Here is a 43,564-nt window from a genome sequence, read left to right as displayed (position 1 = left end):
TGGGTGGGCTGCTTCTTTTTTTTATAAGACACCCCCCCGGGGCGGCTTTGCGGGGCGCCGGGGGGGCCACCCCCCCCGCGGGGCCCACGCCTTGGGGCGTTCCCCCTAGTCGCGGACCGGCACGCGTTCCGCTCGCGCCCCCTCCAGGGTGGACCGGGCGACGACGACCGACGGCAGGCTCCGGCGTCCGCGCATTCCGGTGAGCGTCATCAGCAGTCCGGCCACGGCGATGCCCGTGACCACCATGAAGCCCGGCCGGTAGCTGTCGAGGACGCCCTGCGGGGTGGGGACGGCGGGCGCGGCCGCGGTCACCACGGCCGTGACGACGGCCAGGAAGATCGCGCCGCCCACCTGCACCGAGGTGTTCAGCAGCCCGGAGACCATGCCCTGCTCGTGGTCCTCGACCCCGTTGGTGGCCTGGATGTTGAGCGAGGGGAAGACCAGCGCGCAGGCCGCGCCGATCAGCAGCATCGACGGCAGGATCACGGCCGCGTACACCGGGTCCAGGTCGACGCGCAGGAACAGCGCGTACCCGGCGACCATCAGGGCGAAGCCGGTCGCGATCAGCCGCGGGGTGCCGAACCGGTCGACGATCGCGCCGACCTTCGTCGAGGAGATCGCCACCAGCGCGCCCGCCGGCAGGAAGGCGAGCGCCGTGTGCAGCGCCGACCAGCCGAGCAGCGTCTGCATGTACAGGGTCGTCAGGAACTGGAAGCCGACGTAGGAGCCGAAGAAGGCCACCGCGCCGAGCTGGGCCCTGACCTGGCTGCCCGAGCGCAGCACACCGAGCCGGACCAGCGGGCTCGGCGAGCGCCGTTCGACGAGGACGAAGGCGGTCAGCAGCACGGCGACGGCCAGGAAGGACAGCAGCGTGCGGGCCGAGGCCCAGCCGGCCTCCGGCGCCTGGACCACGGTGAAGACCAGCAGCAGCATCGACGCGGTGCCGAGAACGGCGCCCGGGATGTCGTAGCCGCCGTGGTTCTCCTCGCGGGCGCTGCGGGGCAGCAGCCGGAGGCCGGCGAGGAGGGCGATCACCGCGATCGGCGCGGGCAGCAGCATGGTGAGGCGCCAACTGGCCTCGGTGAGCAGGCCGGAGAGGACCAGACCCATGGAGAATCCGGTGGCGGCGCAGGTGGTGTAGATGGAGAGCGCGCGGTTGCGCAGCGGCCCCTCGGGGAACGTCGTGGTGATGATCGACAGGCCCGCCGGGGCCGTGAAGGCCGCGCTCAGCCCCTTGATGAAGCGGCTGGCGATCAGCAGCGGACCGGAGTCCACGAGCCCGCCGAGCAGCGAGGCCAGCGCGAAGACGCCGAGCGCCACCAGGAACACCCGGCGCCGGCCCAGCAGGTCGGCGGTGCGGCCGCCGAGCAGGAGCAGCCCGCCGTACCCCAGGATGTAGCCGCTGACGATCCATTGCAGCGTCGACGTGGACAGATGGAGATCGGCGCCGATGGACGGCAGCGCGACGCCGACCATGGACACGTCGAGCGCGTCCAGGAACATCGCGGCGCACAGCACCAGCAGGGTGCCCCACAGCCGGGGAGTCCAGCGTCCCTCGGAGGCGGGGGTGGTGAGCGGAGAGGTCATGCGGCGAGACTACATGCACACGCATCGAATGCAAGCTCATTTAATTACGACGCAACAATCGCGATTCTCTGCTACGGTGCGCCCATGACGGGGAAGAAGGCCGAGCACGCGCTCGTGGAGCAGTGGCGGGACATCCTGTCCCTGCATGCCCGCACCCAGTGCGAGCTGGACCGGGCCCTGCACGGACACGGCCTGTGCGCCAGCGACTTCGAGGTGCTCGACGTGCTCGCCGAGGGCGCGGCGGCGGACGGCGGCTGCGCCTACCGCGTGCAGGAGATCTCCGAGCGGGTCCATCTCAGCCAGAGCGCGCTGTCCCGCCTGATCGGCCGCCTGGAGAAGGACGGCCTGGTGTGCCGGGCCATGTGCGAGGAGGACCGGCGCGGGGTCCGCGTGGCCCTCACGGTGAAGGGGCGCGCGCTGCACGGCGAGGTGCGGCCGGTGCAGCGCGCGGTGCTCGGCCGTATGCTGGCCGAATCGGGCTGACGAGGCGTCAGATCCCGGAGGTCTCCCGCCACAGCGCCGCGAGCGCGCGGTCGCCCGTCACGTCCGGCATCGGCGCCCGGTTCCACAGCGCCAGGTACAACTGCTCGGCCGTTCCGGTCAGCTCGACGTCCGCCTCTCCTTCCGCGTCCCGTGAGGTCACCGGCGGGTCGTCGGACAGCCGTACGGTCCACACGGCGTCCGTGCCCGCGTCCACCGCGCGCACCCGCAGCACGCGCGGCCGCTCGGTGCGGACCCGGCTCCGCGCCCGGGCGTGGAAGCCGCGCAGCAGCTCGTCGACGCCGTCCGCGGCGAATCCGGCGGCCACCGGGGACACCGGCCCGCCTCGCGCCGCCTCCGCGTCATGGCGGTGGACGGCCGTCTCGTGGGCCTGCCGGCGGGTCCAGAACGTCAGCGGCGACGGGCAGGGCGCCGGGTGGAAGGTCCAGCAGTCCAGGTCGGCCGGGGCGCCTGCCAGCGTCTCGACCAGCCGGCGGTGGCTGTCCCGGTACCAGGCCACCAGCTCGGCCCCGTCCAGGTCCGGGCCGTCGGCGATGGGGGGCGGGGCGGTGTGCCCGGCGGCGACGATCGCGGCGGCCCACCGGTGTACGGCGCCCGTGTGCCGCAGCAGGTCCCGCACCTGCCACTGCGGGCACGTCGGCACCTTGGCGTCCGTGCCGGCCATTTCGGCGGCCGCTGCCAGCAGCCGGCCTTCCCGGTCCAGCGCATGTAGGAACTCGGAAGTCTCCATGGCGGCGAGTCTGCCGTATGGGGCGCGCTCGAAGAGACCGGTTTTCCCGGCCCGCGTGCCCGGGGGGCGAACGGCGCCCGCGTCCGCGCGTCCGACGCCCGCCCGGTGCCGCCGCGCTCAGCCGCTCAGCTTCCGCCGAGTCGTCGCCCCGATGACCGCGGCGACGGCGGCCAGGGCGGCCACGCTGGTGAGCGCGGTGGGCAGGGAGAACCAGTCGGCCATGAAGCCGATCGCGGGCGGCCCGAGGAGCATGCCGCCGTAGCCCAGGGTGGAGGCGACGGCGACGCCGGACGGGCCGGCCAGCGCGCCGGCCCGTTCCACCGCGACCGGGAAGAGGTTGGCGAGACCGAGCCCGGTGACGGCGAAGCCGAGCAGTGCCGCCCACCCGGAGGGCGCGAGCGAGCCGAGCAGCATGCCGGCGGCCGCGGTGCTGCCACCGGCGATCACGGTGCGGGCCCGCCCGAGGCGTTCCAGCAGGGCCGTCCCGGTCAGGCGCCCGAGGGTCATGGCGAGCGCGAAGAGCGAGTAACCGGCGGCCGCCGTGCCGGCGGACGCCGCGAGGTCCTGCTGGAGGTGCAGGGCGCCCCAGTCGGCCATGGCGCCCTCGCCGTAGGCGGTGCACAGGGCGATCAGCCCGAAGACGACGACCAGGACGCGTGTACTGCCGTCCGGCCGCCGCGCACCGCGCCCGGGCTCCGGGTTTCCGCGCTCCGGCGGGACCGGCGCCTCGTGCCGCAGCAGGGTGCGCCCGGCGATGGCGGTGACCAGCAGTCCGAGCAGAGTGATGCCCAGCAGGTGCCGGGTGGGGGAGAGGGCGCCGGCCACCAGTCCGCCGAGGCCCGCGCCGATCATCCCGCCGAGGCTGAAGGCCGCGTGGAAACTGGGCATGATCGGTCTGCGCAGGGCCGCCACCAGGTCGACGGCGGCGCTGTTGAAGGCCACGTTGACCCCGCCGTAGGCCGCCCCGAAGAGCAGCAGGACGGCACCCAGCGCCAGTGCCGAGTGGGTGAGCGGCGGCAGTGCGACGCTCAGGGCGAGTACGGTCATGCACACGACGGTCACCGGGTGGCTGCCGTAGCGCCGGCACAGCCGGCCGGTCATGGTCATGGTGAGGACGGCCCCCGCGGAGACCCCGAGAAGTGCGAGCCCGAGGGTGCTGGCGGAGGCGTGCGTCTGCTCCTTGATGTCGGGGATGCGGACGACCCAGCCGGCGAAGACGAAGCCGTCCAGGGCGAAGAAGGCCGTGATCGCGGTGCGGAGACGCGTGAGCCCGTGACCCGGCACGACGCTGTGCGTTCGGGTTTTGTTTATTTGCGGCACAAAAGCAGGCTACGGGCGTCCGCCGAGCTGATGCAAGAGTCGACGGTTGCCTCGGGCATGTGTCAGGCGGGGCCGGTGGCGGCGCCGGCCGCGGTCGCGGACGGTGGCGATGTGCGCTCCTCGCGGCTCACACGACCTCCGCGCCCCGCGTGGACCGGAGGCCATCCCGCCCGGTGGGGTGGGGGGCTCCCGCGAAGTACCCCTGCGCCGCGCGGACTTGCCGATGGGAGTGCATCTCACCCGGGCGGAACAGCTCGATTTCAGGGGCGTTTCGCGTGCGCACGGGCGCCCGGGCCCCGGAAACCGGAGCGGATACAGGTCGGTTGATGCTTGCGCACCGGCTGGTTGCCGAGGGGTGAGCAAGTCATGATGGCCTCATGACGTTGGCCTCGCGCGCGCTCGCGCAATTGGCGACCTGGCCGGACCTGAGACGAGCCGTCCCGAGCTGTGGCACGGGAGAGGCGGTCGACTCGGCCGAGGGTGAGATCGTGCACTTCCACTCCGACCGGGACGTCGACCTGCGGCTGACCGACCGGGCCGTCCGGCGGTTCGCCAAGGACCTGAAGGCCTCGGGCGCGGTCCGCATCGTGCCGGGCTCCCCGTGGGTCACCCTCCGGCTCGACGCGGCCAGCGACGTCGATCTGCTGCTGACCCTGGTGAGCGTGGCGCTGCAGGCCCGGCAGTCCTGGCCGGACCCGGAGGGGCGGGCCGTGTCCGGCTGCAACGACCAGCGCGGCGCCGGATTCGTGAAGGCCGACCGAAGCGGCTACTGAGCCGCGTCGCCGCCGGCCGGACCACGTCGGCGACGCCGGGTCCGGCGAGTGGTCCCGCGCGCCCTCGCGCCGGGCGTCACACCGCCAGGACCCGGACTCCCGCCTCCTCGAAGCGGTGCACGGTGTCCGGGGTGACCGCCATGTCCGTGACGAGCGTGTCCACCTGCTCGGCCGCGCAGATCCGGGCGAAGGCCCGCCGGCCCAGCTTGCTGGAGTCGGCGGCCACCACCACCCGCTCGGCGCGTTCGCACAGCAGCCGGTTGATCGCGGCCTCCGCCTCGTCGTGCGCCGCCGCGCCGTGCGTGACGTCGAACGCGACCACGCCGAGCACCGCCACGTCCAGCGTGATCTGGCCCAGCACCCCGTCCGCGAGCGGGCCGATGAGCTCGTACGACTGCGGACGCGCGACCCCGCCGGTCACCACGATCTTGAACTGGGGGCGCACCGCCAGCTCGTTGGCGATGTTCAGCGCGTTGGTGACTACGGTCAGGGCGGGTGAGCCGGCGCCCAGATCGCCGCGCACGGCGAGCGCGCGGGCCACTTCGGTGGTGGTCGTGCCGCCGGTCAGCCCCACCGCCTCGCCCGGCGCCACGAGATCCGCCACCGCCTTCGCGATCCGCTGCTTCTCGGAGGCGCGGCGGGCCGTCTTGTAGCGCAACGGCAGCTCGTACGACACCCCGTGCACCACCGCCCCGCCCCGGGTGCGCACCAGCATCTGCTGCTCGGCGAGCTGGTCGAGGTCCCGGCGGATCGTGGCCGCCGACACCTCCAGCTCGGCCGCCGCCTCCTCGACCTCCACCCGGCCGCGCTCGACGAGCAGTTCCAGCAGCGCCTTCCAGCGGGCGTCCCGGGACATCCGCGGCCTCCGTTCTCCGTATCACCGGCGACCCTAGCGCACCTCAACCCCGGTCCGAATGCTTGATTGTGCTCGAAAAGCAGCTATATCTTGCAAGAACAATCAGCAAGGGGAGGGTGTGGCATGAGCCATGTCGAGGACGAGCTGAACAGCCAGCCCGAGTGCTGGATACGCGCGGCCGAGGAGGCGGGGCGGCACGGCGGGGCGCTGCCGGCGCCGGGCGAGCGGGTCGCGATCGTCGGATGCGGGACCTCGTACTTCATGGCGCAGGCGGTGGCCGCCCTGCGCGAGGCCGCCGGGCAGGGGGAGTCGGACGCCTTCGCCGCCTCCGAGTTCCCGCCGGGACGGTCCTACGACCGGGTCGTCGCCCTCACCCGCTCCGGCACCACCACCGAAGTGCTGGAACTGCTCGCGCGGTTGAGGGGCGGCACCAGGACGACGGCGATCACCGCCGACCGCGCCACCCCGGTGACGTCGGCCGCCGACGACCTCGTCGTGCTGGACTTCGCCGACGAACGCTCCGTAGTCCAGACCCGGTTCGCCACCACCGCGCTCACCCTGCTGCGCGCCCACCTCGGCCTGCACACCGAGGCCGTCGTCGCCGACGCCCGCACGGCCCTCGCGACCCCGCTGCCCGAAAGCCTGGTCGACCGCACGCAGTTCACGTTCCTGGGACGCGGCTGGACCGTGGGTCTCGCGAACGAGGCCGGCCTGAAGATGCGGGAGGCCTCGCTCTCCTGGACCGAGGCCTACCCGGCGATGGAGTACCGGCACGGGCCGATCAGCGTCACCACCGAGGGCACCGCCACCTGGATGCTCGGCGAGGCACCCCCCGGCCTCGCCGAACAGGTGCGCGGCACGGGCGGGTCGTGGATCGCGGGCACGCTCGACCCGCTCGCCGAACTCGTCCGCGTCCAGCGCCTCGCGGTCGCCGTCGCCGCCCGCCGGGGCCTCGACCCCGACCGCCCGCGCCATCTCACCCGCTCGGTGATCCTCGCCTCCTGACCCGCGCTCCGGAAGGAGACAAGCCGTGCCCCTCGCGACCACCGGTGAGCTGGTCACCCGCGCCGCCGAAACCCGCTCCGCAGTCGCCGCGTTCAACATCATCACCCTGGAACACGTCGAGGCCGTCATCGCCGGCGCCGAGTCCACCGGCGCCCCGGTGATCCTCCAAGTCAGCGAGAACGCCGTGAAGTTCCGCTACGGACGGCTCCTGCCACTGGCCCGCGCCGCCGTCGCCGCCGCCGAACGCGCCGACGTCCCCGTCGCGCTGCACCTCGACCACGTCCAGAGCGACGACCTGCTGCGCCAGGCACCCGGCGCCGGATTCGGCTCGGTGATGTACGACGCCGCCCACCTGCCCTACGCCGAGAACCTGACCGCGACCCGGGCGGCCGCCGACTGGGCGCACTCCCAGCACCTGTGGATCGAGGCCGAGCTGGGGCAGATCGGCGGCAAGGACGGCCGGGCCCCACTGGACGCCCACGCACCCGGGGCGCGCACCGACCCCGCCCAGGCGGGCGACTTCGTGACCGGCACCGGGGTCGACGCGCTGGCCGTGGCCATCGGCAGCGCCCACGCGATGACCACCCGCACCGCGGCCCTGGACCACGGCCTGCTCAAGCGGCTGTCCGCCGCGCTGTCCGTGCCCCTGGTCCTGCACGGTTCCTCCGGCGTGCCGGACCACGGCCTGGTGGCCGCGGTCGCGGGCGGCATCGCCAAGGTCAACGTGGGCACCGCCCTCAACGCGGCCATGACCGGCGCGATCAGGGACTTCCTGGTCGCCCATCCGGAGGCCGTCGACTCCCGCAAGTACCTCCACGTGGGCAGGGACGCGATGGCCCGGGAGGTGGCCCGGATCATCGGCGTCCTGACCGGCGGCCGGACCACGCCCCCCGCGGATCAGGCGGTCAGCCCCGCTTGACCGCCTTCAGCACCACGAACTTCGGGTCGCTCGCCACCAGCCGGCTGTTGCCGAACAGCCGCTTCAGTTTGACGTGGTAGCCCAGATGCCGGTTGCCGATCACCCACAGCTCGCCGCCGGGGCGCAGCGCCCGCTTCGCCCCGGTGAACATCCGCCAGGCCGTCGCGTCGGTGGTCGCCTGGTGCGAGTGGAACGGCGGGTTGTTCAGCACGAGGTCCACGCTGCCGGGCGCCACCCCGGCCAGCCCGTCCCCGACCCGGAACTCCGCGTGTCCGGGCACCCCGTTGGCCTTGTACGTCGCCTCGGCGGAGGCCACGGCCTGGAACGACTCGTCCACGAACAGCACTTCGGCCTCCGGATCGGCCAGCGCCATCGCCGTACCGACCACACCGTTGCCGCAGCCGAGGTCCGCCACTCGTCCGGCGCCCGGCCCGGCCGGCAGGTGCCGCAGGAAGAAGCGGGTGCCGACGTCGAGCCGGTCGGCGCAGAAGACCCCCGCGTGGTTGACGACCGGGCGCCCGGAGACCGCCCCGACATCCTCGGGAAGGTCGTAGCCGTACGGCCACGGGTTGGCGGGCCGCTCCAGGGCGGGGTCCGGGGAGCAGAGGATCAGCCGGGCCTTCTGCCGGGCCAGAGAGGTCCGGGTCGGCCCGAGGATCCGCTCGAACAGGCTCAGCGTCGAGGTGTGGATCTCCTTCACCATCCCGGTGCCGACCACGACCGTGCCCGCGTGCACGGCGGGTGCGAGCCGCAGCAGCTGGTCCTCCAGCAGGGCCAGGCTCTTCGGTACCCGGACGAGCAGCACGTCCACTCGCTCCGGCGGCGGATCCTGGGTGGTCAGCAGCCGCACCGCACCGGGTTCGACGCCCGCCCGGCCCAGGTTCGCCCGGGTCGCCTCCTGACCGAGGAAGGAGTCGGTGATCTGCGTCGGCCGGTGCCGGGCGAGCGCCGTGACCAGCGCGCCCCAGCGGTCGCCGACCACCACGACGGTGCCCGTCAGCGGCACCCCCTCCTCGGCCAGGTGCCGCAGCAGGTACGCGTCGGAGGCGTCCCAGGCACGCAGCCGGTCGCCGGGATCGTCGGGGAAGCGGGACAGCTCGAACTCGCCCCATGGCGTCGTCATACGGTCGTTCATCGCGCTCCAGGCTAGCCGAGCCGCAGCTCACGACCGTTCGTGCAGGATGGATGGCATGGATGCCGAGCTGTTCGCCCGGGAGCCGACGCGGGTCGCGCCGGGCGCCGTGCACGTCCCGCGCTGGCTGCCCGCCGAACGGCAGCGCGCGCTGCTCACCGCCTGCCGCGAGTGGGCCCGGCCCCCGGCCGGCCTGCGCACCGTCCGCACGCCCGGCGGCGGCACGATGAGCGCCCGGCAGGTCTGCCTGGGCCGGCACTGGTACCCGTACGGCTACGCCCCCGTCGCCGTCGACGGCGACGGCGCGCCCGTGAAGCCGTTCCCGGCCTGGCTGGACGAGCTGGCCAGGGCCGCCGTGACCGATGCGCTCGGCCCGCGGGCGCTCCCGGCGGAGCCGTACGACATCGCGCTGATCAACTTCTACGACGGCGACGCCCGCATGGGCATGCACCGCGACAGCGACGAGCGGTCGGACGCGCCGGTGGTGTCGCTGAGTCTGGGCGACACCTGTGTCTTCCGGTTCGGCAACACCGAGACCCGCACCAGGCCGTACACGGACATCGAGCTGCGCAGCGGCGACCTGTTCGTGTTCGGCGGGCCGTCCCGCCTCGCCCATCACGGGGTGCCGCGCGTGCGTCCGGGCACCGCGCCGCCGGAACTGGGGCTGACCGGGCGGCTGAACATCACCCTGCGGGTCGGCGGGCTGTAGATCCGGGGCAGGCCACGACGGCTGCGGATCATGGGAGACTCCCCTCATGACCGGCAAGGCGGACCCCCGTAAGGCGGGGGAAGGGACCACCTCGAGGGCGCGGCTCGACCGGGGGCGCGGTGCGCTCGGACCCGCGCTGGAGCTCGTGCACACCGGGCGGGCGCCGACCCGGGCCGTGCTCACCGCCGAACTCGGGGTCACCCGGGCTACCGCCGGGGCGGTGGCGGCCGAGCTGGAGGCGCTCGGGCTGATCAAGGTGAACGCCCGGCCGGGCGCGGCGGCCGGTTCCCAGGGGCGCCCCTCGCACCGTCTCGAGGTCGCCGAGGACGGCCCGGTGGTGCTCGCCGCGCAGGTCCACGCCGACGGCTTCCGGGCCGCGCTGGTGGGTCTCGGCGGGCGGATCGTGGCGACGGCGCCCGGCTGCGAGACCGTCGACGCGGACCCCGCGAAGGTACTCGGCTCGGTCGTCGAGGCGGGCGCCGAACTCCTGCGCACCACCGGCCGCCGCTGCGTGGGCGCCGGACTCGCCGTGCCCTCCGCCGTCGCCGAACCCGATGGCCTGGCCCTCAACCCGCTCCACCTGGCCTGGCCGGTGGGCGCACCGGTCCGCCGGATCTTCGCGGAGTGCGTGCGCGCCGCCGGCATCACCGGCCCCGCCTTCGCGGCCAACGACGTCAACCTCGCGGCGCTCGCCGAGCACCGGCACGGCGCCGGCCGGGGCGCCCGGGACCTGCTGTGCGTGGCCACCGGGCACCGGGGCGTGGGCGGCGCCCTGGTCCTCGACGGCCGCCTGCACACCGGGAGTTCGGGGCTCGCCCTGGAGGTCGGGCACCTCACCGTCAACCCGGAGGGCCGCCCCTGCCACTGCGGCAGCCGCGGCTGCCTCGACGTCGAGACGGACCCGCTGGCCCTGCTCGTCGAGGCGGGCCGCGATCCGGGCCCCGAGGTCTCCCTGCTCAAGCAGGCCAACGACCTGCTGCGCAACCAGTACACCGACCCGGCCGTGCGCACCGCCGCCGAGGCCCTGATCGACCGCCTCGGACTGGGCCTGGCCGGCCTGGTCAACATCCTCAACCCCGACCGCATCATCCTCGGCGGCCTGCACCGCACCCTGCTCGACGCCGACCCCGGACGCCTGCGCGCGGTGGTCGCCGACCGCAGTCTGTGGGGGCAGAGCGGCGGCGTCCCCGTCCTGGCCTGCACCCTGGACCACAACAGCCTGGTCGGCGCGGCCGAGCTGGCCTGGCAGCCGGTGCTGGACGATCCGCTGGCGGCGCTGTGACGGGGGCCGGGCGGGTGGAACTGCTGGACGCCCCGCGGATCCGGCTCGTCGAGACCGCCGCGCCCGAGCTGTCCCCCGCGCACCGGTCGGCCATGGACCGCGGGTGGGAGGAGGCGGTGCGGGCCAATCCGGCGCTCTTCGACGGTCCGGTGGCCGCGCTGACGGGCCTGGAACGGGACGGACGGGACGGTCTGGTGCTGTCGTGGGCCCGGGCCACCTACCGGTACCGCGCGCTGCGCGGGGTACCGGACGCACCGGTGTGCTCCTCCCTGTTCGTCTCCGTGGTGCAGCCGTCGGGCGACGGGCGCCTGATGGTGGGGCGAATGGCCGCCTCGACCGCGGCGCCGGGCCGCTGGCAGCTCCCCGGCGGGACCGTCGAACCACCGGACGGGGGAGCCGAGCTGGACGTCGACGGGCTGCGCCGGCACGCGGCACGCGAGCTGTCCGAGGAGACCGGCTCCGACACCACCGCCGAGGCCCTGACCCTGTGGCTGACCACCCGGGGCGCGGGAGGCGGCGTCGGTGTCATGTTCCTCGCCCCGCCGTGCCCCGACCGGGAGTTGCGTGAGCGGTACGCGCGGCTGGTGGGCACGGAGACCGGCCAGGGCCGTGACCCCGAGTTCGACCGGATCGAACTGATCCGCCCGTCGGCCGGTCTGGACGGCCTGGAAGGACCGCACGTCGACTACCTGGAACCGGTCCTCCGCCACTACGCGGACACCTCGGCCTGAGCCGCGGGCACCGGCTCGGCGGCAGCGCCCCGGTCGCCGTGGGCGACAGGTCCTACGTGTCCGCGCGCGTCCGGCGGCGGGGCCTGGCGGCCAGTTCCCCGCCGCAGTTGGGGCAGACCTGCCCCAGGGCCTCGCCGCACGGCACGCAGTACGTGCACTCGTACGAGCAGATGCGGGCCGGGCCGTCCGCCGGAAGCGCGGCGGTCCCGCAGCGCTCGCAGCGGTCGCGCATCTCCAGTGCCATGGGCGTCTCGTCTCCTCGGGCCGGGGGCCGGCGGTGTTCCGCCTTCCATCCTCCGGGCGGCGGCCCGCACCGGAACCCGTCCGGGGGCCGGAGATCCGCACGATCGGGCCACGGCCGCGCACGGTTCGGCGGGTACGGCATCCCCCTCGCGTGCTCCCGCGGAGGTACACGCACTGCCGCCGGCCGCACGACGGAGATGAACGAGGTGCGGACCTTGGCGAACTGGGACGGCGGGCCGGGTCCGTGAATCTTCTTCTTCCCGCTGATCTGGGCGGCCGTCGTGACAGGTGCCGCCACCTTCCTGCGCCGCGCCGGCCGGCGGGGGAGGGGTCCGTGGCGGCCGGTGGACGGTGGCCGCCCGGCGGGCGACGCGCCGCTCGCGGTACTCGGCCGCCGCTTCGCCTCCGGTGAGATCGACGAGGACGCGTACCGGCGCCGGATGTCCGTCCTGGAGGAGCACTTCGGCCGCAAGGGCGGTGCGGCATGACGACCACGACGGCGGCGGTGCGTACCGCCGTGCGCGGCCTCGGCGGCGTGGACGTCGGCTTCCCGCCGGGCGGGACGTACCGGACGCGATCACCACGAAGAGAGGGGCCGGACGGTGCGCGGCGGGATCGGGTCCCACTTCGCGTCCCCTCACGGCGCCCCGTCCGTACGTCGGGGTGACGTCACCGCCCGGTCAGCCGGGAACGGCCGACCGGGCGGGAGCGGGTGCCACGGCCGATGCGTGCGCCACGACGGGGGCGGGAGCCACGGCGACCGGTGTGGGTGCGGCGGTGACCGGCGTGGTCGCCGCCGGGGCCGGCCGCGCCTCAGTGAGCCGGGGCGCGGGCCGCCGCTCGGCCGCGGGGCGCGGCGAGCGGGCCGGCTGCCGGACCGCCGTGGACGGCGCGGGCAGGGTGAACCACACGACCTTGCCGTCGTCGCCCTCGGGGCGCGCCCCCCAGCTCTCGCTCAGCGCGGCCACCATCGCCAGGCCCCGCCCGCAGGTGGCCAGCGGGACGAGGTCCGGCGCCTCGGCGGCGTCGGCGACCACGGGGAGACGAGGATCGTGGTCGCGCACCGAGACCGTGAGCCGGTCGACCAGCAGTTCCAGCTCGACGGTGCACGACTTGTCGGGCCGGGCGTGCCGGTGGACGTTGCTGAGCAGCTCGGTCACACCGAGTGCGGCCCGGTCGATCAACGGGTCCATATGCCAGTAGCGCAGTTGCGCAGATACGATTCTGCGGACCTGGCCGATCCGCGACGGCAGGGCTTGGAGCTCCACCGTGCAGTGCCTGCTTGAGTGACTGATCACGGCTGCGACTCCCCGATGTGAGGTCCGGAGGAACCGGAGGAAACACGGAGAACAAACGGATCCAGCAGGGTGCTTGCGTCCAAACGTCCGCCTGCTGTCAGGGCCGGCGGGCTGGTTCGCAGCGTTATCGCCGGTAAACCCAGAGTGACGTGAGACCAGAGTGACGCAGCGGATGCGCTCCCGCAACTCGCCACCGTCGGTTGCCGGTCAGCCGCCGCGCCCGGCCGCGCGGCGCACCGCCTCGATGAACCGCCGCGCCGCGGGCGGCCCGGGCTCGCCCGGAGCGGGGTCGTGCTCGCCCAGCGTCAGCGAGTACCGCTTGCCGTTGAGGTCCGCGTGCGCCCGGTCCTCGGGGGCGAACCACGGCCTGGAGGCGCGCACCGCCTGCACCGGCGCGCTGTCGATCTCGCTGCCGTAGCTGGTGAGCAACTCCACCCTGCCGTCGCTGATCCGGACCTGCCCGGCCCGGGTGAGCGAACGCAGCCGTTTGCCGATCCGCACGCCCTTGGCCGTGAACTCCGGCTCCGCCATGTCCTGCCGCCCCCTTGTGCGCGTCCTTCGCCGCGACGCCGGACCGCGTGGGTCCGGATCCGGCCCGTGTCCGGTGGTACCGGTCCGGGCCGGCGCGGTGCTGTGATCCAGTGTGCGCCGCTGTCGGGACGATCGTCCCGTCCGGTGCAGTCTGCCCCGGCGAGCTCGGGAGCACCAGTGCGCAGGGGGCGCGCGGGAAGGGCGCCCGGAGCACTCGCGCCAATGCGCCCCGCAGCGCCTCGCACAGCTGTGCCCCAGCGTCCCTTTGAGTGGCTCAAAGATGCGTTTATGCAGGTGAGAAGAGGTGTGGAAGGTGCCTATGATGCGAAGTGCCGGCCGCCCGAGGTGCCGTCGGCGCTCAGCGTAAGGAGCCCCGTCGTGAGCACCACCCCGCAGACCCGGACCGGCACCACCCTCGACGTCGACCGCAGCGACGCCGCCTACCGCGCCTGGCTGAAGGACGCAGTCCGCAAGGTCCAGGCCGACGCCAACCGCTCGGCGGACACGCACCTGCTGCGCTTCCCGCTGCCCGAGCGGTGGGGCATCGACCTGTACCTGAAGGACGAGTCGACGCACCCCACCGGCAGCCTCAAGCACCGGCTCGCCCGCTCCCTGTTCCTCTACGGCCTGTGCAATGGCTGGATCCGGCCGGACCGCCCGGTGATCGAGGCGTCCAGCGGCTCCACGGCCGTCTCCGAGGCGTACTTCGCCAAGCTGATCGGCGTGCCCTTCATCGCGGTCATGCCGCGCACGACGAGCGCCGAGAAGTGCCGTCTGATCGAGTTCCACGGCGGACAGTGCCACTTCGTGGACGACTCCCGGAAGATGTACGAGGAGTCCGCCCGCCTCGCGGTGGAGACCGGCGGCCACTACATGGACCAGTTCACCTACGCCGAGCGGGCCACCGACTGGCGCGGCAACAACAACATCGCCGAATCCATCTTCCGCCAGCTGGAGTTGGAGCGTTTCCCGGAGCCCGCCTGGATCGTCGCCACGGCCGGCACCGGCGGTACCTCGGCGACCCTCGCACGCTATGTGCACTACATGCAGTACGACACCCGCATCTGTGTCGCCGACCCGGACAACTCCTGCTTCTTCGAGGGCTGGACCACCGGCGATCCGGACGTCACCTGTGACTGTGGCTCCCGGATCGAGGGCATCGGCCGGCCGCGCATGGAGCCGAGCTTCGTGCCCGGCGCGATCGACCGGATGATGAAGGTCCCGGACGCGGCCAGCGTGGCCGCCGTACGTGCCCTGGAGCGGGCCATCGGCCGCAAGGCGGGCGGCTCCACGGGCACCGGCCTGTGGAGCGCGCTGAAGATCGTCTCCGAGATGGTGGCCGAGGGCCGCACCGGCAGCGTCGTCACCCTGCTGTGCGACCCGGGGGACCGCTACCTGGACAAGTACTACTCCGACTCCTGGCTCGAGGAACAGGGCCTGGACGTCGCCCCGTACACGGCCGCGATCGAGTCGCTGCTGGCCACGGGCGTGTGGCCGGACTGAGGACCGGCCGACGCGCCGTCAGATGTCCTCGTCGTCCTCGGTCTCGCCCGCCACCACCAGCCGGTGCAGATGCTCGGCGATCTCCGCGCGTGCCTCGGCGGGCAGACCCGCGTCGGTGACCAGCGTGTCCACCTGCGCCAGCCCGGCGAACGAACTCAGGCCCACCGTCCCCCACTTGGTGTGGTCGGCCACCACCACGACCCGGCGCGCCGACTGCACGAGCCGGCGGTTCGTCTCGGCCTCCGCGAGGTTCGGCGTGGACAGTCCGGCCTCCACCGATATCCCGTGCACGCCGAGGAAGAGCAGATCGAAGTGGAGCGCGGCGATCGCCTGGTCGGCCACCGGGCCCACCAGCGAGTCGGACGGGGTGCGCACCCCGCCGGTCAGCACCACCGTCGCCGCGCCCTGCCGCTGCCCGGAGGTGCGCTGCGCCGCGTGGAAGACGTCGGCGACCCGCACCGAGTTCGTCACCACGGTCAGGTCGGGCACCTCCAGCAGGTGCTGCGCGAGCGCGTAGGTCGTCGTACCGCCGGACAGGGCGATCGCCGTGCCCGGAGTGACCAGCCGGGCGGCGGACCGCGCGATGTCCTCCTTGGCGGTCAGCTCCAGAGCCGACTTCGCCTCGAAACCGGGCTCGTGCGTGCTCGCCTCGACCACCGGGACCGCGCCGCCGTGCACCTTCTCCAGCATGCCCTGCCGGGCCAGCGCGTCCAGATCGCGCCGCACGGTCATGTCGGACACGCCGAGCTTGCGGGTCAGCTCGTTGACCCGGACGCCGCCCCGGCGCCGGACCTCGTCCAGGATCAGGGCGCGGCGCTGCTCCGCGAGGAGGTTCTGATTCTCGCTCACGTACGCTCCGGTCCCTTCGCCGCGATCCGTCGTCCGACCCGCCCGCCGTACCGGCTCCGACCTGGAGGTCCAGCCGTCCCCGGTGCACGGGCGTTCCATCTTTTCACGGGACGGCGGCGGTCGCGCCACCGCCTTTCCCGACGCGCGCATGCCATGGCGGCCCGGACCCGGCGCCGGGGACCCGGGCCGGTGTCACACGGATCGGGGAGATTGCGTGAGGAGAGGTGTACAAGGACCCGGAAACGGAGAACCTGAAGCCCGCGTGGACAGGTGTCCGGCAGGCGCGTCACGGGGGAAGTGCTGACAGTGGAACGTGCGCAGGAACGCATCGCCGGGCCGGAGACGGACGGCTCCGCCTTACGGCCCGCACCGGCCGGTGCCGAGCTGGAACTCCTGGTGCACGGGGTCGGCGGCACCACACCCCAGAAGATGCTCGACGACCCGCGCACCGTGCGGATCACCGGCGACGACACGGCCGCGATCTTCCGGCGCGCCACCGACGCCGGGGAACCGGCGGCCGCGGGCGGCCCCGGCGGAGAACCGGTCCAGGAGGCGTACGTCTGGTGCAACCTCACCTCCGGTGACGGCACCCGCGCCCTGTGGCTCCTGCTGCTGCCCTTCATGGTGGTCAATCTCGCCCACTGGATGCGCCCCGCCGCCCACGGCCGCAGGCGCACCGTCCGGCTTTACGGCCTCCTCGTCCGGCTGGCCGCCCTCACCCTGACCGTGCTGTTCACCGCCGCCGCCTGTGAGGTCGCGCTCGACCTGGTCGCCTGGCAGTGCGCGGGCGTCACGGACTGCGCCCGCCGCCACACCTGGCTGGGCTTCCTCTCACCGGCCGTGGCCGGCGACGCCTGGTGGACCCGGCCGGGCCGCCGGCTCGCGCTCGCCGCACTGATCCCGGCCGCCCTGACCGCCCTGCTCTGGTACCTCTCGCACCGCACCTGGAACGCCTACGAGTCCCACCAGCCGATGTCCCGCGACCCCGAGCCGGAGACCGACGCGAGCGCCCTGGCCCGGCCCGGCTTCTGGTACGGGCGCCGCCTGGTGGCCCGGCTCCGCGCCGCCCACACCACGGCCGGCCTGCTCACGGTCGCCGCCGCGGTCGCCACGCCCACGGCCCGCTTCGACCACCGTCCCGGCGGGCCGGCCGCCCTGAACGTGCTCGGCTGGCTCCTCGCCGCGGCCCTGCTCGGCTGCGCGGGGGCCGTGGTGGCCGTCGTCTGCCGCCGCGGCCGCAGCGAGCGGTGCCCCGACCACAGGCTCGACCGCCACCTCGTACGCCGCCTGCCGCTCGGCGCCCTCGTCCTGCTGCTGCTCACCCTCGTCCACGCCGGCTGGTCCCGCCCCGGCTGGCGGTCCGTCGGTCGGCTGCCCGGTGACGCGGCCTTCGGCGCCCTCATGCTGACCCAGGGACTGCTCGTCGTCGTCCTCGCCGTCGTCGCCCACGACCTGTACCGCCGGCGCCCCGACCCGCGCGCCGCGGGACGTGGCCTCGGCGGGCCGGCGGTGGCGCTGCTCGCCTGCGCTCTGGGCGGCGTGATGTCCGGCGGCATCGCACAGCGCGTCGCCGACTGGCTGGACGGCACCCGTTCCCTCCTCGACGGGCCGCCGGTACTGCTGACCTGGCAGGCCTCCGTCATCCCGCCGCTGCTTGCGGTGCTGCTGCTCCTCGCCGCCCACCTGGCCCGGCGCACCGCGCGGCTCGCCCGGGCCGAGCGCGACCGGGTACGGCACGAGCATCCCGGCGAGCCCGAGGACCCCTCCCGAACCCGCCGTATCGCCCATGCGCGGGCCATGGCCACCCTCACCGACCGGGCACCGCTGGTCATCGGCGTGCTCTGCGCCACCACGCTGCTGCTGGGCGCCGCCGCGCTGGCGGGCGCCCTGGCCACCGGCAAGCCCCCCGAGGGGGCGGCCCGGCGGACGTACGACGTCGTCCAGGCGGCCGCCGAGACCTCGCAGGCGCTGGGCTCCTGGCTGATCGGAATAGGTTTCCTGCTGTTCGTCACCTGGGGCCGGCGGGCCTACCGGGACGCCTCCGCCCGGCGCACCATCGGCATCCTCTGGGACGTCGGCACCTTCTGGCCGCGCGCCGCCCACCCCTTCGCCCCACCCTGCTACGCCGAGCGCGCGGTGCCGGACCTGACCTGGCGGATGGCGACCTGGACCGCGCGCACCGGCGGCCGGCTGGTCCTGTCCGGCCACTCCCAGGGCAGCGTGCTGGCCGCGTCCGCCGCCTGGCAGCTCAGCCCGTCGGCCCGCAAACGGGTGGCTCTGCTCACCTACGGCTCCCCGCTGGAGCGTCTCTACGGCCGCTGGTTCCCGGCCCACTTCGGCCCGCCCGCACTGGCCGCACTGCACCGGGACGTCGCCTGCTGGCGCAATCTCCACCGGCCCACCGACCCCATCGGCGGCCCGGTCCGTCTCCCCGGCGACTGCGGCCCCGAGGTCGACCACGAGTCCCTGCGCGACCCCCTCGCCTACGGCCGCACCCCCGAGCACCCGCTCCCGGCCCCGATCCTCGGCCACTCCGACTACCAGGCCGATCCGGCCTTCGCCCGGGAACGGGCCCGCCTCCTGGCCCGCCTGCGCCCGGACCTGCCCACCCAGCGGCCGGAACGCCCGGAACCGTGACGCTCCCGGCCGGGTGCTCCGGTCAGGGCAGCTCGGGCAGGTCCTCGCCGTACAGCAGGGTCAGGTCGTCGGTGCTGGGGTCCGCGAGCTGGGCGACGCGGCTCGCGTGCCGTTCCACCATCGCCTCGAAGGTCTGACGCGCGCTGCGGCCGTTGCCGAACGCGGGGCCCTTCGGAATCGCCGTGAAGTACTTCAGCAACGCCTCCGACGCGCCCGGAGTCAGCCGGTACTCGTGCTCGTCGGCCTGCTGCTCCACGATCCTGAGCAGCTCGTCGGGGCCGTAGTCACCGAAGGTGATGGTCCGTGAGAAGCGGGAGGCCACTCCGGGGTTGACGGAGAGGAAGCGCTCCATCTCGGCCGTGTAGCCGGCGACGATCACCACCACCGCGTCCCGGTGGTCCTCCATCAGCTTCACCAGCGTGTCGATGGCCTCCTTGCCGAAGTCGCGCCCGGCGTCCTCCGGGGACAGCGCGTAGGCCTCGTCGATGAACAGGACACCGCCGCGCGCCCGCTGGAAGGCCTCCTGGGTACGGATCGCCGTCGAGCCGATGTGCTCACCGACCAGGTCGACCCGGGACACCTCGACCAGATGGCCCTTCTCCAGCACCCCGAGGGAGGCGAGGATCTCGCCGTACAGCCGGGCCACCGTCGTCTTGCCCGTGCCGGGGGAACCGGTGAAGACCAGGTGCCGCTTGACCGAGGCCGCCTTCAGGCCCGCCTGCTGCCGGCGCCGGCCCACCTCGATCATGTCGGTCAGCGCCCGCACCTCCCGCTTGACGCTCTCCAGGCCCACCAGCGCGTCCAGTTCACCGAGCACGGCCTTCGAGGAGCGGGCCGGCTGCTCCGGCTCGATTGCGGCGACGGCCGGTTCCGCGTCCAGGGCGCGCTGGCCGGGGATCGCTCCCAGCAGGCCCGCGGAGGAGGGGGACGCCGACTCCTCGGCCGTCTCGCGCGGTGCCGGTGGCCGGAGACCGCCGCTCTCGTCGCTGGTGCAGTCCTCCACCACCGGACCCGACCCGGAGCCCGTGTCCGGCCCGGCGTCCGCGAACTCGTAACCACCGCGCGCGCACCGCTCCGTACGGCACTTGCGCAGCGTGGTGCGGCATCCGTCGATCACGTGGAAGCCGTAGCCGCCGCTGCCGCTGACGCGGCAGTTCACGAAGGTGCCGCGGCCGCCCGCGGACACGTAGAAGCCCGCCTCGGCGGGGGAGTCGACCGTGCACCGCTCGACGGTGGGGTCGGCGCCCTTGGTGACGATCACACCGGTCTGGGTGCCGTCCAGGGTGCAGTTGCCGAGGTTGCCGCCGCTGCCGTGGTCGCGGAACCAGGCGCCGGTGGCCGCGTCCCGGATCCGGCAGTCGTCGAGCTGCGCGGTCGCGCCGTCGCTCACCGACACCGCCGTGTTGCGCACCTGGTACAGATCGCTGTCCACGACGTCCGCGCGCGAGCCGCGGTCCAGCACGAACAGCGCGTCCGGCACGTCGTGCACCCGGCAGGCGTCGAGCACCGCCGTGGCGCCGTCGCTCACCCACACCGCCGGGTAGTCACCGGTGCTGTCGAAGATCTCGCACTGGTTGGCGTCGACCCGGGTGCCCGGGTCCCACACCGACAGGCCGTTGCGGCCGAACTGACGAACCGTCGTCCGGGTCAGCGTGAGCACCGAGCGGGAGCGCAGGTCGATCGCGTTCTCCGGGACGTCATGGATCCGGCAGTCGGCGAGCGTGAGCACCGCGTCCGTGTCCAGCGTGACACCGTCGGCCGTGGTGCGGTGCAGATCGCAGTCGATGAGATGGGCCGTCGCCCGCCCGGTGACCTGCACCCCGGAGCCCCGGACCTCGTACACCTCGCAACCGACCGCCTCCAGCGCCGAGTTCTCCCCCGTCGCGGTCAGCCCGTTGCCCGCGGCGTGGTGCACCCGGCAGCGCTCCAGCCGGGGATGGGCTCCGCCGTGGACCGAGACCCCCGCCTGCCCCGCCGCGACGACCTCGCACTCCTCGAACACCCCGCCCGCGCCGTCGAGTACGGCGATGCCGATGCCGGCCGGGTTGTCGACGGTGCAGCGGCGCACGGTCGGGCGCGCCCCGCCCCGCACCTCGATGCCCGCGGCGGACCGGGTGACGATCCGCACGTCCATCAGCTCGGGCGTGCCCTCCTCCACCAGCAGGGCGGGCGCCGCCGCGTCCTGGCCCTCCACATGCAGGTCCTGCACCACCGCCGAGGCCCGCACGGTCAGCGGGACACCGTCCGCCGGCGCGATCCGCACCGAGCCCGGGGCGCCTTCGGGACCCCGCAGGGTCACCGGCCGCCGCACGACCAGGTTCTCCCGGTAGGTGCCGGGAGCGATGGTGAGGACGTCACCGTCGGCGGCGGCCTCCAGGGCTGCGGCGAGCGAAGCGTACTCACCCGTGCGGCGGCGCCACCGCGAAGTACCGCTGTGCGTCACCTGGACCGTGCCCTGTGCCATGGCGTTGCCGTGCCCCCACCTCGTAGTACGCGGGTTTTGGTGCCGAATGCGAGTCGGCCGCTCCACCGTAGCGTGCGCGCGGGTGGTGGGATGACCAGAGCCGGAAGGCCGTCAGCTGCCGGTGCCTGCCTTGCCCCAGTCCGGACCCGCCCGGTCCCAGGCCCGGTCCCAGCGCGCGTACCGGCGGCGGACCATGCGCCACACGATCAGCCGCCGACCGCACTCGACCAGGCCCGCGGTCAGCAACGCGGAGCCGAGGCCCGCGAGTACGGCGTGCGTCGTCGCCGTGGGGGAGTCCAGCGGGCGTGTCGTCACACGGCCGTACCGGTCCGTCCAGAGCGCGAAGCGGTCGCCCGGATACGGCGATCTGAGCTTCGCCAGGGCCGCTCCGCGCCGGTGGCTGCCGTCGGGTGCCGTCCAGTCGGCGAGGACCCGGCTGCGGGCGTCCCCCACGGCGCTGGTGTCGGGGTCGGTCTCCACCGGGGCGCCGCCGAGTCTTCGCACCACCGTCGCCGTGACGAGGTGACGTTCGTGCCGCTGCTCCCGCGCGGAGCGCTGCAGGGAGTCCTGAGCCGTCACTCCGACCAGGGTGCCGGTCACCGGCGCGGCCACGGCGATCAGCACCAGTGCCACGAAGGCCACCCAGGCCTCGGTCAGATCGGTCGCACGGCGCAGCGGATTCCGCCGCCAGCGCCACAGGCCTCTGATGGCCCGCACGTCCCCCACCCCCTTCCGCTCCCCGGCGGCCCCCGAGGAGCCGCCCACCCCCGGGCCCGGGCCCGGAGCGAGTGACCTCACTCCTGGCCCGGGCCGTTCACGCATTCCTCATGGTGTCCCAACGACCGGGCCCCGCGCCGGGGTTCCCGGGAGTTACGACAACACCCGTACCGGGTCCCCCACCCGGATGGTGCCGGGCGCGAGCGGCACCAGGTACCGGCCGAACAGCAGCCGGCCGCCGACCTTGCGGTGCCGGGCCAGGGTGTGCAGGGGTTCGCGGCCGCGTCGGGCGGTGTCCTGGTCGGTCGTGGTCACCACGCAGCGCGCACAGGCCTTGGCGACCCGGAAGACCACCTCGCCGATGGAGAGGCCGGACCAGTCGTCCTCCGTCCACGGCTCGGTGCCCTCGACGACCACGCTCGGCCGGAAGCGGTTCATCGGCAGCGGACCCTCGGCGGCGTGATCGCCCCGCGCCATCAGCCCGTTCAGGGCGTCGAGGGAGGCGACGGTGGTGACCAGCAGGGGATAGCCGTCGGCGAAGCTCACCGTCTCGCCCGGCCGCGCGTACGCGGGGTCCAGCGGGCGGCGGGAGGCCGGATCGTCCATGTGGACCAGTCGGACACCGGCGCCCAGATGGCCGGAACACCACGCATGAGCGGCGCCGGACGCCGGGACCGCCGCCACCTTCGCGCCGAAGACGTTCACCGGCACCGTGGCGGCGGGTTCCGGGACCGCGACCTCCAGCGGTTCACGTCCGGGCGCCGACACGCGAATGCCGCCGCCGGGCAAGGGCTCGGCGGCGGCAAGTGCGAGACGCGGCTGCTCGCGTTGTGTGACGACCTTTCCCCCGTCGTCGATCAGCGTCCAGCGTCGGTCCCCGGCCAGCCCCCAGGGCTCCACCACGGCCTCCCGGGGCGAGACGCCCTGGAACGCCTTGACCGGGTGGACGTGGATCGACCGCAGTCGTGCGTTCCCCATGCGGCCATCGTGCCAGGTGGCAGCGTCAGCCGGGGCCGCGGGTCAGTAACCGCGGTACTGCTGGTTGTTGTACGGGTCCTGGTACGGAGCCGCCGCGGGCCGCGGGGCGGCTGGGCGCATCGCCTCGTACCCCGTGCCGCCGGCCATCGGGCGCTGCTGCGGCGCCTGCGGGCCGGGGTAACCGCGCGGCGCGCTCGCCTGCTGCGGGATGTACGCCGTGGGCGCCTGATGCAGCGGGGCGTGCTGCTGCGCCTGCGGGTAACCGTAGGACGGGGCCTGCTGGTACGAGGGTGCCGCCGGGAGGGCGGGCAGCGCCGACGGCAGCGCGGGCAGGCTGCTGCCCGTGTCGTACGCGGCGGGGACCCGGATCGGGGCGATCTGCGGGGTACCCCGCTCGGCCACGAGGGAGTCGTAGATCGGAGTGTCCGGGAAGGAGGCGGAGTAGTAGCCGCCGCCATAAGTGGAGCGGGGGGAGGTCATGGCACATAAGTTAAGCCCACGATGTGCTGGTTGGGGAGACCGATAAGAGGGTTGTTTTCCGTGTCGGCAGTGACGTGGGATCCCCAATACGAGCGAACTCGGCAAAAAAGGACGCCGATCAGGGTTTGGATCGTGTAAAAGCCGAGCTCCTGACGGGTTACCGGCGGTTGACCGGCGATCTTCGCCGGTCTTCCTGTGCCACCTCATGTGCGATCGCCGCCCCCGGGAATAGGTTGGACGGGTAGCGATCATCCGGGGCGCCCGGCAACGTCCGGGACGCACACCGACACCTGATGGGGGCGGACATGACAATGCCGAAAGGATCGAATGCGCCGGTGCCGGCCACGGCCCTGCGCGTCGAATTGGGCTGGCGCCCGGGGCCCTCGGTGCCCGACGCGGACGCCTCGGCGCTGCTGCTCGCGGCCGGAAAGGTCCGCTCCGACGGGGACTTCGTCTTCTACAACCAGCCCGCGCACCCCTCCGGCGCGGTCCGGCACGAGGGCAAACGGACCGCCGGTGAGCGGGTCACCGACACCCTCCTCGTCGACCTCACGCGCGTGGAGAGCGGGATCGACCGGATCGTCCTCGCCGCCTCGTCCGACGGCGGGACGTTCGGGCAGGTTCCCGGCCTCTACATCGAGGTGACCGAGGACGGCGGCGGTGCGGTGGTCGCCCGCTTCGACAGCCCCGGCGCGACCTCCGAGACCGCCTTCCTGCTCGGCGAGTTCTACCGGCGCCAGGGCGGCTGGAAGTTCCGCGCCGTCGGCCAGGGCTACAGCAGCGGACTCGAGGGCCTGGCAACCGACTTCGGCATCACCGTCGACGAACCGCAGCAGCACGCCGCGCCGCCCGCGTCCCCGTCGTCGCCCGCCACGCCGCCCCCGTCGCCCGTAACGCAGCCCTCCCCGCCCGCCGCGTCGCCACCCCCACCCGCCGCGCCGCCGGTGACCATGCCGCCGCCGGTCACCGCGCCGGTCCCGCTGCCGCCGCCCCCGGCAGCCGCCGCGGCCGAGCCGGTCCGCCTCTCCAAAGTGACCCTCACCAAGGCCGCCCCCTCCGTCTCGCTGGCCAAGCAGGGCGGCACTTCAGGGGCCCTGCGGGTCAACCTGAACTGGCAGGTGCGCAAGCAGTTCCCGGCCTGGGGCGGCCGATGGGGCGGCGGTCAGGGCGGCGTCGACCTCGACCTGTGCGCCCTGTACGAACTCACCGACGGGCGCAAGGGCGTCGTACAGGCCCTCGGCAACGCCTTCGGATCCCTGAACCGTCCGCCGTACATCCATCTGGACGGCGACGACCGCACCGGCGCGGCGGCGAACGGCGAGAACCTCACCGTCAACCTCGACCACAAGCGGGACTTCCGGCGCCTCCTGGTCTTCGTCACCATCTACGAGGGCGCCGCCTCCTTCGCCGACCTGCACGCCACGGTCACCCTCCAGCCCCAGCACGGCGCCCCGATCGACTTCTCCCTGGACGAGTGCACGGTCCCGTCCACGGTCTGCGCGCTCGCCCTGATCACCAACACGGGCGGCGACCTCGTCGTCCAGCGCGAGGCGCGGTACCTGGTGCCCGAGCGGGGGGTGAGTCCGCAGCGGACCATAGACCGCGCCTACGGCTGGGGCATGAACTGGACACCCGGCCGCAAGTGAACCGGGTCAGCCCTCGTCGGGCCGCACCTGCGGACGCGCGTACGTGCGGCCCTTCCAGGCCGCACCCCGCCCCCGGTAGTGCTGCACGGCCGAGTCCACCGTCATCAAGAGATAGAGGAGAGCGGTGAACGGCAGCAGCGGCGCGAGCCACAGCGGCTGCCGGTAGTAACGGAGCATCGGCAGGTACGTGGCCGCCATCACCGCCCACGCCGGCGCGCCCGCCACCGCCGTGGCCGTACTGCCCGTGACGGCCCCCGCCACCACGGCCGCGGGCGGCACCAGGTACACCAGGGCGAGCCCGGCGACCGTGCCGAGCAGCAGCGGCGGGCTGTGCCGCAACTGGGCGTAGGCGCTGCGCGAGACCATGCGCCACAGGTCGTGCAGCCGCGGATAGGGCCGCACGCTGTCCACCCGGTCGGCCAGCCCCAGCCAGACATGACCACCGGCGCGCTTCACCGCGCGCGCGAGGGCGACGTCGTCGATGACGGCGTGCCGGATGGCGTCCGGGATCCCCGCCCGCTCCGCCATGTCCGCGCGCAGCAGTACGCAGCCGCCCGCCGCTGCCGCCGTACGCGATCCCCGCCGGCCGATCCGGCGGAACGGATACAGCTGCGCGAAGAAGTAGACGAACGCCGGCACCACGAGCCGCTCCCACAGGCTCTCCACCCGCAGCCGCGCCATCTGCGACACCACGTCGAAGCCGCCGGTGCGGGCCGCCGCCACCAGCTCCCGCAGGCTGTCCGGCGCGTGCGCGATGTCGGCGTCCGTCAGGAGCAGGTACTCGGGGTCACGCGCGCGTGCCAGGGCGATGCCGTGCCGCACCGCCCAGAGCTTGCCCGTCCAGCCCGCCGGCGGCTCGCCGGGGGAGTCCACCGTCAGCGGCAGCCCTGCGTGCCTGCGCGACAGCTCGCGGGCCAGCTCCCCGGTGCCGTCCGTGCTCCCGTCGTCCACCAGGACGATCTCGGCGCGCCCCGGATAGTCTTGCGCGAGCAGCGACGGCAGACTCGCGGGCAGCACCGCGGCCTCGTCCCGGGCCGGAACCACGACGCACACCGACGGCCAGTCACCGGGACTGCGGCGCGGTGGCAGCCGGACGTCCGTGCGCCAGAAGAAGCCCTGGCACAGCAGCAGCCAGCACCAGGCGGCGAGGGAGGCGACGGCGATCCACACGATGGCGCTCACGGGCGCAGTCTGCCCCACCCGGCCGGCCGGCGGAGCCCATCGTCTATCGTGGCCGGGTGAAGATCGCGCTCATGGACTCCGGAATCGGCCTGCTGGCGGCCACCGCCGCGGTACGGCGCCTGCGGCCCGACGCGGACCTCGTCCTCTCCCTCGACCCCGACGGCATGCCCTGGGGACCGCGCACCACCGAGGACCTCACCACGCGAGCCCTGGCCGTCGCCGACGCCGCCGCGGCCCACCGGCCGGACGCCCTGATCATCGGCTGCAACACCGCCACCGTGCACGCGCTGCCCGCCCTGCGTGCCCGTCTGGAGCCCGACATCCCGGTGATCGGCACGGTCCCGGCGATCAAGCCGGCCGTCGCCGGCGGCGGCCCGGTCGCCATCTGGGCCACGCCCGCCACCACCGGCAGCCCCTACCAGCGCGGTCTCATCGAGGAGTTCGCCGACGGGGTCCCGGTCACCGAGGTGCCCTGCTGGGGGCTGGCCGAGGCCGTGGAACACGCGGACGAGGCGGCCATCGACGTCGCCGTCGCCGCCGCGGCCGCGCTGACCCCGGACGACGTCACGACCGTCGTCCTGGGCTGCACCCACTACGAACTGGTGGCGGACCGTATCCGCGCCGCCGTACGGAACGGAAGCGCCACCCCGCTCGCCCTGCACGGCTCCGCCGGGGCCGTTGCCGCCCAAGCCCTGCGCCGCCTCGGCGAACAGCCCGCCCCCGGGGGCCCCGCCGAGGGCACGCTGACAGTGCTGCTCAGCGGCCGCGAGGGCGCGCTTCCCGCGGCCGCGCTGCTCTACCCCGAGGGACGGCTGCTGCCGTCCGCGGGTCCGCTCGCCGACCGGCGCTGACCCGGGACGCCCGCGGCTCGTGTCTGGGCCGCCCGGAGCAGTCACCGTCCGCGCGCGGGTACCCGCGCACCGAAACCTGAGTAACCTCATATCCATGAGCGAGCACCGCCACGCCGAGGACGCCTCGCACCCCGACGTCTGGACCGGACGCGCCACCAACCGGGTCCAGTGGCTGCTGGCGCTGGTGGGCGCCGCCTGCTTGGCGCTCGGCATCGAGCTGGCCGTGGAATCCGCCTGGACCTCCGGCGTCGCCGCGCTGGCGATGTCCGTCGTCGGCTGCATCGCGGCCGGCCTGCTGGTCCTCTTCGGCACCCTGGCCTTCGTGCACGTCGACCTGAAACTCGAGAAGGACTGCCTCGAGGTGCGCTGCGGCCACATCGGAGTGCCGCGCCGCCGCATCCCCCTCTCCGAGGTCGCCGGAGCCGACTTCGCCGCCCTCGTCACCCCCTGCAACTGGGGTGGCTGGGGCTACCGCTGGCGCCCCGAGAAGGGCACGGCCGTGGTCGTCCGCCGCGGCGAGGGCATCGTGCTCAGGCTGTGGGACGGCCACACCTTCACGATCACCGTGGACAACGCGGAGTCCGCGGTCCGCGTCATCAGAGCCCGGCTGCGGGCGATCACACCGGGCACCATCAGCTGACCCGCACGAGTTCCGGCCCGACCGGCTCCGCTGGTACGGGTTCGCTACGGCTCCGTGTCGTCCCCGGCCCACGGCCGTGCCGTCGCCCACCCCGCCAGCAGCCCCGCCCCCGCCGTCACCGCGGTGAAGCTGAGCGCGTTGCCGACCGCGGCGAGCACGGCGAGCACGGTCAGTGCCGCGCCCGCGGTGAGGGCCACCGGGGTGGAACGCGGGGAGCGCCACAGGGCGTGCAGCACCCAGCCGTGCACGGCGACCAGCAGCAGCACCCCGACCAGGCCCTGCTCGGCCGCCTGCTGGAGCGGGGCCGAGTGCGGTCTGCCGTCGGCCAGTGCTCCCTGCGGCCCGGCGGCACCGAACTCGCCGAAGCGGCCGGGGCCGACGCCGAGCAGGGTGTCGCGGCCGGTCAGCCGCAGGGCGTCCCGCCACAGCTCTGGCCGGCTCCCGGTGAACCGGCCCCGCAGGGCCTCGGTGAGACCGGTGGGCAGCGCGTCCGCCGCGACCGCCCACACCGCCGCCGCGGGCACGACCGCCGTGAGGGCCAGCCCGGCGACACCGGCGCCCCGGCAGGGCATCGCGCCCGCCGCGAGCGAACACAGCAGAACGGCCGCGCTGGCCGCGCAGCCGACGGCCGAGCCGGCCGCGGCGCCGGTCAGCGCGATGCCGGCGGCCAGCAGCCGCAGACCGAGCCGGGTCGCCGGCCGGCGCGCCGACCAGGCGGCACAGCAGGCCGCCCCGGTCGCCAGCGCCAGCAGCGCGGCGGTGGCACCGGCGTGCCCGAGCGGGACGGTGTACCGGGGGCCGGGGGAGAGATCGGGCATCACCAGCGGCATGACCGCTCCCGTGACCGCACCGGCCGCCGGCGCGGCCACCGGCAGCAGCGACCCGGAGATACGTCCCGCGGCGTAGCCGGCGGCCACGGCGAGCACCGCGAGCAGCACGCCCTCGGGCCGCCCCTCATGGGCCGCCGCCGTGATCAGCGACCAGGCGGCGCACGCGCCCAGGAGGATCATGCCCGCACCGTCAGAAACGTTTCGTCCGGCGTGCCGGCAATCGGCGCCGTCCGCGCCGGCCGCGGATCTCATTCCCGTCGACCCCACCCCGTAGCCCCTCCTGCCCAGGTCCCCCGACCTGTGGCGGTCCCCGGCGGCGCACACCGGACCGGGCCGCACCGCTGAGGCTGGGCACACCGTAACGGCTGATGGCCGCTTTGTGGACGAGTCGCGCGGGAACGCGTGACCGGCGACGGGACGCCGGAGGCGGCCGGGACGTCCTGGACGGCGCTGTCGGCATCGAGGGCGACCGCCGTACACTCCCCGGGTGACCGTCACCGCAACTTCCGTGGACCAGTCCGACCAGCTCAGGCCGCCCTCCGCGCCGGCGGCGCGCCGCAGCCGGCTCCTGCGTCCGGTCCCGGCCGTCGCCTCCGCCCTGTGCGGAGTGCTGCTCTACGTCAGCTTCCCGCCGCGCACCCTGTGGTGGCTGGCCCTGCCCGCCTTCGCCGGCCTCGCCTGGGTGCTGCGCGGCCGCGGCTGGAAGGCGGCGCTGGGTCTCGGCTACCTCTTCGGGCTCGGCTTCCTGCTGCCGCTGCTGGTGTGGACGGGCGTGGAGGTCGGTCCCGGACCCTGGCTCGCCCTCGTCGCCATCGAGGCGGTCTTCGTGGCCCTGGTCGGCGTCGGTGTGGCCGCGGTGTCGAGACTGCCGGCCTGGCCCGTGTGGGCGGCCGCCCTGTGGATCGCCGGCGAGGCGGTACGCGCACGCGTGCCCTTCCGCGGCTTCCCCTGGGGCAAGATCGCCTTCGGCCAGGCGGACGGCGTCTTCCTGCCGCTCGCCGCGGTGGGCGGCACGCCGGTGCTCGGCTTCGCCGTCGTCCTGTGCGGATTCGGCCTGTACGAGGCCGGGCGTCTGCTCGCCGAGCGGCGCCGCACCGGGACCCTGCGGCGCGGGGCGGCGGCCGCCGCCCTGCTGAGCGTCGCCGTCCCGGTGGCGGGAGCGGTCGCCGCCCGGCCGCTGGTGAGCGACGAGGCGCAGGACGGCACCGCGACCGTCGCGGTCATCCAGGGCAACGTCCCCCGCGCCGGTCTGGAGTTCAGCGCCCAGCGCCGGGCCGTGCTCGACCACCACGCGCGGGAGACCCTCAAGCTCGCCGCCGACATCAAGGCGGGCAAGGCCGCGAAGCCCGACTACGTGCTGTGGCCGGAGAACTCCTCCGACATCGACCCCTTCACCAATCCGGACGCGGCGGCCGTCATCAGCGAGGCGGCCCGGGCCGTCGGGGTGCCGATCTCGGTCGGCGGGGTCGTGGAGAAGGACGGCAGGCTGCTCAACGAGCAGATCCTGTGGGACCCGGTCAAGGGACCGATCCAGACCTACGACAAGCGGCAGGTGCAGCCGTTCGGCGAGTACCTTCCGCTGCGCGGCCTGGTCGGCGCGATCAACAAGGACTGGACGGGCATGGTCCGCCAGGACTTCAGCCGGGGCAGCGAGCCGGGCGTCTTCGACTTCGGCGGCGCCAGGGTCGGACTCGCCACCTGCTACGAGGCCGCCTTCGACTGGGCGGTCCGGGACACGGTCACGCACGGCGCGGAGATGATCTCGGTGCCGAGCAACAACGCCACCTTCGACCGCAGCGAGATGACCTACCAGCAGCTCGCCATGTCCCGCGTCCGTGCCGTCGAGCACAGCCGGACCGTGACCGTGCCGGTCACCAGCGGCGTCAGCGCGGTCATCATGCCGGACGGCAGGATCACCGGGAAGACCGGCATGTTCGTGCCCGCCTACCTCGTGCAGAAGGTGCCGCTGCGCACCTCCGAGACGCCCGCGACCCGGCTCGGCATCCTGCCCGAGATCGCCCTGGTGCTGGTCGCCGCGGGCGGACTCGGCTGGGCGATCGGCTCCGGTGTGCGCGCCCGGCGCGCCGGTGGCGCGTAGCCGTACGACGGCCGTGGGCCCCCTGACAAGCGCGGGAGCCGTGGACCGGCCCGTTAGGGTCGGTCCATGGCTACTCCTGACTTCATCCGCACCCTCCGGGCCAGCGCCGGTCAGCAGCTGCTGTGGCTCCCCGGGGTCACCGCGATCGTCTTCGACGACGACGGCAGAGTGCTGCTGGGCCGGCGGTCCGACACCCGCAGGTGGTCGGTGATCGGAGGCATCCCGGAACCCGGCGAGCAGCCCGCGGCCTGCGCGGTGCGGGAGGTGTTCGAGGAGACGGCGGTGACGTGCGTCCCCGAGCGGGTCGTCCTCGTCCAGGCCCTTGATCCGGTCACCTACACCAACGGGGACGTCTGCCAGTACATGGACATCACCTTCCGCTGCCGTGCGGTGGGCGGCGAGGCCCGGGTCAACGACGACGAGTCGCTGGAGGTGGGCTGGTTCACGGTGGACGCCCTGCCGGACCTCAACGAGTTCGGGCTCTTCCGGATCAAGCAGGCCATGTCCGAGGCACCCACATGGTTCGACCCTATGACTATTGGCTGAAGTGTGGGTGGCGACCACATGTGGTGAGGGGTGGGCCCCGCTTATCGTCGGCTCATGACCACGTCCAGCCCGCCACCCGCCGTCCAGCCCCCCGCCGCGCACCACTCCCTCGACCTCGGCGGCCGCACCGCCCTCGTCACCGGCGCCGCCAGCGGCATCGGGCGCGCCTGCGCGCTGCGGCTCGCCGCCGCCGGCGCCGAGGTGAGAGCCGTCGACCGGGACGCGGCGGGCCTCGCCGAGCTGGCGGAACTCGCCCAGCGGGCCGGCGACCTCACGGGCACGGTCGTACCCCACGTCCTGGACCTCACCGACCTCGACGCCGCCGAGCGCGTCGCCGCCGGCACCGACGTCCTGGTCAACAACGCCGGACTGCAACTGGTGCGCCCCCTGGAGCAGTTCCCGCCCGAGGTCTTCCACACCGTGCTGACCGTGATGCTGGAGGCACCGTTCCGGCTCATCCGGGGCGCTCTGCCGCACATGTACGCGCAAGGGTGGGGGCGGATCGTCAACGTGTCCTCCGTGCACGGACTGCGCGCCTCGGCCTTCAAGTCCGCCTATGTGGCCGCCAAGCACGGCCTCGAAGGCCTGTCCAAGACGGCCGCGCTGGAAGGCGCCCCGCACGGGGTGACCTCCAACTGTGTGAACCCCGCCTATGTGCGCACCCCACTGGTCGAGAAGCAGATCGCCGATCAGGCGCAGGCCCACGGCATCCCCGAGGAACGCGTCCTGTCCGAGATCCTGCTGAAGGACAGCGCCGTCCAGCGGCTCATCGAACCCGAGGAGGTGGCCGACGCCATGGCCTACCTGTGCGGGCCGCAGGCCTCCTTCGTCACCGGCACCTCCCTCGTCCTCGACGGCGGGTGGACGGCCCACTGAGCGGGCCGGCGCCGCCGGGCCCGGGACTTTTCCACAGGCCCGCCAGGCCGGGCCGCCGATGCGGAATCCTGTGACCATGTCTCGCGATCACGTCCAGCCGGCCGGACCCCCCGCCTCCGAGGGCGCCAAGGGGGTGCCCGACGACGGCGCGGGCGCCCCCTACCTCGAACTGCTGGCCCGCGACGCCCCGGTGGAGGCCTACGAGCAGCCGGTGCTGCTGGCCCGCGCCGAGGGACAGCCGGCCGACCGGGTCGCCGCGCTGGAACGGGCCAAGCTGCTCGCCCTGCGGGTCCGCTCCGAGCTGGAGGGGCGCCGCAGGCGCGAGGCCGAGCTGTCGGCGCTGTTCGAGACCGCCCACGACCTGGCCGGCCTCCGGGACCTGGACGCCGTCCTGCCGGCCATCGTGCAGCGCGCCCGGTCCCTGCTGAGCACGGACGTCGCCTACCTCAGCCTCAACGACCCGGCACGCGGCGACACCTACATGCGCGTGACCGAGGGCTCCGTGGCCGCCCGCTTCCAGCAACTGCGCCTCGGCATGGGCGAGGGGCTCGGCGGGCTGGTCGCCCAGACCGCGCGGCCGTACGTCACCGACGACTACTTCAAGGACGCCCGCTTCCAGCACACCCGCGCCATCGACGCCGGCGTCGAGGACGAGGGCCTGATCGCCATCCTCGGCGTACCGCTGATGCTCGGCCCGAACGTCATCGGCGTCCTCTTCGCCGCCGACCGGCGCGCCCGTGTCTTCGAACGCGGGCAGATCGCCCTGCTCGGCTCCTTCGCCGCGCTCGCGGCGGCCGCCATCGACACCGCCAACCTGCTCAGTGAGACCCGCTCGGCGCTGGCCGGTCTGGAGCGGGCCAACGAGATCATCCGGGACCGCAGCGCGGTCATCGAGCGCGCCTCCGAGGTGCACGACCGGCTCGCCGAACTGGTGCTGCGCGGCGGCGGGGTTCACGACGTGGCCGCGGCCGTCTCCCAGGTCATCGACGGCACGGTCGAGTTCACCGAGACCGGCACGGCGCCGGCCGGGGCCCTGAAGGCGTCCCGGGCCGAGGGACACGCGGTACGGCACCAGGGCGACTGGATCGCCGCGGTGGTCGCGGGCGGCGAACTGCTCGGCGCGCTCGTGCTGCGCGGCCACCCGGACCTCGACCCCGTCGACCAGCGCACCCTGGAACGCGCGGCGATGGTCACCTCGCTGCTCCTGCTGGCCCGCCGGTCCGCCGCCGAGGCCGAACACCGGGTGCGGGGCGAACTGCTGGACGACCTCCTGGACGCCCGCGACCGCGATCCACGCCTGCTGCGCGAACGCGCCGCCCGGCTGCACGCCGACCTGGACGCCACCCATGTCGTCCTCGCCGCCCGGCTCGACGGGCCGGCCGCCGACGCCGACGAGGAGGCCGCCGCCCGGCGGCGCCTGTGGTCCGCCGCCTCCCACCTCGCCGCCACCCGGCACGGTCTGGCCGCCTCCCGGGACGGCGGCACGGTCCTGCTGCTCCCGCTCGCCGCCGGCGACAGCGCCACGGAGCTGGCCCGCCGGACCGCCCGCCACCTCGGCACGGCCGTCCACCAGGCCGTCACCGTCGGCGCCTCCGCCCCGGTCACCGATCTCACCGTCCACCACGACACCGTGGCCGGCGCCTACGCCGAGGGCCGCCGCTGCCTGGACGCGCTGCGCCTGCTGGGCCGGGGCGGAGACGGCGCGGCGGCCGAGGACTTCGGCTTCCTCGGCCTGCTCCTCGCCGGCGACCGGGACGTGGGCGGCTTCGTCGGCCGCACCATCGGCCCTGTCGTCGACTACGACGAGCGCCGCGGCACGGAGCTGCTGCACACCCTGGACGCCTACTTCGCCTGCGGAATGAGCCCGGCCCGCACCAAGGACGCCCTCCACGTGCACGTGAACACCGTCGCCCAGCGGCTGGAGCGGGTGGGCCGGCTGCTGGGCGAGGACTGGCAGACGCCGGCCCGCGCCCTGGAGATCCAGCTGGCCCTGAGGCTGCACCGACTGGCGACCCCGGAACGGCACTGACCGGCCCCCCCCACGAGGGAGCCGGTCGGTGCGGTGAGCCGTACGGCCGGTCAGACGGTGCCCGCCCTGGCCGCCGGGTTCGCCTCGGTGGGGTCGCCGTCCCGGGGCTCCACCTCGGCGAGGTCCCGGTGCCGGGTCTCCTGGGCCATACCCACGGCGATCAGTGTGAGCACGGCCGCCGCGATCACGTACAGGGCGATCGGAGTGGAGCTGCCGTAGTCGGCCAGCAGCGCCGTGGCGATCAGCGGTGCGGGCGCACCGGCGGCCACGGAGGCGAACTGGGCGCCGATGGAGGCGCCGGAGTACCGCATCCGGGTCGCGAACATCTCGGCGAAGAAGGCCGCCTGGGGCGCGTACATGGCCCCGTGCAGCACCAGCCCGACGGTGACCGCCAGCAGCAGGTACCCGAAGGAACCGGTGTCGACGAGCCAGAAGAACGGGAACATCCACAGCCCGACGCCGGCCGCGCCCAGCAGGTACACGGGCCGCCGTCCGACCCGGTCGGAGAGCGCGCCCCAGGCCGGGATCACGGCGAAGTGCACGGCGGAGGCGATGAGTACGGTGTTCAGCGCGGTCTGCTTCGAGACACCGGCGGACGTGGTGGCGTACACGAGGATGAACGCGGTGATGACGTAGTAGCTGATGTTCTCCGCCATGCGGGCACCCATGGCGACGAGCACGTCCTTCCAGTGGTGGCGCAGCACGGAGACGAGCGGCAGCTTCTCCGGCTTCTCGGCGCGCCGGGTCTCGGCCCGCCGCAGCGCCTCCTTGAAGACGGGGGACTCGTCCACGGAGAGGCGGATCCACAGACCGACCATCACCAGCACACCGGAGAGCAGGAACGGTATCCGCCATCCCCAGCTGCCGAAGGCGTCGTCCGAGAGCAAGGCGGTGAGCAGCGACAGCACACCGGTCGCCAGCAACTGCCCGGCCGGCGCGCCCGTCTGCGGCCACGATGCCCAGAACCCGCGCCGCCGCGCGTCCCCGTGCTCGGAGACCAGCAGGACGGCACCGCCCCACTCGCCGCCGAGCGCGAATCCCTGGATCAGGCGCAGCGTGGTCAGCAGCACCGGCGCGGCGGAGCCGACGGTCGCGTGCGTGGGCAGCAGTCCGATGGCGAAGGTCGCCCCGCCCATCATCAGCAGACTCAGCACCAGCAGCTTCTTGCGCCCCAGCCGGTCACCGTAGTGCCCGAACACCAGGGCCCCCAGCGGGCGGGCCGCGAACCCGACGGCATACGTCAGGAACGACAGCAGCGTTCCGACGAGCGGGTCGGAGTCCGGGAAGAAGAGCTTGTTGAACACCAGCGCGGCGGCGGAACCGTACAGGAAGAAGTCGTACCACTCGATGGTGGTGCCGATGAGGCTCGCGGCGACGATGCGGGGGAGGTTCGAAGGAGCGGGTGGGGCGCTTGCTGGCGACGACATCGGCACCACTTCCTGCGTGTGACGGGGACGTTTGTGTGTCGCCACACCGTAGGAACGTGTGGGTCGTAGGCGTATGTGGTGGGGCACCATAGTTTTGCGTGTGGGAGTGCGTGCACCGACCATGGAGGACGGCACCTCTCAGCCACTCTGGGGCCTTGACCGTACGGAACCCCGCCTCCCGCCTGACCGTGTGGGGGCCCGCCTCGGGTCTCTACGAGCTTTCATGCCGTGGCGCGGCGCACGCCTCCGGCTACAGCGGCGCCGGTGAGGAAGCACCCGCGATCAGCAGGCGGGGGGTTCCCGTGCCGTCGGCGGGCACGGTCCACAGGTCGCTGCTGCCCACCTCGCCGTTGGCGGGCAGGGCGTAGGCGAGGGTGCGGTCGTCCAGCCAGGTGGCCTGGTCGTCGACGCTGTGGCGCTCGGCCAGCGGTGTCTGGCGCAGGGTGCGCAGATCGAGGACGTACTCGTGCCAGAGCGTGGCGCCGGACAGGACCCGCTTCTTGAAGGCGACCCGGGTGCCGTCGGGGGAGAGCGAGGGGCACTCCACGTTCTCCACCAGGGTGGTGACCGAACGCCGGGAGAGCGAACCGCGCACCAGATACGTCTTGTCGGCGGTGTTGAGGGTGGCGTAGAAGGTGTCGTCGTCGGAGGCGAAGGTGACGCCCCAGAAGTTGATGTCCGAGGCGTGGTACGGCTTGCCGTCCTTGACGACCGAGAACTTCTCCAGGCTGGGGATCAGCCGCATGGTGCGGGTGTCCAGGATCGAGGTCCGGGTGGAGAAGAAGGCGGAGGAGTAGGACTCGCCGGAGACGAAGACGGTCCAGGCGGCGAAGCGGCCGCTGGGCGAGACCCGGGCCCGGCTGGGCGTGCCCGCGAGCGGGAAGTCACGCCGGGTGCGGAGGTTCGCGTCCAGGAGCAGGGCGCGGTTGCTCTGCTTGAGGACGCCGGGATTGGACTGGAGGCAGACGCCGGTGCCGGCCGCCGTGTAGAAGCGCGCGCACTTCAGCTCCGAGGCGACCCGCCGGCCGCCGGGGTCGGCCGACGGCACCGAGGCGACCGCGGTGCGGTGCGGGCCGGCGGCCGCGTTGACGAACGCCAGGCGGTTCTTCTGGCCGAGCGTCAGCCTGCCCTCGCCGACGGCGGGCCCGCCCGCCTGCGGCCGGTCGGCGCGGTCGGCGCGGTCGGCGGCGTGCAGGACCACGCCGGTGCCCAGGCCCGCGAGCAGCAGGACCGCCGCGACGAGTATGAGCAGACGGCGGTGGAGCGTGGTCATCCGGATCCTTGGGGCTGAGGTGGTCATCGGGTCCCGCCGGCCGGCCGCAGCACCAGGCCCGCCACGGCCCCGCAAGCCAGCAGGCCGACCGCCGATCCGGCCAGCGCCGGGCCGTCGCCCCACACCGTCCAGGCGGCACCGAAGGCCAGCGAGCAGCAGAACCGGGCCAGCGCCTGGCTGGTGCCGACGATGGCGAGGCCGCTGGCGCGCAGCTCCTCGGGCACGATGCCGGCGAGGGCGGCCGGGAGCACACCGTCGGTGGCCGCGTAGAACATGCCGTGCAGGGCGAGTACGGCGGGGGCCAGGACCGGCGTGGCCGGCGCCCACAGCAGCAGGGCGTAGGCGATGAGCAGGCCCACATGCCCGGCGAGGAACACGGTGCGGCGCCCGATCCGGTCCGCCAGCGCGCCGGCGGGTACGGCGAGCAGCAGGAACACCGCGGCGGTGCCCAGCGGCAGCAGCGTGAACCACTGCTCGCCGATGCCCGCGCGGCGTTGCAGGAGCAGATAGACGAAGGCGTCGCTGACGGTGGTCAGACCGAGCAGCGCGGCGCAGCCGGCGAGCGCCCGCAGGCGCGGCAGACGCAGCAGCGCCAGTGCCTCGCGCACCCGGACCGGCGGCCTGCCGTCCGGCCCACCCGGTTCGTCCGTCCGCGCCTCCCGCCGCCTGCCGGGTACGAACAGCACCAGCACGAGCACGCCGAGCGCGGCGACGCACGCGCTCACCCCGAACACGGCGTCGTAGCCGTCGGCCGCCGCGCGCAGGATGAGGAAGGCCGCGAGCGGGCCGAGCATCGCGCCGGTGGTGTCCATCGCCCGGTGCACGCCGAAGGCCCGGCCCTGGTTCGCCGCCGGCGTGGACAGGGAGATCATCGCGTCGCGCGGGGCGGTGCGCAGGCCCTTGCCGGTGCGTTCCAGGGCGAGGACCGTGCCGAGCGTGCCGAGGCTGCCGGCGAGCAGCAGCAGCGGCTTGCAGAGCGCGGACAGGCCGTAGCCGAGCCCGGCCATCAGCTTGTGGTTGCGCACCCGGTCGGCGAGATGGCCGCCGGTGAGCTGGACCAGGGCGCTGACGCCGTTGTAGACACCGTCGAGGGTGCCGAACCCCAGCGGGCTGAAGCCGAGTTGGCTGACCAGATACAGCGGCAGGACGGCGGTGACCATCTCCGAGGAGATGTCGGTGATCAGGCTGACCGTGCCGAGCACGAGCACGACCGGGGCGACCCCGCGTCCGGGGCCGCGCCTTCGGCCACGCTCGGTGTCCGCCCCGGCGGGTGTGGAGCGGTCGGTGAGGTACATGATCGGGGACTCCAGGTGCGGTGCGATCAGTTCTGCCGGCTGCTCTCGTCCCGCAGCCAGGTGCCGAAGTCCTCGGCCCCGATGGCCTTTCGGGCCCGCCACCGGGCGACGACCGCCGTGGCGACGAAGACCACGACACCCGCGAGGAGCCTCGGCTCCTCGCGGACCACGGCCAGCAGATCCGCCCTGCTGGTGCGCGCCGACACCTCCCGCGGTTCCCGGTGCCGCTCGACCTGGGCGGTGGACACCGCGGCCCGGATCCGCCGCCTGACCAGATCCGGCCAGGTGCGCGGCGGGTGGACCACGACCCGGGCCGCACCGACCACGAGCCGCTCCTCGGGGGCGAACGCCAGGGACGCGGCCAGGTCGTCCGCCATCAGCGGCGGCAGCGCCGCGATCCGGGCGTACCCGGCCTTGGAGACCGCGATGACGCCCCGGCCGAACAGCCCCTCGCGCACGGCCGGGAGCCGCTGCCACACGCGGTAGTAGGCCCGCACCGGCCAGGCGCAGGCAGCCAGCGGGAGCTGCCGTTCGGGGGCGGTGGCGAGAATGCCGGAGGCGTCGTCGTCGAGGGGCCCGGTCAGCGCCCGCACGTCGGCGCCCGTGATCACGACGTCGGCGTCCACGTAGATCCGCGGGAAGCCGCGCGCGTGGTCGTCACCCGCCCGCAGGGCCGCGTGCTTGGAGGGCACGGGAATCTCCACCACCCGGACGCGCGGGCCGCGTTCGGCCGCGATCCGCGCGGTGTCGTCCGTGCAGCCGTTGCACACGACGACGATGTCGGTCTCGCCCCCGGAGGGGTCCGCCAGCAGCGAATCGAGGAGCCGGCCGAGGACGCGTGCCTCGTTGTGGGCCGGGATCACGATGCTCGTCACCCGGGCAGTATGCCGTCGGTATCGCCCTTGCGCGGTGTGTTTCGTCCAACTGTTCCCGCGACTGCGTCCAGTGGTCTAGATTGAGGTCCGCCGGGCCGGTTTGGGAGGGACGCCTGCACTTGACGGTAAGTCAAGTCGCAGAGTCAGAAGCCGGATACGGCACAGGCAATAGCCAACATGCAGGGTGCGTCGCGCGGTTGGGGAACCGTTGACCGCTCCCTGGTTTTCCGGCGCCGTTGTGTTGAGGAGACGCGACGGCGCTGTTCCGGCCCTGGCCGCGGACTTGCGACCGTATGTCCGCATCGCTCGGTCAGGGGTAGCCGCGCATGTGGTGGGGGGCGCATGACCATTGAGGTCACGCATGAGCAGGTGGTTCTGGATCACAGGAGTCCAGAAGCGCGCCGAAGACCTTGGGAACGGAAGTACCGCACGGTCCTGTTGGTCGCGGACGGCCTGGCGGCCGTGGCCGCGGCCTTAGTGATCCACGGAGCCTACGGCCGCTGGACGGTGGCCCTGGTGCTGCCGCCGATGTGGATCGTGGCGATGCTGGCCTATCGCTCCTACGACCGGGGCGCCCTGGGCCTGGGAACCGAGGAGTACCTGCGGGTGCTGCGCGGGGCCGTCGCCCTGCCGGCACTGGCCGCGTGCGCGTACTGGCTGTTCGCACGCGACCTGGGGCTGCTGCACGACATGATCGCGGCCACGGTGCCCGCCGCCGTGATCGCCCTGTCGGTCCGGTACGCGCTCCGCCGCCGGCTGCACCGGCGCTGGGCGCGGGGCCGGGGCCGCACCGCGACGCTCCTCGTCGGGCCGTCGCACGGGATCGTCGAACTGGTCGCCGTGCTGCGCAGGGCAGGCGGCGCACAGGAGTTGCAGGTCGCCGGCGTGTGCCTGAGCGACCCGGAGAACGCGGTCGCGATCCGCGAGCTGGGGCTCCCCGTCCTCGGCGGGATCAGCGACATGAACGACGTCGTCCGGGCCTTGGGCATCGGCACCGTCGTGGCGCTGCCGGCGCCCGAGTTCGACGCCTCCGTCCTGCGCCGGATGTCCTGGACGGCGGCCGTGCAGGACGTCGACTTCCTGCTGGCACCCGTGTTGACCGACGTGTCCGCCTCCCGGCTGGTGGTACGGCCCACCAACGGAATCCCGCTGATGCGGATACAGGCACCGAACCTCTCCCGGGCCTCCCGGCTGCCCAAGGAACTGCTGGACCGGGCGCTCGCCGCGGCGCTGCTGGCGGTGCTCCTGCCGCCCATGCTGGTGATCGCCCTGGTCGTCCGGCTGGACAGCACCGGTCCCGCGCTGTTCCGGCAGCGCCGGGTGGGCCGCTACGGAAACCACTTCACCATGCTGAAGTTCCGCACGATGCGGGAGGACTCCGAGGCCCTGCGGGCGGAACTGGAGCACCTCAACCAGAACAGCGACGGCCTGCTGTTCAAGGTGAAGGAGGACCCGCGGATCACCCGGGTCGGCTCGCTGCTGCGCCGCAGCTCGCTCGACGAAATCCCGCAGCTGATCAACGTGGTGCTGGGCCACATGTCGCTCGTCGGCCCCCGCCCGTCGCTGCCCGAGGAGGTCGAGGAGTACACGCCGGACATCAAACGCCGGCTGCTCGTGAAGCCCGGCCTCACCGGGCTGTGGCAGGTGAGCGGCCGTTCCGACCTGCCCTGGGACGAGGCGGTCCGGCTCGACCTCGGATACGTGGACAACTGGTCGATGGGCCTCGACCTGACCATCCTGCTGCGCACCGGGTCCGCCGTGGTGCGCGGAGCGGGGGCCTACTGATGGACCGAAGGAAGAGGAACACAGTGACGCAGACCACGGATCCGCTGGGGGTCGCGGTCGTCGGGGCCGGCTACTGGGGCCCCAACCTCGTACGCAACTTCCAGGCCAGCGAACGGTTCCGGCTGCGCTGGCTGTGCGACCTCGACGTGGACCGGGCCCAGCGGGTCCTCGGCGGCTACTCGACGGTCCAGGCGACCTCGGACTACGCGGCCGTCCTGGCCGACCCCGACGTCGCCGCCGTCGCCGTGGCAACTCCAGCCGGGACCCACCTCGACATCGCCCTGGCCGCCCTGCGCGCCGGCAAGCACGTCCTGGTGGAGAAGCCACTCGCGGCGACCTACGCCGACGGGATGCGCCTGGTCGCCGAGGCGGAGGAGCGCGGGCTCACCCTGATGTGCGACCACACCTACTGCTACACACCCGCCGTGGGCCGCATCCGCGACATGGTCCGCTCCGGCGAACTCGGCGAGATCCACTTCGTCGACTCGGTGCGGATCAACCTCGGACTCGTCCAGAAGGACATCGACGTCCTGTGGGACCTGGCCCCCCACGACCTGTCGATCCTGGACTTCATCCTCCCCGACAACGTCGAGCCGGTCGCCGTCGCCGCCCACGGGGCCGACCCGATCGGCGCGGGACAGGCCTGCGTGGCCTATCTGACGCTGCAGCTCAACACGGGGGCCATCGCCCACGTGCACGTCAACTGGCTCTCCCCGACCAAGGTGCGCACCACCACGGTGGGCGGCTCCAAGCGCACCCTGATCTGGGACGACCTCAACCCGGTGCAGCGCGTCGCGGTCTACGACCGCGGAGTGGACCTGGCCGCGCCGCAGGAGATCGGCGCGGACGAGCGCCGGGAGATGCTCGTCTCCTACCGCTCGGGGGACATGGTCGCCCCCGCGATCGGCGAGAAGGAAGCGCTGCGCGGCATGGTCGACGAGTTCGCCGACGCGATCAGGAACGGGCGGGCTCCGCTGACCGACGGCCGGGCGGGCCTGCGCGTGCTGGACATTCTCGAAGCGGCCTCCCGGAGCCTGGAGTTCCGGGGCGCGGTCGTCGGCCTGCGCGCCGGGCATTGACAGTTCCACCGATGGAGAGGGCACTTCAGTTGAGCAGCGTACGGGGCAAGAAGATCCTGGTCACCGGAGGGGCGGGGACCATCGGGTCCAATCTCGTCGACCTCCTGGCCGAGGGCGGTGCCCGCGAGATCGTCGTGCTGGACAACTTCGTCCGCGGGCGGATGGGCAATCTGGCCGGGGCCCTGCGCAGCGGCGTCGTCGAGGTCGTCGAGGGCGACATCCGCGACGCCGCCGCCGTGCGGAAGGCCACCGACGGCGCCGACCTGGTGTTCCACCTCGCCGCGATCCGCATCACGCAGTGCGCGGAGGAGCCCCGGCTCGCCAACGAGGTCATGGTCGACGGCACCTTCAACGTCCTGGAGGCGGCGGTCGGGGCCGGGGTCGCCAAGGTGATCGCCTCGTCCTCGGCCTCCGTCTACGGCATGGCCGAGGACTTCCCGACGACCGAACGCCACCACCCGTACAACAACGACACGTTCTACGGCGCGGCCAAGGCCTTCAACGAGGGCATGCTGCGCAGCTTCCACGCCATGTACGGCCTGGACTACGTGGCGCTGCGGTACTTCAACGTCTACGGCCCCCGGATGGACATCCACGGCCTCTACACCGAGGTACTCATCCGCTGGATGGAGCGCATCGAGTCGGGCGAGCCGCCGCTGATCCTCGGCGACGGCAGCCAGACCATGGACTTCGTCGACGTCAGGGACATCGCGAGGGCCAATGTGCTGGCCGCCGAGTCGGATCTGACCGACGAGGTCTTCAACGTCGCGAGCGGTACGGAGACTTCACTGAAGGAGCTCGCCGAGGGCCTGCTCGAGGCGATGGGGGCCCGGGGCCTGGAGCCTGAGCACGGGCCCGCCCGCGCGGTGAACGGGGTGGTCCGGCGGCTCGCGGACACCACGCGCTCCGCCGAGCGGCTCGGCTTCACCGCGCGGATCGACCTGCGCACCGGGCTCCGGGACCTGGTCGACTGGTGGCGTGCGGAGCGCGCCGCGGGGGAGGCCGCCCAGTGAGCACCGACCGCATCCCGGTGATGATCCCCTGGCTCGGCGAGGAGGAGGCCCGGGCCGCCTCCGAGGCGGTGCTCTCCGGATGGGTCGCCCAGGGCCCCCGGGTCGCCGCGTTCGAGCGGGCCTTCGCGGAGCGGGTGGGCGCCGAGCACGCCATCGCGGTCAGCTCGTGCACCACCGCCCTGCACCTGTCCCTCGTCGCGCTCGGCCTCGGGCCCGGCGACGAGGTCGTGGTGCCCTCGCTGTCGTTCATCGCCACCGCCAACGCCGTGCGCTACGTCGGCGCCGAGCCGGTGTTCGCCGATGTCGAGCCCGCCACCGGCAACCTGACCCCGGCCACCGTCGACGCCGTCCGCACCTCCCGCACCAGGGCCGTCCTCGCCGTCCACCAGGGCGGCGTACCGGCCGACGTGCACGCCCTGCGGGCCGCCTGCGCCGACTGGGACCTGCCACTGGTGGAGGACGCGGCCTGTGCCATCGGTACGACCGTCGGCGGCAAGCCCGTGGGGCACGGCGCGCTGATCGCCGCCTGGTCCTTCCACCCCCGCAAGGTCGTCACCACCGGCGAGGGCGGCATGGTCACCACCGACGACGCCGAATGGGCCGAGCGCCTGCGCCGGCTGCGCGAGCACGGGATGAACGCCTCGGCGGCCCAGCGCCATGCGAGCACCAAGCCGGTCCTGGAGAGCTACCTCGAGGTCGGCTACAACTACCGGATGACGGACATCCAGGCCGCGGTCGGCCTGGTCCAGCTGGACAAGCTCGACGCGATGATCGTCCGCCGCCGCGAACTGGCGGCCCGCTACGACCGGTTGCTGCGGGACGTCCCCGGCCTCACCCCGGTCCGCGACCCCGCGTACGGGCAGAGCAACTTCCA

At 73.7% G+C, this 43,564-nt stretch carries 40 protein-coding genes (1 of these 40 running past the window's edge); 21 read left to right on the top strand and 19 right to left on the bottom strand.

The window, feature by feature from the left end:
- Positions 1-105: 105 nt before the first annotated feature.
- Positions 106-1,587 (bottom strand): MFS transporter, encoded by a 1,482-nt coding sequence (locus tag ACFVVO_RS08305; RefSeq protein ID WP_390052844.1) that lies wholly within the window; start codon positions 1,585-1,587, stop codon positions 106-108.
- Positions 1,588-1,671: 84 nt separating this feature from the next.
- Here ACFVVO_RS08305 and ACFVVO_RS08300 point away from each other — a divergent pair, with 84 nt between their 5' ends.
- Entirely contained in the window at positions 1,672-2,070 is a 399-nt protein-coding gene (locus tag ACFVVO_RS08300) for a MarR family winged helix-turn-helix transcriptional regulator (RefSeq protein ID WP_390052842.1), read from the top strand.
- Positions 2,071-2,077: 7 nt separating this feature from the next.
- On the opposite strand, the gene ACFVVO_RS08295 is transcribed toward ACFVVO_RS08300, so the two are convergent.
- Together ACFVVO_RS08295 and ACFVVO_RS08290 are read right to left on the bottom strand one after the other, a co-directional pair.
- A complete protein-coding gene (locus ACFVVO_RS08295) occupies positions 2,078-2,818 on the bottom strand; it encodes a maleylpyruvate isomerase family mycothiol-dependent enzyme (RefSeq protein ID WP_390052840.1) in 741 nt (246 codons plus the stop codon).
- A 117-nt stretch (positions 2,819-2,935) separates the two neighbouring features.
- Positions 2,936-4,102 (bottom strand): MFS transporter, encoded by a 1,167-nt coding sequence (locus tag ACFVVO_RS08290; protein WP_390052838.1) that lies wholly within the window; start codon positions 4,100-4,102, stop codon positions 2,936-2,938.
- A gap of 413 nt (positions 4,103-4,515) precedes the next feature.
- Here ACFVVO_RS08290 and ACFVVO_RS08285 point away from each other — a divergent pair, with 413 nt between their 5' ends.
- Positions 4,516-4,911, top strand: coding sequence for a luciferase family protein (locus ACFVVO_RS08285; RefSeq protein WP_390052837.1), 396 nt, complete (start codon positions 4,516-4,518; stop codon positions 4,909-4,911).
- 76 nt (positions 4,912-4,987) lie between these two features.
- On the opposite strand, the gene ACFVVO_RS08280 is transcribed toward ACFVVO_RS08285, so the two are convergent.
- Positions 4,988-5,767, bottom strand: a complete 780-nt coding sequence (locus ACFVVO_RS08280) for a DeoR/GlpR family DNA-binding transcription regulator (RefSeq protein WP_390052835.1) — start codon at positions 5,765-5,767, stop codon at positions 4,988-4,990.
- Positions 5,768-5,890: 123 nt separating this feature from the next.
- On the opposite strand from ACFVVO_RS08280, the gene ACFVVO_RS08275 reads away from it, so the two are divergent.
- Together ACFVVO_RS08275 and ACFVVO_RS08270 are read left to right on the top strand one after the other, a co-directional pair.
- Positions 5,891-6,772, top strand: a complete 882-nt coding sequence (locus tag ACFVVO_RS08275; protein ID WP_390052834.1) for an SIS domain-containing protein — start codon at positions 5,891-5,893, stop codon at positions 6,770-6,772.
- Between the two features lie 25 nt (positions 6,773-6,797).
- The gene (locus ACFVVO_RS08270) at positions 6,798-7,691 is read left to right on the top strand and encodes a ketose-bisphosphate aldolase (protein ID WP_390052832.1); all 894 of its coding nucleotides are present in this window, start codon (positions 6,798-6,800) and stop codon (positions 7,689-7,691) included.
- On the opposite strand, the gene ACFVVO_RS08265 is transcribed toward ACFVVO_RS08270, so the two are convergent.
- Positions 7,678-8,814 carry a methyltransferase gene (locus tag ACFVVO_RS08265; protein WP_390053364.1) on the bottom strand — a complete coding sequence of 379 codons (1,137 nt, stop codon included), beginning with the start codon at positions 8,812-8,814 and terminating at the stop codon, positions 7,678-7,680. The genes ACFVVO_RS08270 and ACFVVO_RS08265 overlap by 14 nt on opposite strands.
- Positions 8,815-8,881: 67 nt before the next feature.
- Here ACFVVO_RS08265 and ACFVVO_RS08260 point away from each other — a divergent pair, with 67 nt between their 5' ends.
- Genes ACFVVO_RS08260 through ACFVVO_RS08250 form a run of 3 tightly spaced genes read left to right on the top strand, consistent with a single transcriptional unit; the run spans position 8,882 to position 11,545 of the window.
- Positions 8,882-9,532 (top strand): alpha-ketoglutarate-dependent dioxygenase AlkB family protein, encoded by a 651-nt coding sequence (locus ACFVVO_RS08260; protein WP_390052830.1) that lies wholly within the window; start codon positions 8,882-8,884, stop codon positions 9,530-9,532.
- Positions 9,533-9,578: 46 nt separating this feature from the next.
- On the top strand, positions 9,579-10,814 hold the full coding sequence (locus ACFVVO_RS08255; protein ID WP_390052828.1) for an ROK family protein: 1,236 nt from the start codon (positions 9,579-9,581) through the stop codon (positions 10,812-10,814).
- Entirely contained in the window at positions 10,811-11,545 is a 735-nt protein-coding gene (locus ACFVVO_RS08250) for an NUDIX domain-containing protein (protein ID WP_390052826.1), read from the top strand. Before ACFVVO_RS08255 ends, ACFVVO_RS08250 begins: the two co-directional genes overlap by 4 nt.
- Before the next feature lie 52 nt (positions 11,546-11,597).
- On the opposite strand, the gene ACFVVO_RS08245 is transcribed toward ACFVVO_RS08250, so the two are convergent.
- Complete coding sequence (locus tag ACFVVO_RS08245) at positions 11,598-11,789, bottom strand: DUF1272 domain-containing protein (RefSeq protein WP_390052824.1); 192 nt, start codon at positions 11,787-11,789, stop codon at positions 11,598-11,600.
- 247 nt (positions 11,790-12,036) lie between these two features.
- On the opposite strand from ACFVVO_RS08245, the gene ACFVVO_RS08240 reads away from it, so the two are divergent.
- Positions 12,037-12,276, top strand: coding sequence for an SHOCT domain-containing protein (locus ACFVVO_RS08240; RefSeq protein WP_390053362.1), 240 nt, complete (start codon positions 12,037-12,039; stop codon positions 12,274-12,276).
- A 192-nt stretch (positions 12,277-12,468) separates the two neighbouring features.
- On the opposite strand, the gene ACFVVO_RS08235 is transcribed toward ACFVVO_RS08240, so the two are convergent.
- Complete coding sequence (locus tag ACFVVO_RS08235) at positions 12,469-13,086, bottom strand: ATP-binding protein (RefSeq protein WP_390052823.1); 618 nt, start codon at positions 13,084-13,086, stop codon at positions 12,469-12,471.
- Positions 13,087-13,293: 207 nt separating this feature from the next.
- Entirely contained in the window at positions 13,294-13,617 is a 324-nt protein-coding gene (locus ACFVVO_RS08230) for a hypothetical protein (protein WP_351660537.1), read from the bottom strand.
- Positions 13,618-13,995: 378 nt separating this feature from the next.
- On the opposite strand from ACFVVO_RS08230, the gene ACFVVO_RS08225 reads away from it, so the two are divergent.
- The gene (locus tag ACFVVO_RS08225) at positions 13,996-15,120 is read left to right on the top strand and encodes a PLP-dependent cysteine synthase family protein (protein WP_390052821.1); all 1,125 of its coding nucleotides are present in this window, start codon (positions 13,996-13,998) and stop codon (positions 15,118-15,120) included.
- A gap of 18 nt (positions 15,121-15,138) precedes the next feature.
- On the opposite strand, the gene ACFVVO_RS08220 is transcribed toward ACFVVO_RS08225, so the two are convergent.
- On the bottom strand, positions 15,139-15,969 hold the full coding sequence (locus tag ACFVVO_RS08220; RefSeq protein ID WP_390052819.1) for a DeoR/GlpR family DNA-binding transcription regulator: 831 nt from the start codon (positions 15,967-15,969) through the stop codon (positions 15,139-15,141).
- Between the two features lie 306 nt (positions 15,970-16,275).
- On the opposite strand from ACFVVO_RS08220, the gene ACFVVO_RS08215 reads away from it, so the two are divergent.
- Complete coding sequence (locus ACFVVO_RS08215; RefSeq protein ID WP_390052817.1) at positions 16,276-18,606, top strand: hypothetical protein; 2,331 nt, start codon at positions 16,276-16,278, stop codon at positions 18,604-18,606.
- Between the two features lie 22 nt (positions 18,607-18,628).
- Here the strand turns inward: ACFVVO_RS08215 and ACFVVO_RS08210 are convergent, their stop codons facing one another.
- The 4 genes from ACFVVO_RS08210 to ACFVVO_RS08195 form a co-directional block, all read right to left on the bottom strand.
- Entirely contained in the window at positions 18,629-21,070 is a 2,442-nt protein-coding gene (locus ACFVVO_RS08210; RefSeq protein WP_390052815.1) for a right-handed parallel beta-helix repeat-containing protein, read from the bottom strand.
- A 111-nt stretch (positions 21,071-21,181) separates the two neighbouring features.
- The gene (locus ACFVVO_RS08205) at positions 21,182-21,787 is read right to left on the bottom strand and encodes a hypothetical protein (protein WP_390052813.1); all 606 of its coding nucleotides are present in this window, start codon (positions 21,785-21,787) and stop codon (positions 21,182-21,184) included.
- A gap of 153 nt (positions 21,788-21,940) precedes the next feature.
- Complete coding sequence (locus ACFVVO_RS08200; protein ID WP_390052812.1) at positions 21,941-22,765, bottom strand: MOSC domain-containing protein; 825 nt, start codon at positions 22,763-22,765, stop codon at positions 21,941-21,943.
- Positions 22,766-22,807: 42 nt separating this feature from the next.
- Positions 22,808-23,245, bottom strand: coding sequence for a DUF6643 family protein (locus tag ACFVVO_RS08195; protein WP_390052810.1), 438 nt, complete (start codon positions 23,243-23,245; stop codon positions 22,808-22,810).
- Between the two features lie 311 nt (positions 23,246-23,556).
- Here ACFVVO_RS08195 and ACFVVO_RS08190 point away from each other — a divergent pair, with 311 nt between their 5' ends.
- The gene (locus ACFVVO_RS08190; RefSeq protein WP_390053360.1) at positions 23,557-24,891 is read left to right on the top strand and encodes a TerD family protein; all 1,335 of its coding nucleotides are present in this window, start codon (positions 23,557-23,559) and stop codon (positions 24,889-24,891) included.
- A 6-nt stretch (positions 24,892-24,897) separates the two neighbouring features.
- Here ACFVVO_RS08190 and ACFVVO_RS08185 read toward each other — a convergent pair whose 3' ends face one another.
- Positions 24,898-26,073 (bottom strand): glycosyltransferase, encoded by a 1,176-nt coding sequence (locus ACFVVO_RS08185; RefSeq protein ID WP_390052809.1) that lies wholly within the window; start codon positions 26,071-26,073, stop codon positions 24,898-24,900.
- Positions 26,074-26,129: 56 nt separating this feature from the next.
- Here ACFVVO_RS08185 and ACFVVO_RS08180 point away from each other — a divergent pair, with 56 nt between their 5' ends.
- Both ACFVVO_RS08180 and ACFVVO_RS08175 read left to right on the top strand, forming a co-directional pair.
- The gene (locus ACFVVO_RS08180) at positions 26,130-26,924 is read left to right on the top strand and encodes a glutamate racemase (protein WP_390052807.1); all 795 of its coding nucleotides are present in this window, start codon (positions 26,130-26,132) and stop codon (positions 26,922-26,924) included.
- Between the two features lie 94 nt (positions 26,925-27,018).
- Complete coding sequence (locus ACFVVO_RS08175) at positions 27,019-27,564, top strand: hypothetical protein (protein ID WP_390052805.1); 546 nt, start codon at positions 27,019-27,021, stop codon at positions 27,562-27,564.
- A 44-nt stretch (positions 27,565-27,608) separates the two neighbouring features.
- Here the strand turns inward: ACFVVO_RS08175 and ACFVVO_RS08170 are convergent, their stop codons facing one another.
- Complete coding sequence (locus tag ACFVVO_RS08170) at positions 27,609-28,574, bottom strand: O-antigen polymerase (protein WP_390052803.1); 966 nt, start codon at positions 28,572-28,574, stop codon at positions 27,609-27,611.
- Between the two features lie 307 nt (positions 28,575-28,881).
- On the opposite strand from ACFVVO_RS08170, the gene lnt reads away from it, so the two are divergent.
- The 4 genes from lnt (at position 28,882) to ACFVVO_RS08150 (ending at position 33,943) form a co-directional block, all read left to right on the top strand.
- Entirely contained in the window at positions 28,882-30,492 is a 1,611-nt protein-coding gene (gene lnt, locus ACFVVO_RS08165) for an apolipoprotein N-acyltransferase (RefSeq protein WP_390052801.1), read from the top strand.
- Between the two features lie 66 nt (positions 30,493-30,558).
- On the top strand, positions 30,559-31,038 hold the full coding sequence (locus tag ACFVVO_RS08160) for an NUDIX domain-containing protein (protein WP_390052800.1): 480 nt from the start codon (positions 30,559-30,561) through the stop codon (positions 31,036-31,038).
- A 54-nt stretch (positions 31,039-31,092) separates the two neighbouring features.
- A complete protein-coding gene (locus ACFVVO_RS08155; protein WP_390052799.1) occupies positions 31,093-31,914 on the top strand; it encodes a 3-hydroxybutyrate dehydrogenase in 822 nt (273 codons plus the stop codon).
- A gap of 76 nt (positions 31,915-31,990) precedes the next feature.
- Positions 31,991-33,943 carry a helix-turn-helix domain-containing protein gene (locus ACFVVO_RS08150; RefSeq protein ID WP_390052797.1) on the top strand — a complete coding sequence of 651 codons (1,953 nt, stop codon included), beginning with the start codon at positions 31,991-31,993 and terminating at the stop codon, positions 33,941-33,943.
- Positions 33,944-33,993: 50 nt separating this feature from the next.
- Here ACFVVO_RS08150 and ACFVVO_RS08145 read toward each other — a convergent pair whose 3' ends face one another.
- From ACFVVO_RS08145 to ACFVVO_RS08130, 4 genes are all read right to left on the bottom strand, one after another.
- Positions 33,994-35,370 carry an MFS transporter gene (locus ACFVVO_RS08145; RefSeq protein ID WP_390052795.1) on the bottom strand — a complete coding sequence of 459 codons (1,377 nt, stop codon included), beginning with the start codon at positions 35,368-35,370 and terminating at the stop codon, positions 33,994-33,996.
- 250 nt (positions 35,371-35,620) lie between these two features.
- Positions 35,621-36,643 carry a TolB family protein gene (locus tag ACFVVO_RS08140; protein ID WP_390052793.1) on the bottom strand — a complete coding sequence of 341 codons (1,023 nt, stop codon included), beginning with the start codon at positions 36,641-36,643 and terminating at the stop codon, positions 35,621-35,623.
- Between the two features lie 23 nt (positions 36,644-36,666).
- On the bottom strand, positions 36,667-37,938 hold the full coding sequence (locus ACFVVO_RS08135; RefSeq protein ID WP_390052791.1) for an MFS transporter: 1,272 nt from the start codon (positions 37,936-37,938) through the stop codon (positions 36,667-36,669).
- A 26-nt stretch (positions 37,939-37,964) separates the two neighbouring features.
- Entirely contained in the window at positions 37,965-38,813 is an 849-nt protein-coding gene (locus ACFVVO_RS08130) for a glycosyltransferase (RefSeq protein ID WP_390052789.1), read from the bottom strand.
- Between the two features lie 342 nt (positions 38,814-39,155).
- Here ACFVVO_RS08130 and ACFVVO_RS08125 point away from each other — a divergent pair, with 342 nt between their 5' ends.
- The 4 genes in view from ACFVVO_RS08125 to ACFVVO_RS08110 are tightly spaced (at most 23 nt apart) and all read left to right on the top strand, a layout consistent with a single transcriptional unit that may run on beyond the window.
- Positions 39,156-40,598 (top strand): sugar transferase, encoded by a 1,443-nt coding sequence (locus tag ACFVVO_RS08125; RefSeq protein WP_390052787.1) that lies wholly within the window; start codon positions 39,156-39,158, stop codon positions 40,596-40,598.
- A 23-nt stretch (positions 40,599-40,621) separates the two neighbouring features.
- Positions 40,622-41,677: a Gfo/Idh/MocA family protein gene (locus tag ACFVVO_RS08120; protein WP_390052785.1), complete on the top strand. Its 1,056-nt coding sequence runs from the start codon at positions 40,622-40,624 to the stop codon at positions 41,675-41,677.
- An 11-nt stretch (positions 41,678-41,688) separates the two neighbouring features.
- A complete protein-coding gene (locus ACFVVO_RS08115; protein ID WP_390052783.1) occupies positions 41,689-42,690 on the top strand; it encodes an NAD-dependent epimerase/dehydratase family protein in 1,002 nt (333 codons plus the stop codon).
- A protein-coding gene (locus ACFVVO_RS08110) for a DegT/DnrJ/EryC1/StrS family aminotransferase (RefSeq protein WP_390052781.1) crosses the window boundary here: on the top strand, positions 42,687-43,564 show its 5' portion. Its footprint extends 262 nt past the window's final position; only the first 878 of its 1,140 coding nucleotides appear in the window; it begins with the start codon at positions 42,687-42,689; the stop codon falls past the right edge of the window. The genes ACFVVO_RS08115 and ACFVVO_RS08110 overlap by 4 nt, the downstream gene beginning before the upstream one ends.

Origin of the sequence: Streptomyces sp. NPDC058145 (genome assembly GCF_042884245.1) — a bacterium.
Classification (GTDB): Bacteria; Actinomycetota; Actinomycetes; order Streptomycetales; family Streptomycetaceae; genus Streptomyces.
This window is presented reverse-complemented; position numbering and strand designations above follow the sequence as displayed.

What these genes read in the sequence shown, in the direction of transcription:
- ACFVVO_RS08175 (WP_390052805.1), top strand. Translation starts at nt 27,019, where the DNA reads ATGAGCGAGCACCGCCACGCCGAGGACGCCTCGCACCCCGACGTCTGG.
- ACFVVO_RS08275 (WP_390052834.1), top strand. Translation starts at nt 5,891, where the DNA reads ATGAGCCATGTCGAGGACGAGCTGAACAGCCAGCCCGAGTGCTGGATA.
- ACFVVO_RS08260 (WP_390052830.1), top strand. Translation starts at nt 8,882, where the DNA reads ATGGATGCCGAGCTGTTCGCCCGGGAGCCGACGCGGGTCGCGCCGGGC.
- ACFVVO_RS08280 (WP_390052835.1), bottom strand. Translation starts at nt 5,767, where the DNA reads ATGTCCCGGGACGCCCGCTGGAAGGCGCTGCTGGAACTGCTCGTCGAG.
- ACFVVO_RS08245 (WP_390052824.1), bottom strand. Translation starts at nt 11,789, where the DNA reads ATGGCACTGGAGATGCGCGACCGCTGCGAGCGCTGCGGGACCGCCGCG.
- ACFVVO_RS08230 (WP_351660537.1), bottom strand. Translation starts at nt 13,617, where the DNA reads ATGGCGGAGCCGGAGTTCACGGCCAAGGGCGTGCGGATCGGCAAACGG.
- ACFVVO_RS08115 (WP_390052783.1), top strand. Translation starts at nt 41,689, where the DNA reads ATGGAGAGGGCACTTCAGTTGAGCAGCGTACGGGGCAAGAAGATCCTG.
- ACFVVO_RS08125 (WP_390052787.1), top strand. Translation starts at nt 39,156, where the DNA reads ATGACCATTGAGGTCACGCATGAGCAGGTGGTTCTGGATCACAGGAGT.
- ACFVVO_RS08305 (WP_390052844.1), bottom strand. Translation starts at nt 1,587, where the DNA reads ATGACCTCTCCGCTCACCACCCCCGCCTCCGAGGGACGCTGGACTCCC.
- ACFVVO_RS08300 (WP_390052842.1), top strand. Translation starts at nt 1,672, where the DNA reads ATGACGGGGAAGAAGGCCGAGCACGCGCTCGTGGAGCAGTGGCGGGAC.
- ACFVVO_RS08265 (WP_390053364.1), bottom strand. Translation starts at nt 8,814, where the DNA reads ATGACGACGCCATGGGGCGAGTTCGAGCTGTCCCGCTTCCCCGACGAT.
- ACFVVO_RS08190 (WP_390053360.1), top strand. Translation starts at nt 23,557, where the DNA reads ATGCCGAAAGGATCGAATGCGCCGGTGCCGGCCACGGCCCTGCGCGTC.
- ACFVVO_RS08160 (WP_390052800.1), top strand. Translation starts at nt 30,559, where the DNA reads ATGGCTACTCCTGACTTCATCCGCACCCTCCGGGCCAGCGCCGGTCAG.
- ACFVVO_RS08255 (WP_390052828.1), top strand. Translation starts at nt 9,579, where the DNA reads ATGACCGGCAAGGCGGACCCCCGTAAGGCGGGGGAAGGGACCACCTCG.
- ACFVVO_RS08295 (WP_390052840.1), bottom strand. Translation starts at nt 2,818, where the DNA reads ATGGAGACTTCCGAGTTCCTACATGCGCTGGACCGGGAAGGCCGGCTG.
- ACFVVO_RS08210 (WP_390052815.1), bottom strand. Translation starts at nt 21,070, where the DNA reads ATGGCACAGGGCACGGTCCAGGTGACGCACAGCGGTACTTCGCGGTGG.
- ACFVVO_RS08195 (WP_390052810.1), bottom strand. Translation starts at nt 23,245, where the DNA reads ATGACCTCCCCCCGCTCCACTTATGGCGGCGGCTACTACTCCGCCTCC.
- ACFVVO_RS08145 (WP_390052795.1), bottom strand. Translation starts at nt 35,370, where the DNA reads ATGTCGTCGCCAGCAAGCGCCCCACCCGCTCCTTCGAACCTCCCCCGC.
- ACFVVO_RS08200 (WP_390052812.1), bottom strand. Translation starts at nt 22,765, where the DNA reads ATGGGGAACGCACGACTGCGGTCGATCCACGTCCACCCGGTCAAGGCG.
- ACFVVO_RS08150 (WP_390052797.1), top strand. Translation starts at nt 31,991, where the DNA reads ATGTCTCGCGATCACGTCCAGCCGGCCGGACCCCCCGCCTCCGAGGGC.
- ACFVVO_RS08140 (WP_390052793.1), bottom strand. Translation starts at nt 36,643, where the DNA reads ATGACCACGCTCCACCGCCGTCTGCTCATACTCGTCGCGGCGGTCCTG.
- ACFVVO_RS08285 (WP_390052837.1), top strand. Translation starts at nt 4,516, where the DNA reads ATGACGTTGGCCTCGCGCGCGCTCGCGCAATTGGCGACCTGGCCGGAC.
- ACFVVO_RS08170 (WP_390052803.1), bottom strand. Translation starts at nt 28,574, where the DNA reads ATGATCCTCCTGGGCGCGTGCGCCGCCTGGTCGCTGATCACGGCGGCG.
- ACFVVO_RS08135 (WP_390052791.1), bottom strand. Translation starts at nt 37,938, where the DNA reads ATGTACCTCACCGACCGCTCCACACCCGCCGGGGCGGACACCGAGCGT.
- ACFVVO_RS08155 (WP_390052799.1), top strand. Translation starts at nt 31,093, where the DNA reads ATGACCACGTCCAGCCCGCCACCCGCCGTCCAGCCCCCCGCCGCGCAC.